At 61.4% G+C, this 56,259-nt stretch carries 57 protein-coding genes (2 of these 57 running past the window's edge); 29 read left to right on the top strand and 28 right to left on the bottom strand.

Annotation, left to right across the window (positions count from 1 at the left end):
- Positions 1-639, top strand: the 3' portion of a protein-coding gene (locus tag OA90_RS19005; protein WP_068415749.1) for an L-idonate 5-dehydrogenase. It extends 393 nt beyond the left edge of the window; only the last 639 of its 1,032 coding nucleotides appear in the window; its start codon lies off the left edge, out of view; its stop codon occupies positions 637-639.
- A 62-nt stretch (positions 640-701) separates the two neighbouring features.
- Here the strand turns inward: OA90_RS19005 and OA90_RS19000 are convergent, their stop codons facing one another.
- Positions 702-1,586, bottom strand: a complete 885-nt coding sequence (locus OA90_RS19000; RefSeq protein ID WP_068415747.1) for a LysR family transcriptional regulator — start codon at positions 1,584-1,586, stop codon at positions 702-704.
- Between the two features lie 98 nt (positions 1,587-1,684).
- Between OA90_RS19000 and OA90_RS18995 the strand changes: the two genes are divergently transcribed.
- Entirely contained in the window at positions 1,685-2,185 is a 501-nt protein-coding gene (locus OA90_RS18995) for a lactoylglutathione lyase family protein (RefSeq protein WP_068415744.1), read from the top strand.
- A 199-nt stretch (positions 2,186-2,384) separates the two neighbouring features.
- On the opposite strand, the gene OA90_RS18990 is transcribed toward OA90_RS18995, so the two are convergent.
- A complete protein-coding gene (locus OA90_RS18990; protein ID WP_068415741.1) occupies positions 2,385-3,350 on the bottom strand; it encodes an amidohydrolase family protein in 966 nt (321 codons plus the stop codon).
- Between the two features lie 180 nt (positions 3,351-3,530).
- Positions 3,531-4,559, bottom strand: coding sequence for a LacI family DNA-binding transcriptional regulator (locus tag OA90_RS18985; protein WP_068415738.1), 1,029 nt, complete (start codon positions 4,557-4,559; stop codon positions 3,531-3,533).
- 202 nt (positions 4,560-4,761) lie between these two features.
- Here OA90_RS18985 and OA90_RS18980 point away from each other — a divergent pair, with 202 nt between their 5' ends.
- The 17 genes from OA90_RS18980 (at position 4,762) to OA90_RS18900 (ending at position 21,893) form a co-directional block, all read left to right on the top strand.
- The gene (locus OA90_RS18980; RefSeq protein ID WP_082837139.1) at positions 4,762-5,250 is read left to right on the top strand and encodes an OsmC family protein; all 489 of its coding nucleotides are present in this window, start codon (positions 4,762-4,764) and stop codon (positions 5,248-5,250) included.
- A 53-nt stretch (positions 5,251-5,303) separates the two neighbouring features.
- Positions 5,304-6,272: an NAD(P)-dependent oxidoreductase gene (locus OA90_RS18975; protein ID WP_068415735.1), complete on the top strand. Its 969-nt coding sequence runs from the start codon at positions 5,304-5,306 to the stop codon at positions 6,270-6,272.
- Positions 6,273-6,369: 97 nt separating this feature from the next.
- Positions 6,370-7,641, top strand: coding sequence for an amino acid ABC transporter substrate-binding protein (locus tag OA90_RS18970; RefSeq protein WP_068415732.1), 1,272 nt, complete (start codon positions 6,370-6,372; stop codon positions 7,639-7,641).
- 119 nt (positions 7,642-7,760) lie between these two features.
- Positions 7,761-8,504 (top strand): ABC transporter ATP-binding protein, encoded by a 744-nt coding sequence (locus tag OA90_RS18965; RefSeq protein WP_068415729.1) that lies wholly within the window; start codon positions 7,761-7,763, stop codon positions 8,502-8,504.
- On the top strand, positions 8,501-9,229 hold the full coding sequence (locus tag OA90_RS18960; RefSeq protein ID WP_068415726.1) for an ABC transporter ATP-binding protein: 729 nt from the start codon (positions 8,501-8,503) through the stop codon (positions 9,227-9,229). Before OA90_RS18965 ends, OA90_RS18960 begins: the two co-directional genes overlap by 4 nt.
- Positions 9,229-10,107, top strand: coding sequence for a branched-chain amino acid ABC transporter permease (locus OA90_RS18955; RefSeq protein ID WP_068415723.1), 879 nt, complete (start codon positions 9,229-9,231; stop codon positions 10,105-10,107). Before OA90_RS18960 ends, OA90_RS18955 begins: the two co-directional genes overlap by 1 nt.
- The gene (locus OA90_RS18950; protein WP_199823769.1) at positions 10,107-11,138 is read left to right on the top strand and encodes a branched-chain amino acid ABC transporter permease; all 1,032 of its coding nucleotides are present in this window, start codon (positions 10,107-10,109) and stop codon (positions 11,136-11,138) included. The genes OA90_RS18955 and OA90_RS18950 overlap by 1 nt, the downstream gene beginning before the upstream one ends.
- A gap of 5 nt (positions 11,139-11,143) precedes the next feature.
- Positions 11,144-11,926, top strand: a complete 783-nt coding sequence (locus tag OA90_RS18945; RefSeq protein WP_068415720.1) for a glutathione S-transferase family protein — start codon at positions 11,144-11,146, stop codon at positions 11,924-11,926.
- An 11-nt stretch (positions 11,927-11,937) separates the two neighbouring features.
- On the top strand, positions 11,938-12,378 hold the full coding sequence (locus OA90_RS18940) for a DMT family transporter (RefSeq protein ID WP_199823768.1): 441 nt from the start codon (positions 11,938-11,940) through the stop codon (positions 12,376-12,378).
- Between the two features lie 137 nt (positions 12,379-12,515).
- Positions 12,516-13,814: a Xaa-Pro peptidase family protein gene (locus OA90_RS18935; RefSeq protein ID WP_068415714.1), complete on the top strand. Its 1,299-nt coding sequence runs from the start codon at positions 12,516-12,518 to the stop codon at positions 13,812-13,814.
- Positions 13,815-13,879: 65 nt separating this feature from the next.
- Positions 13,880-14,869, top strand: coding sequence for a thiamine pyrophosphate-dependent dehydrogenase E1 component subunit alpha (locus tag OA90_RS18930; protein ID WP_068415711.1), 990 nt, complete (start codon positions 13,880-13,882; stop codon positions 14,867-14,869).
- Positions 14,870-15,853 carry an alpha-ketoacid dehydrogenase subunit beta gene (locus OA90_RS18925; protein ID WP_068415708.1) on the top strand — a complete coding sequence of 328 codons (984 nt, stop codon included), beginning with the start codon at positions 14,870-14,872 and terminating at the stop codon, positions 15,851-15,853. It begins immediately after the preceding gene.
- Between the two features lie 2 nt (positions 15,854-15,855).
- The gene (locus OA90_RS18920; RefSeq protein WP_068415705.1) at positions 15,856-16,881 is read left to right on the top strand and encodes a biotin/lipoyl-containing protein; all 1,026 of its coding nucleotides are present in this window, start codon (positions 15,856-15,858) and stop codon (positions 16,879-16,881) included.
- Between the two features lie 11 nt (positions 16,882-16,892).
- Entirely contained in the window at positions 16,893-18,356 is a 1,464-nt protein-coding gene (locus OA90_RS18915; protein ID WP_068415702.1) for an NAD-dependent succinate-semialdehyde dehydrogenase, read from the top strand.
- Between the two features lie 10 nt (positions 18,357-18,366).
- Complete coding sequence (locus tag OA90_RS18910; protein ID WP_068415699.1) at positions 18,367-19,269, top strand: 2-oxo acid dehydrogenase subunit E2; 903 nt, start codon at positions 18,367-18,369, stop codon at positions 19,267-19,269.
- Between the two features lie 18 nt (positions 19,270-19,287).
- Positions 19,288-19,785, top strand: a complete 498-nt coding sequence (locus tag OA90_RS18905; RefSeq protein WP_068415696.1) for a (2Fe-2S)-binding protein — start codon at positions 19,288-19,290, stop codon at positions 19,783-19,785.
- A complete protein-coding gene (locus tag OA90_RS18900) occupies positions 19,782-21,893 on the top strand; it encodes a molybdopterin cofactor-binding domain-containing protein (RefSeq protein ID WP_068415694.1) in 2,112 nt (703 codons plus the stop codon). Before OA90_RS18905 ends, OA90_RS18900 begins: the two co-directional genes overlap by 4 nt.
- Before the next feature lie 110 nt (positions 21,894-22,003).
- Here the strand turns inward: OA90_RS18900 and OA90_RS18895 are convergent, their stop codons facing one another.
- From OA90_RS18895 to OA90_RS18845, 11 genes are all read right to left on the bottom strand, one after another.
- The gene (locus OA90_RS18895; RefSeq protein WP_068415691.1) at positions 22,004-23,029 is read right to left on the bottom strand and encodes an ABC transporter ATP-binding protein; all 1,026 of its coding nucleotides are present in this window, start codon (positions 23,027-23,029) and stop codon (positions 22,004-22,006) included.
- On the bottom strand, positions 23,026-23,775 hold the full coding sequence (locus tag OA90_RS18890; RefSeq protein ID WP_068415839.1) for a glycerophosphodiester phosphodiesterase family protein: 750 nt from the start codon (positions 23,773-23,775) through the stop codon (positions 23,026-23,028). The genes OA90_RS18895 and OA90_RS18890 overlap by 4 nt, the downstream gene beginning before the upstream one ends.
- Positions 23,776-23,787: 12 nt before the next feature.
- The gene (locus tag OA90_RS18885) at positions 23,788-24,612 is read right to left on the bottom strand and encodes a carbohydrate ABC transporter permease (protein WP_068415688.1); all 825 of its coding nucleotides are present in this window, start codon (positions 24,610-24,612) and stop codon (positions 23,788-23,790) included.
- Positions 24,602-25,471, bottom strand: a complete 870-nt coding sequence (locus tag OA90_RS18880) for a sugar ABC transporter permease (protein WP_068415686.1) — start codon at positions 25,469-25,471, stop codon at positions 24,602-24,604. The genes OA90_RS18885 and OA90_RS18880 overlap by 11 nt, the downstream gene beginning before the upstream one ends.
- Before the next feature lie 78 nt (positions 25,472-25,549).
- Positions 25,550-26,803: an ABC transporter substrate-binding protein gene (locus tag OA90_RS18875; RefSeq protein WP_068415835.1), complete on the bottom strand. Its 1,254-nt coding sequence runs from the start codon at positions 26,801-26,803 to the stop codon at positions 25,550-25,552.
- Positions 26,804-26,920: 117 nt separating this feature from the next.
- Positions 26,921-27,805 carry a MurR/RpiR family transcriptional regulator gene (locus OA90_RS18870; protein ID WP_068415684.1) on the bottom strand — a complete coding sequence of 295 codons (885 nt, stop codon included), beginning with the start codon at positions 27,803-27,805 and terminating at the stop codon, positions 26,921-26,923.
- Between the two features lie 81 nt (positions 27,806-27,886).
- Positions 27,887-29,179, bottom strand: a complete 1,293-nt coding sequence (locus OA90_RS18865) for an amidohydrolase family protein (protein ID WP_068415681.1) — start codon at positions 29,177-29,179, stop codon at positions 27,887-27,889.
- A gap of 14 nt (positions 29,180-29,193) precedes the next feature.
- Complete coding sequence (locus OA90_RS18860) at positions 29,194-30,138, bottom strand: ABC transporter permease (RefSeq protein WP_068415678.1); 945 nt, start codon at positions 30,136-30,138, stop codon at positions 29,194-29,196.
- On the bottom strand, positions 30,135-31,217 hold the full coding sequence (locus OA90_RS18855; RefSeq protein ID WP_068415675.1) for an ABC transporter permease: 1,083 nt from the start codon (positions 31,215-31,217) through the stop codon (positions 30,135-30,137). Before OA90_RS18855 ends, OA90_RS18860 begins: the two co-directional genes overlap by 4 nt.
- Positions 31,214-32,761 (bottom strand): ABC transporter ATP-binding protein, encoded by a 1,548-nt coding sequence (locus OA90_RS18850; protein ID WP_068415672.1) that lies wholly within the window; start codon positions 32,759-32,761, stop codon positions 31,214-31,216. The genes OA90_RS18855 and OA90_RS18850 overlap by 4 nt, the downstream gene beginning before the upstream one ends.
- A gap of 103 nt (positions 32,762-32,864) precedes the next feature.
- Complete coding sequence (locus OA90_RS18845; protein WP_068415669.1) at positions 32,865-33,872, bottom strand: BMP family protein; 1,008 nt, start codon at positions 33,870-33,872, stop codon at positions 32,865-32,867.
- Between the two features lie 316 nt (positions 33,873-34,188).
- On the opposite strand from OA90_RS18845, the gene OA90_RS18840 reads away from it, so the two are divergent.
- From OA90_RS18840 to OA90_RS18815, 6 genes are all read left to right on the top strand, one after another.
- Positions 34,189-35,097 (top strand): LysR family transcriptional regulator, encoded by a 909-nt coding sequence (locus OA90_RS18840; protein ID WP_068415665.1) that lies wholly within the window; start codon positions 34,189-34,191, stop codon positions 35,095-35,097.
- A gap of 92 nt (positions 35,098-35,189) precedes the next feature.
- Positions 35,190-35,669: a formate dehydrogenase subunit gamma gene (locus OA90_RS18835; protein ID WP_068415663.1), complete on the top strand. Its 480-nt coding sequence runs from the start codon at positions 35,190-35,192 to the stop codon at positions 35,667-35,669.
- The gene (locus OA90_RS18830; RefSeq protein WP_068415661.1) at positions 35,666-37,237 is read left to right on the top strand and encodes an NADH-quinone oxidoreductase subunit NuoF; all 1,572 of its coding nucleotides are present in this window, start codon (positions 35,666-35,668) and stop codon (positions 37,235-37,237) included. Before OA90_RS18835 ends, OA90_RS18830 begins: the two co-directional genes overlap by 4 nt.
- 4 nt (positions 37,238-37,241) lie before the next feature.
- Positions 37,242-40,112 carry a formate dehydrogenase subunit alpha gene (gene fdhF, locus OA90_RS18825; RefSeq protein WP_068415658.1) on the top strand — a complete coding sequence of 957 codons (2,871 nt, stop codon included), beginning with the start codon at positions 37,242-37,244 and terminating at the stop codon, positions 40,110-40,112.
- Between the two features lie 2 nt (positions 40,113-40,114).
- The gene (fdhD, locus tag OA90_RS18820) at positions 40,115-40,930 is read left to right on the top strand and encodes a formate dehydrogenase accessory sulfurtransferase FdhD (RefSeq protein ID WP_068415654.1); all 816 of its coding nucleotides are present in this window, start codon (positions 40,115-40,117) and stop codon (positions 40,928-40,930) included.
- Positions 40,920-41,135, top strand: a complete 216-nt coding sequence (locus OA90_RS18815) for a formate dehydrogenase subunit delta (protein WP_068415651.1) — start codon at positions 40,920-40,922, stop codon at positions 41,133-41,135. The genes fdhD and OA90_RS18815 overlap by 11 nt, the downstream gene beginning before the upstream one ends.
- Positions 41,136-41,306: 171 nt before the next feature.
- Here OA90_RS18815 and OA90_RS18810 read toward each other — a convergent pair whose 3' ends face one another.
- Positions 41,307-42,200: a LysR family transcriptional regulator gene (locus OA90_RS18810; protein ID WP_068415646.1), complete on the bottom strand. Its 894-nt coding sequence runs from the start codon at positions 42,198-42,200 to the stop codon at positions 41,307-41,309.
- 104 nt (positions 42,201-42,304) lie between these two features.
- Between OA90_RS18810 and OA90_RS18805 the strand changes: the two genes are divergently transcribed.
- Complete coding sequence (locus tag OA90_RS18805) at positions 42,305-42,595, top strand: putative quinol monooxygenase (RefSeq protein ID WP_068415643.1); 291 nt, start codon at positions 42,305-42,307, stop codon at positions 42,593-42,595.
- Between the two features lie 67 nt (positions 42,596-42,662).
- Positions 42,663-43,676, top strand: coding sequence for a zinc-binding alcohol dehydrogenase family protein (locus OA90_RS18800; protein WP_068415640.1), 1,014 nt, complete (start codon positions 42,663-42,665; stop codon positions 43,674-43,676).
- A 163-nt stretch (positions 43,677-43,839) separates the two neighbouring features.
- Here the strand turns inward: OA90_RS18800 and OA90_RS18795 are convergent, their stop codons facing one another.
- Positions 43,840-44,277, bottom strand: a complete 438-nt coding sequence (locus OA90_RS18795) for a nuclear transport factor 2 family protein (protein ID WP_199823766.1) — start codon at positions 44,275-44,277, stop codon at positions 43,840-43,842.
- A 135-nt stretch (positions 44,278-44,412) separates the two neighbouring features.
- Between OA90_RS18795 and OA90_RS18790 the strand changes: the two genes are divergently transcribed.
- Complete coding sequence (locus tag OA90_RS18790) at positions 44,413-44,730, top strand: helix-turn-helix domain-containing protein (RefSeq protein ID WP_068415638.1); 318 nt, start codon at positions 44,413-44,415, stop codon at positions 44,728-44,730.
- Between the two features lie 124 nt (positions 44,731-44,854).
- Here the strand turns inward: OA90_RS18790 and OA90_RS18785 are convergent, their stop codons facing one another.
- Positions 44,855-45,253 carry a nuclear transport factor 2 family protein gene (locus OA90_RS18785; RefSeq protein ID WP_068415829.1) on the bottom strand — a complete coding sequence of 133 codons (399 nt, stop codon included), beginning with the start codon at positions 45,251-45,253 and terminating at the stop codon, positions 44,855-44,857.
- Between the two features lie 133 nt (positions 45,254-45,386).
- Between OA90_RS18785 and ftrA the strand changes: the two genes are divergently transcribed.
- A complete protein-coding gene (ftrA, locus tag OA90_RS18780) occupies positions 45,387-46,349 on the top strand; it encodes a transcriptional regulator FtrA (RefSeq protein ID WP_244274673.1) in 963 nt (320 codons plus the stop codon).
- A gap of 144 nt (positions 46,350-46,493) precedes the next feature.
- Here ftrA and OA90_RS18775 read toward each other — a convergent pair whose 3' ends face one another.
- The 11 genes from OA90_RS18775 to OA90_RS18725 form a co-directional block, all read right to left on the bottom strand.
- Positions 46,494-47,771 (bottom strand): NAD(P)/FAD-dependent oxidoreductase, encoded by a 1,278-nt coding sequence (locus tag OA90_RS18775; protein WP_068415634.1) that lies wholly within the window; start codon positions 47,769-47,771, stop codon positions 46,494-46,496.
- Between the two features lie 50 nt (positions 47,772-47,821).
- Entirely contained in the window at positions 47,822-48,583 is a 762-nt protein-coding gene (locus OA90_RS18770) for a c-type cytochrome (RefSeq protein ID WP_068415631.1), read from the bottom strand.
- 103 nt (positions 48,584-48,686) lie between these two features.
- Complete coding sequence (locus OA90_RS18765) at positions 48,687-49,826, bottom strand: c-type cytochrome (protein ID WP_068415626.1); 1,140 nt, start codon at positions 49,824-49,826, stop codon at positions 48,687-48,689.
- On the bottom strand, positions 49,810-51,084 hold the full coding sequence (soxC, locus tag OA90_RS18760) for a sulfite dehydrogenase (RefSeq protein ID WP_068415623.1): 1,275 nt from the start codon (positions 51,082-51,084) through the stop codon (positions 49,810-49,812). Before soxC ends, OA90_RS18765 begins: the two co-directional genes overlap by 17 nt.
- A 23-nt stretch (positions 51,085-51,107) precedes the next feature.
- Positions 51,108-52,802 carry a thiosulfohydrolase SoxB gene (gene soxB / locus OA90_RS18755; RefSeq protein ID WP_068415620.1) on the bottom strand — a complete coding sequence of 565 codons (1,695 nt, stop codon included), beginning with the start codon at positions 52,800-52,802 and terminating at the stop codon, positions 51,108-51,110.
- A gap of 205 nt (positions 52,803-53,007) precedes the next feature.
- On the bottom strand, positions 53,008-53,829 hold the full coding sequence (soxA, locus tag OA90_RS18750; protein WP_068415618.1) for a sulfur oxidation c-type cytochrome SoxA: 822 nt from the start codon (positions 53,827-53,829) through the stop codon (positions 53,008-53,010).
- An 83-nt stretch (positions 53,830-53,912) separates the two neighbouring features.
- Positions 53,913-54,239 carry a thiosulfate oxidation carrier complex protein SoxZ gene (soxZ, locus tag OA90_RS18745; RefSeq protein WP_068415616.1) on the bottom strand — a complete coding sequence of 109 codons (327 nt, stop codon included), beginning with the start codon at positions 54,237-54,239 and terminating at the stop codon, positions 53,913-53,915.
- A 31-nt stretch (positions 54,240-54,270) separates the two neighbouring features.
- Entirely contained in the window at positions 54,271-54,720 is a 450-nt protein-coding gene (gene soxY / locus OA90_RS18740) for a thiosulfate oxidation carrier protein SoxY (protein ID WP_068415611.1), read from the bottom strand.
- A 23-nt stretch (positions 54,721-54,743) separates the two neighbouring features.
- Entirely contained in the window at positions 54,744-55,223 is a 480-nt protein-coding gene (gene soxX, locus OA90_RS18735) for a sulfur oxidation c-type cytochrome SoxX (RefSeq protein WP_068415608.1), read from the bottom strand.
- Between the two features lie 163 nt (positions 55,224-55,386).
- On the bottom strand, positions 55,387-55,980 hold the full coding sequence (locus OA90_RS18730) for a thioredoxin family protein (RefSeq protein ID WP_068415602.1): 594 nt from the start codon (positions 55,978-55,980) through the stop codon (positions 55,387-55,389).
- Positions 55,981-56,002: 22 nt separating this feature from the next.
- On the bottom strand, positions 56,003-56,259 hold the end of the coding sequence (locus tag OA90_RS18725) for a cytochrome c biogenesis protein CcdA (protein ID WP_068415600.1). Its footprint extends 478 nt past the window's final position; only the last 257 of its 735 coding nucleotides appear in the window; its start codon lies off the right edge, out of view; its stop codon occupies positions 56,003-56,005.

Raw genomic sequence — 56,259 nt, 5'->3', positions numbered from 1 at the left:
GAAGCGATCCAGTGCGCGCCCGCCGATGGCCTGACGGCCGGTGAAGCGGCGATGGCCGAACCGCTTGCTGTCTGCCTTCACGCCACCCGCCGCGCCGGCAGCCTGCTGGGCAAGTCGGTGCTTGTCACCGGCTGCGGCCCGATCGGTATCCTGTGCATTCTGGCCGCCCGCCGCGCCGGCGCCGACACGATCGTGGCGACGGACCTTAGCGACTTCACCCTTGCCAAGGCGCGGGAAGCCGGGGCGGATATCACCGTTAACATGGCCGATGACCCCACCGGTCTCGACCGGTTCCTGCCGGACAAGGGTACCTTCGACGTCCTCTACGAGTGTTCCGGGGCAGCGCCTGCCTTGTCGGCGGGCATTGCCGCCATGCGCCCGGGAGGCCGGATCATCCAGCTCGGGCTGGGCGGTGACATGAGCCTTCCCATGATGGCCATCACCGCAAAGGAGCTTTCCCTTATGGGTTCGTTCCGCTTCCACGAGGAATTCTTCACAGCGGTCAGTCTGATGCGGAAAGGTCTGATCGACGTCAAACCCTTCATCACACAGACCTTTCCCCTGGAAGACGCGGTCACCGCCTTCGAGATCGCCGGCGACCGCGCGCAGGCCGTCAAGACCCAGATCTCTTTCGCCTGAAATACACCCTTTCTCCGGGCAACCTGCGGATTTGAAAGACCGGTTGCCGCCAGCCGGCCATTTCACGGACTGCCCAGCGTCTGCGCGATCATCGCGTGGACCTTGCGGGTCCGGGCGGGCAGGATGCGGGCCTTGCGTTGTATCAGCCAGAGCTCATGGCGTGCCGGGCGCGGGAGCGGCGCTATCGACAGCCTGTCGCGTCCGGGATAGGCATCAATCGCGCTTCTGGGAAGGATCGTATATCCCAGACCCCGGGCAACCGGTTCGGGAATCTGGCCTATCTGGTTGATGAAACTGCGTTGCCGAAGCCGGTCCGCGCCGGGGTAGTCTTTCGAAAAATTGGCCGCAAGCAATTCGTCGGCATAGGCATAGCCATCCGGATGCGCGATGAAGCCGAGCGTTTCCAGGTCTGCCATCGTCTTCGGCTTGGCGCTGGTCTTCGGGACGATCAGGCACAACTCCTCATGGCCGATCCTGTCGCCTTCCAGCCTGGCATGGCGCGGCGCGTGATCGACGATGCCGAGATCGATGGTTCCGTCTGCCACGCCCTCCAGAACGCGGGCGCGGGGCATGGCCTCAAGCCGGATAACGAGCGCGGGTGCCGCGGACATGAGATCCAGGAAAAGCGGATAAAGCAGCAGGGCGAGGGACCCGGAACAGGCAACCGAAACCTCGCCGGTATCGGGTTCGTCATTCTGCAGCGCGTCTCCGAGTTGCCTTTCCTCGATCTGGCGCCTGCGGCCGATGGTCAGAACCGCCTCCCCGGCAGGGGTCGGGATGAAGCTCTTGCCATCTCGGGACAGAAGCGGCTGGCCAACCTGCTGTTCGAGCTTTTTCACATGTTGGCTGACTCCGGGTTGCGTCATGTTCAGAGCCGAAGCGGCGCGGGTGAAATGCCCGAGGTCGCAGAGGGTCACGAACGTTTCCAGCCAGACCGCGTTCAACATTGCGTCAATTCCATTTTGTTATCATTTTCATATGAAATGATAATTTGAATGACAGGTTTTTCCAACACATATTGTCAGCAACAGAAAGCAAGCCAGCTATGACCCAAACGCCCCCCAGAACATTCTCTCATATCGGATTGTCCGTGCCGGATCTCGACAAGGCGGTCGCCTTCTATCGCGACGTGATGGGCTTTTACGTGATCATGGAGCCTACCGAAATCGAGGAGGACGACAGCGCCATCGGCGCAATGTGCAATGATGTGTTCGGCCCCGGCTGGAGCAGGTTCCGCATCGCGCATCTGGCCACGGGCGATCGCATCGGCTTCGAACTCTTCGAGTTTCCGGACAACTACCAGCCCGAGGACAATCTGCCCCACCGCCAGGTTGGTCTGTTCCACTTCGCAATTCAGGATCCCGACCTGGAAGGCCTGCTGCAGAAGATCCTCGCCGCCGGCGGAAGGCAGCGCATGCCCGTGCGCGAATATTTCCCGGGAGAAAAGCCCTATCGCATGGTCTATGTCGAAGACCCCTTTGGAATCGTCTTCGAACTCTATTCCCACAGCTACGAGCTCACATATTCGGCGGGCGCTTACGAGTGAGTGCTCATTTGGGGGGTGATGGAGATAGTTGAGACCGGCGTGCCGAGATCAGGTCTCAGATATCCAGCTTTTTCCGTTGTCCGGCCAGCGGAGGGGTGTTTCACACCCTTGGAAATCGAGGCGTTTGCCGTTTTCTACACGATCTTGATTGGCGTCCTGGTCTTCGGTTGACGTTTCGGTTCGATCGGTTCCTCAGGTGTCAGAGCTTCAGCAACGCACGGGCGTTCGAGGAAAAGATCGCCTTTTTCCAGTCGTGACCCATCGGATGGGACCGCAGCCAGTCGACGCCGGTCCGGTTGTCCGCATAGGGCCAGTCGACCGCGAAGAGAATATGTTCCGGGTCGAGGCACTCCAGACAGCAGCGAAGCGCCGCGTCGGAGAAAAAGCCGCTGGTGGTCACGAAGAAATTTCTTCTGAAGATTTCGGCAAAGCGCACCGGTGCGTTTCCGGGCCGGGCGAGTGATTCATCAATCCGCGGAAGCCAGAACGGCAGGGCTTCGCCCATATGCCCCAGAATGATCTTGAGGTTCGGATGGCGGTCGAAGACGCCGCTCAGGACAAGCCGGATGGCATGCGTCCCGGCATCCACGCCAAAACCCCACGCGGGGCCGGTCAGGGCCGGATGGCTTCGGTCATAAGGCGCGTAGCAGGCCTCGATCATGGTCCTGTCCGGCTGGGCAGGATGCAGATAGACCGGCACGTCGAGCGCTTCCGCGCAGGCATAGATCGGCCAGAATTTCTGTGCGTCGACGAATTCGCCGCAACTCTTTCCGTGGATCATCGCCCCTTTCAGGCCAAGTTCCTCAACGGTGCGCCTGAGTTCGTCCGCCGCGGCTTCCGGGGCCGAGCTGGGGATCATCGCGAGGCCGGCGAACCGCTCCGGCGTCTCCCGGATGATGGACGCGAGCGCGTCGTTGACCGCCCGGCAGGCTTCCACCGCTGTTTCGCCGGAAAGGGTCTGGCTGCCGGGGGACTGGTGCGACAGCACCTGCATGTCGATGCCGGCCGCATCCATTTCCTCCAGGCGCACGCCGGTGAAGTCGTAGAGCTTCCTGCCAAGCGGGGATGCCGGATCGGCCGCCGACCCCAGGTGCCGGGCAAGAGCCTCCCGCATGAAATGCTCTTCGATCGCAATGATTTCCGTGTCGTTGGTTACATCGGTCATGCGGTTCCCCTGACTATACGCAATCGTGACAATTGCGCCTCATCATTCATGCAAACGATTGCAGGCAATCTAGTCGATTATGCAATCGTTTGCAAAAAGGTCAATCGGAATACGAATGGCGGATCTGGAAGGTGCCGGGGCGATGGTCCCGTGCCCGGGACCGCCGGAAAACTTGTTCCGTCAAGCCGGGTCGATGCGTTTCACGCTGCCGCGTTCGACAAGCTTGACGGGGAGGATGGTGGTCCTGGGAATCGTGACATCTGGATCGGCCATCATCTTGATGAGCAGCTCCGCGCCTATGCGGCCGATGTCGAACTGGGGAATCTGGATTGTCGTCAGCCCCGGAGGGATGAGATCGAGAAACGGAATGCCGTTATAGCCGGTGACGGAGACATCCTCCGGACAGGACAGCCCACGCCGCCGCAGCGCGTCGAATGCTCCCAGGGCGAGGCGGTCGTTGGCGCACAGGATGGCTGTGAACCCAGTGCCGGAGTCCAGCAGTTGCAGGGTACATCGTCGACCTTCCTGCTCATCAAAATAGTCCGAAACCACCAGCGCTTCGTCCGGAAGGTCGAGGTGGAGCTCCTGTGCGGTGGCCCGGAAAGCCTCTATGCGCGTCCGGCCCGTAGAGAGGTTTTTCGGCCCGGCGATATGCGCGATGCGGCGGTGACCCTTCTCGTGAAGATACCGGAGCATCATCGCAATTCCGCCCGGATCGTCATTGACCACGGCCGGGATATCGCAGTTTTCGATCTGCCGGTTGACCGTGACCATCGGCAATCCCCGGCGCGCCACTTCGACCATGCGTGGATCGCTGCGATAGGGAGCGGCATGAATGATGCCGTCCACGCCGCGCTCCAGCAGCACATCGACCAGTTTGGTTTCACGCTTCCGGTCACTGTCCGTGTTGACGATGATGGAGGTGTATCCCGCAGGTTCCAGAACGCTTTCCGCACCGCGCACGATCGGAGGAAACAGGGTGTTTTCGATATCCGGGATCATCAACCCGATGGACATCGTGCGTTTGGTGCGCAGGCCTGAGGCTAGCCGGTTCGGGCGGTAGCCCATGCGCTCCGCCGTGGTGCGGATCCGTTCCACCACCTCCCGCGTCAGGGACGTCCGGGCATTGGGGTCCAGCGCACGCGAAACCGTCGAGACATGGACGCCGGTTTCCCTTGCGATGTCCTTCAGCGTAACCGGTCTGTTCATGCGTCTGTTCTCGTTGGTTTCGGTGCGCTCAGTTTTAAGGTCGCGGAAAGATTTTCGCAATCGTTTGCGAAAAGGGATTGACAGCTTCGAGGATCCGTTTCTAGTATTCGTGCAATCGATTGCGCAATTTCAGCCGACTAACCGGCGGAGATGACAAGCGCGACAATTCAGCCAGGCCGGTCAGGCTCTGAGTGGGGGGAACATGGTTCAGGTCGTCGACAAGGCCGATTTCGACAAGCCGCTCATTCGCCGCAAGGTTCTCACGGCGAAGAACGCCGGTGGATTGGCGACAGTCGTCGATTGCGGTGAATTCGGCACCATGACCCTCGATGAGCCGGGCGCTCACGGCGGGTCGGATCTGGGGCCAAGCCCTTTGCAGGCGGTGCTTGGAGCCCTTTGTGGCTGCGAAGCGGTGACCTTCGGACGCACCGCCCGCGAAATGGGTTTTTCCTACGAGGGAATTGAATTCAGCGCGGCTTTCAGCATCGACATTCGCGGCCGGTCCGGAATGAGGGGTGTCGTGCCGCATTTCCAGTCGGTGAAGGTCGAAGCCTGTGTAAGGACGCGGGAATCCGAAGCGCGGCTGCGTGAGGTCGTCGAAGAGACGGAAGCGCGCTGCCCGGTTTTCAATCTCATCAAAGACGCAAACGTTCGCACAGACATCGTGTGGATACGGGACTCATCGGTCTGAATTCTCGCTCTCGGGAAGGACTCGGACTGCAAAATGAATATAAGTGGAGGTAGATAATGAGCAGCCTTAAGATTGGGTGGGTCGGAATGGGGCGCATGGGGTATCCCATGGCCGAGCGGCTCGTCGATGCGGGCTTCGACACCTATGTCTGGAACCGGACCCGGTCGAAAGCTGAACCGTTGGCCGCCAAGGGCGCGACGCTGGTGGATACGCCGCGTGACCTGGCCGGTGTCGATGTTCTCGGCACAATGGTGTCTACCGGAAAGGACGTCGAACAGGTTTATTTCGGCGAAAACGGAGTTCTTTCCGGCGACAGGACTCCGAAGATTTTTCTCGACTGCTCGTCGATTTCCAGTGAGCATTCTGCGGAAATCCGCGCCCGACTTACCGAGCGCGGCGCCGATCTGATTGCCTCGCCCGTCAGCGGCAACGGCAAATGCGTCAAGGCAGGCAAACTGAGCGCCGTGGCCTCCGGTCCGAAAGCGGCCTTTGACAAGGTGGAGCCGGTCATCTCCGCGATTGCAGCCAATGGTGCGTCCTATGTCGGTGAGGGCGAACTCGCCCGGTTCTGCAAGATCGCCCACAATGTCTTTCTGGGCGTTGTCACGCAGAACCTGGCCGAGATCACTATTCTGGCCGAAAAGGCGGGCGTTCCGCGCGCCGCTTTCCTGGATTTCATGAACAACTCGGTCATGGGTTCCGTCTATACGCGCTACAAGACCAACGCCTTCGTGAATCTTGACTGGACGACCACCTTCACGCCTGAGCTTCTGCGCAAGGATCTGGACCTGGGGCTCGGGTCGGGCCGCAATCTGGGCGTCCCGATGCCGGTGACCGCAGCAACCCGCGAAGCGTTGCAGGCGCATTTCGGCGCGGCTACGCTGAAGGAGGATCCCGAAGCCTACCTGCAAATGGATTTCGCGGCACTCCTTGAAACCGTTGCTCTGGCTTCTGGCCTGGAGCTCAAGAGCGAAGAAACCCCATACCCGACAGGTCTGGAATTGCCGCAGGCCGCGGAATAATCGCGGCTGGGCGGATTTACGGCGCCAAGAAAAACCAGAACGGCGTCCCGGGACGAGGAAAGAGGGCCTCAAGTTCCGAACATTGGGAGGAATAGTAATGAAGCTTCTTACACTACTCACCACGACGGTTGCCGTCTGCGCGATGGCGACGGCTGCTCATGCGGACATCAAGATCGGGGCATCCCTGCCGTTGACCGGTGCGTTCTCGATCGCCGGCGCCAAGCACAAGCAGGGCTATGACCTGTGCGTGAAGATGCTGAACGACAAAGGCGGTATCGGCGGCGAGAAAATCGAGCTGATCACCTCGGACAACCGCTCCGATCCGGCGACCGCCATCAGCCAGTATGAGCGGTTCATCAATGTCGACAACGTCGATGCCGTCTTCGGCACCTTCTCCTCGCGCCTGACCTTCCCGGTCGCCAATATCCTGGCGAAATACGGGTACGTGCATCCGATCCCTGCCGGCGGTGCCCTGCGCATCTACAAGCAGGGTCACGACAATCTGTTCTACTTCCAGCCTAATGCGGCTGAATATGTCGGCAGTTCCCTGAAAGGACTGATCGAGGATCTGGTGGCTGAAGGCGAGCGTCCGAAGACCGCCGCTGTCGTGGCCGCCGACGATTTCTTCGCCAATGCGGTTGAAGCCGGTTTCCTGGGTCAGCAGGTCATGGACCCGGCCGACGGCAGTGTCGTCGCCGATCTGGCTCCCGGTTATCTCGCCGAAGCCGGCATCGAGGTCGTTTTTTCGGAAAAATGGCCGGAAGAGGGTTTCAACGATTGGCTGAACCTCGCCAACTCCATCAAACGCTCCAACGCCGAACTGATCGTCGCCCTGACCGCGTCCGCGGAAGAAGCGGTGCAGATCACGCGTGCGCTGAAGACCGTTCGGGCGGAACCCAAGATGGTCTACTACAGCCAGGGCACCCAGGCGGAATTCTATGAAGGCACGCAAGGTGCGTCCGACAGCATTTTGATGCACACGTCCTGGCATCCCGCGGCGCCTTACAAGGGCACTCTCGCCGGTGAAGAGTTCACCAACGGCGACTTCGTCGCCGCGTTCCAAGAGGAATACAACGCCGCGCCGGATGAAGATTCGGCCATCCCTTTCGCGGTCTGCCAAGGGATTGAACAGGCCATTATCGGCGCCGGATCGACAGACAATGCCGCCATGGGCAAATGGTTGTCCGAACGCACAGCCGGCGACCCGGTGCGCACGATCCTGGGCCGTTTCGCCTGGGACGACGTCGGTCTGCCGGTGAACAAGCCGTTCCTCGTCGCCCAGTGGAACGACGGCGAATTGCAGTTCGTCTATCCGACGGACGAATTCGACGGGGTCTCCAACATGACCTATCCCAAGCAGGGATTCTGATAAGCTGAAAACGACCGGGTACGGCAACGCACCCGGTCACTTTGTACCGAACAACGGATGACCGTCGGTTGCGACAGGCCATCCGTTGATCAGGACGAATTTTGAGCGGAGGAGCGCATATGCTTGAGGTCAAGAGCCTGAGCAAACACTTCGGCGGGATCCAGGCGGTCGACAAATGCTCGTTTGTCGCCGAGCGTGGCAAGATCACCGCGCTGATCGGGCCGAACGGGGCGGGCAAGACGACTGCCTTCAACTGCATCAGCCGCACGATGGCGCCGTCGGCCGGAGAAATCCGGCTGGATGGCAGGCGCATCGACACTCTCCGCCCCTATCAGGTCACTGCGGCGGGCCTGTCGCGGACCTTCCAGATTTCGCGCAATCTTGCTGACATGACGGTGCTTGAAAACGTTATCTGTCAGTCGAAGATCCACGGTTGGCGGGATCTCTTCCGGCCGGCGATGAGCGCGGAGGAGATCGACAAGGCCTTCGGCATTCTCGAATTCCTCGGCATCACACGCATCGCCAACGAAGACGGGTCCAACCTGAGCTACGGCCAGAAAAAGCTGATGGATCTGGCGGCGCTGCTGATGAGCGATCCGAAGATCATCCTCCTCGATGAACCGGCCGGCGGCGTCAACCCGACGTTGCTGGAGGAAATCATCGGCCATATCCGCAAGCTCAACGAGCAGGGGCTGACGGTCCTTATCGTCGAGCACAACATGGACCTGATCATGCGGTTGTCTCACCGGGTTGTCGTCATGGCACATGGACGGGTGATTGCCGACGGCTCGCCCGACGAGGTCCGCGAAAACCCGGACGTGCTGGACGCCTATCTTGGCGGCGCACTTGAGGAGGCTGCATGAGCGGACTTCTGGAAGTTTCCAACGTGGTTGCCGGTTACGGCGACGGTCCCGCCATCCTGGACGGCGCCAACCTGTCGGTTCAGCCGGGCAAGGTTCACTGCATCATCGGTCCCAACGGAGCCGGCAAATCCACGCTGCTGAAGACGATCGTCGGCATGCTGAAGATCCGCCAGGGCAGCGTGACCTTCAAGGGTGCAAGCCTCAAGGGCAAGCGGCCGGACCAGATTCTGCGCCGGGGCATATGCTTCGTCCCGCAGGAAAGAGCGCTGTTTCCCAAGATGACCGTTCGGGAAAACCTGCGCATGGGCGGCTTTTCTCTGGCCGACAAGTCGAACCTGGAAAAGCGGATCGACGAAATCGAGGAGCGTTTTCCGATCCTGGGAGAACGGCGCGACCAGCATGCCGGCACCATGTCGGGTGGCCAGCAGCAGACCCTGGCGATGGCGCGCACCCTGATCCTCAAGCCGGAAATCGTCATGCTCGACGAACCCTCACTCGGGCTCGCTCCCAAGATCGTCAAGGAAGTCTTCTCCATCATGCGGCTGATGGCCGATGAGGGGATCACCATCCTGCTGGTGGAGCAGAACGCGATGATGGGATTGAAGCACGCCGACTGGGGCGTTGTGCTCGACCTTGGCCGGACCCTGTTCGAGGGGCCCGCGGCGGAGGTGCTGACGGATCCGAGGATCCAGGAACTCTATCTTGGTGGAAAGAAGGCGGCGTAATGGCTGAGGTCATTCAGATACTTATACTCGGGATGGCGCTCGGTGGTGTCTATGCCCTGATGGGATCGGGGCTGAGTCTGGTTTTCGGTGTCATGCGCATCGTCAACCTGGCCCATCCGGTGCTGATCATGGCGGGAGCCTATGTCGCCTACTGGGCGGCCCGGCTCTACGGGATCGACCCGCTTCTCACGCTGCCGATTGCCGCCGTCATCCTCGCGGCAACCGGCGTGATCCTTTACAAGCTGGTCTTCGAACGCGAGGCCAGATCGGCGAAATACTCCGAAATGACCGTGCTCCTGACCTTCGCCCTGGCGATGGTGCTGGAAGGGGCCCTGGGGACGGCTTTCACCAACACACAGCGCGTCACGTCGCCGGACTATGCGACCGACGCCTTCTTTATCGGTGACATCTTCATCCCCAAGGGACAGCTCTATGCCGGCATTGTTTCCCTCGCGATCATTTCCGCGCTGGCGCTGTTCCTGAAATACTCCCGCTTCGGCTATGCGATCCGCGCCACCACCCAGAACCGGGAGGCGGCCGAACTGCTCGGCGTGAACGTCAATTTGGTCGGGCTTGTAAGTTTCGCGATCGGGATCGGCCTCGCCGGTGCCGCGGGATCGCTGGTGTCCTTCGTGTTCTCTTTCTTTCCGGCAAAACACTGGGAGTGGATCGCTGTCCTGATGTCCCTCGTGGTGCTTGGCGGCATGGGTTCTATTTTCGGCACCGTCCTGGCCTCGTTCATCCTGGCTGTCGTCGCCGCGTTCATCGGCGCCTATTTCGGCGCTACCTGGTCCACCCTGACGTTCTTTGTCGCCTTGTTCGTGGTGCTGCTTGTCAGGCCCCAGGGAATCTTTGGCGAAAAACCGGAGTTGGCATAGTGGCTAGCCTTGATACCAATGACGTGCTCGTGGCGCGTAAAGCCTATAACGCCGGCCTCGTCCAGGAGGTTTCGAAGGAGCGGGCCTACTGGTTCCCGGCCATCGTTCTGGCGCTGCTCCTGCTGTTGCCCCTCCTGCAATTCACCGGCAACTACAATTATCTGATCCATCTTGTTTTGTTCACGGCCAGTTATGTGGTCATGGCTTCGGGCTGGAATATTCTGGGTGGCTTCACCGGCTATATCTCGCTTGGGCACAATGTGTTCTTCGCGGTCGGCGGGTATTTCGCGGGCATGATCTTCGCCCGTTACGGCATCTCGACGATCATCCTGGCGCCGTTCGCCGGTCTTGTCGCCGGTCTGCTCGGCTACCTCATCGGTCAGATCACCCTGCGGGTGCGCGGTCCGTCCTTCATCATTTCCTCACTGGCGCTGGTGATGATTTTCCGCATCCTGTTCGAAAACTGGGAATTCGTCGGCGGGGCCGCGGGCGTGTCCCTGAAGGCGAACGACCTTCCCGTGCAGTGGGCCAAGCTGCCCTACTATTATGCCTTCGTCCTCATGGCCGCCTTCTCTGTCTGGGCCGCCTACCGCATCAAGCACTCCAAGTTCGGACTGGGTCTGCGGGCCATTTCCAAGGACGAGATCAAGGCGGAAAGCGCGGGCATCAACACCCGGTTCTACAAGACACTCGCCTTCGCCATCTCGGCGTTCTTTGTTGGCATGGCCGGGGCGGTCTGGGGCGAATACCTGACCTATATCCGGCCGAACATCTTCCTGATCATACTCGTCTCGGTGAACATGGTGCTGATCTGCATTCTCGGTGGAAAGGGCACCATCGCCGGGCCGGTGATCGGCGCCGTGCTCCTGGTGGCCTTCAACGAGTTCTTTGTCGCCACCCTGGGCGCTTCGGAAATCAACATCCTGGCAACAGGTCTCATCATGATGATCTGCCTGATGTTCTTCCCGCTTGGCATCGTCGGCACGCTCGCGCGACTCAGGAAGCTGCCGCGCATCCTGAACTGGGATTGAGGATCATGAGTTCTTTCGTGCTTCACAATGCGCCGCAATCGACCTGTTCCCAGCGGGTGCGCTACGCGCTGCATGCCAAGGGCATCGCATTTGAGGAACACAAGCTGGATCTGTTTTCCGGCGATCAGTTGAAGCCGGAGTACCTGGCAATCAATCCCAACGGTGTCGTGCCGGCCCTGGTTCACGATGGAACGCCCGTCATCGACAGCGCGGTGATCCTGGAATACCTGGAAGACATATTTCCGGGGACCGCGCGCATGCGGCCCGAGGACCCGCGCGAAACGGCGGGACTGCGGGCCATGATGCGCTTTATCGACGAGGTGCCGACAGCGGCGATCCGGGTGCCGTCCTACAATCTGGCCTTCCTGCCGCATTTCCAGTCGATGACCGAGACGGACTTTCAGGCGCTTTGCGACAGCAAGCCGCTGCGCAGGGAGTTTCTGATGAAAATGGGCCGCACCGGTTTTCCGAAGGCGGATATGGACGAGGCGCTGGGCCGGTTGACACGCGGCGTCGAACGTATGGCGCGCTGGCTGGAAGAGACTGGCGGGCCTTGGATCCTGGGTCAGGACATCTCCCTGGCGGACATTGCGATCATGCCGGTTCTCGTGCGCATGGACGACATCAATCTGGGCGGGTTGTGGAAGGATTATCCGGCGATCGATGCATGGCTGGACCGGATCAGGCTGACGGAGCCGTTCGAGAAGACCTACTACCGCGGCGCGCTTCTGACGGAAAAATACCCGCACCTTGCCGCTTTGCGCACCGAGCGGATGACGAAGGTCTGAAAACGATGCAGATGGTTCCCTACATGCTTGCGACCGTTGTCGTCGGAATGGTGCTTTCGACGCAACCGCCGCTCAATTCAATGCTTGGTCGTGCCGTTGGCAGCGCCTACGGCGCGGCCACGATTTCCATCGCGGTGGCCCTGGCCAGCATCCTTGTTTTCATAGTTTTTTCCGGATGGGGAGACATGTCGCGCAAGACCCTGGGTTCCGTGCCCTGGTGGGTCTATCTGTCCGGCATTGCCGGCGCGATTTTCGTCGCCTCGGGACCGGTTGTCGCGCCGGTCACCGGGGCAATGGTGTTCTTCGTATGCATCGTCGCCGGTCAACTCATCGGCTCGATGCTGGCAGATCATTTCGGGGCTTTCGGCCTTGATGTGCGGACGGTCTCGGTCTGGCGGCTTCTGGGACTGGCGATGGTTCTCGGCGGGGCCCTCCTGGTCAGTCGCGGCTAACACGGATCTGGCGGGGATCAGGGGAACGCATTTCGCCCGCAAATGCAATCGATTGCGCATTCTTTGGAATGCGGACTGAAGAACAAGGAGCGCGCCGGAGAGACCGGCTCCGCGTTCCACGATGAGGAGAAAAGAAAATGAACCAGGCCCTGACCCCCCGGATACTTCAGCCGGGCGACATGGATCCGAACTGGCGCTGGGAAGGCAGACTGCCGGCCTGGGGGCACACGGCGGTCGATTTCGAGCGCCGCGTCGATCATGACCGCTTGCGCCGCTATCGGCTGAGCCGGGCGAAGGATGCGCTGAAGACCAGCGGCTGCGGCTCGCTCCTGCTCTTCGACGTCAACAACATCCGTTACATCTCCGGCACCAAGATCGGTGAATGGGAACGCGACAAGATGTGCCGTTTCTGCCTCCTGACAGGCGACGACGAGCCATATGTCTGGGACTTCGGTTCGGCTGCCGTTCACCACAAGAAATACGCCGACTGGCTGAACCCGGAACATTGCCGTGCGGGTGTGGTCGGCATGCGCGGCACCATTCCGCCAAGCTTCGGCCTGATGAAACTCTATGCCGAGGAAATCGCCGGCCTCATCCGCGACGCCGGCATGTCGGGCATGCCGGTCGGCGTGGACTATGCCGAAACGGCGATGTTCTTCGCCCTGCAGGAAGCCGGCATCAATGTGGTGGACGGTCAGCAGATCATGCTGTCTGCGCGCGAGATCAAGAATATCGACGAGATCCAGCTGCTCACCCAGGCGGCGGCGATGGTCGATGGCGTCTATCACATGATCTACGAGGAGCTGAAACCGGGCATTCGCGAGAACGACATCGTCGCCATGTCCAACAAGATGCTCTACGAAATGGGCTCCGACGACGTGGAAGCCATCAACGCCATTTCGGGCGAGCGCTGCAACCCGCACCCGCATAATTTCACCGACCGCTATTTCCGGCCGGGCGATCAGGCCTTCTTCGATATTCTCCAGTCCTATCAGGGCTACCGGACCTGCTACTACCGTACGTTCAACATCGGCCGGGCAACGCCCGAGCAGACCGATGCCTATGTGAAATGCCGCGAATGGCTCGATGCCTCCATCGAGCGCATCAAACCCGGGGTCTCCACCGACAAGGTGGCGGAAGTCTGGCCGACGGCGGAAAGCCTGGGCTTCCCCAATGAGCTGGCGGCATTCGGCCTGCAATTCGGCCATGGACTGGGGCTGGCGCTGCACGAACGCCCGATCATCTCCCGCGCGGTGTCGCTCGACAATCCGATGGAGATCAAGACGGGCATGGTTTTCGCACTCGAGACCTACTGTCCGGCAGCCGACGGCTATTCGGCGGCCAGGATCGAGGAGGAAGTGGTCGTCACGGATACCGGCTGCGAAGTGATCTCGCTGTTTCCGGCGGAAGAACTTCCGATCGCCAACCGGTACTGACCGACGTCCGACCCACCCGGTCCGGCGCGCCTTTCGTCGGCCGGGACCCTGCGCAGGAGATTTAAATGGCAGCCAGAAAGTCTAAGGCCAATACGGAGGCCTATCTGCGCATGTATCGCCAGATGGCGCGGATCCGCGCGTTCGAGGACAACGCCAACCAGCTCTATCTGTCGGCGAAGATGCCGGGGCTGACCCACATGTATTCGGGTCAGGAAGCGGTTGCGGTCGGCATATGCGAGGCGCTCACCTCCGACGACAAGATCACCTCCACCCATCGTGGCCACGGACACTGCGTCGCCAAGGGTGCGGAGTTCCGGCAGATGTTCTGCGAGCTTCTGGGCAAGGCCGAAGGCTATTGCCGCGGCAAGGGCGGTTCCATGCATATCGCCGATCAGGCAAACGGCAATCTCGGCGCGAACGCCATTGTCGGCGGTTCCATGGGCATTGCCACCGGGTCCGCCCTGACCGCGAAGCGCCAGGGCACCGGCCATGTGACGGTCTGCTTTTTCGGCGATGGCGCCACGGCTCAGGGGCTCTGGTACGAGGTCATGAACATGGCGGCGCTCTGGAAGCTGCCGATCATCTATGCCTGCGAAAACAACGGTTACAGCGAATATACCAAAACGGCGGAAATCGCCGCTGGGACGCTGACAGCGCGCGCCGAGGCCTTCGGCATCGAGTCCTTCACCGTGGACGGTCAGGACGTGCTCGCCGTGAACGATTTGGCGCAAACTCTGGTCGCGCGATGCCGCAAGGGCGAGGGACCGTTCTTCGTGGAACTCGAAACCTACAGGTATCACGGCCACCATGTCGGCGACATCAACCGCGACTACTACCGGACGAAGGACGAGGAAGCCAACTGGAAAAAGCACCGCGATCCCATCGTGAACTTCGGCAAGTGGCTGATCGGTCAGAAGATCGTCACGCCGGACGAACTCGTTTCCATGGACAACGAGGTCCGGGCGGATGCCGAGGCGGCCGTCGGATACGCGCTCGAAGCGCCCTATCCGGATGTCAGCGAAGTCGACATGCATGTTTTCGCCGAGGGGGCCTGAATGCGCGAAATAACTCTTTCCAGGGCGGTCAATGAAGCGATCGCGGAAGAAATGCGCCGCGACCCGGCGATTTTCCTGATCGGCGAGGATGTGGCGGAAGCCGGAACCCCGTTCAAGGTGCTCTCCGGTCTGGTGGAGGAATTCGGAACCGAGCGCATCATCGACACGCCGATTTCGGAACCCGGGTTCATGGGGATGGCCGTCGGTGCGGCCATGACCGGATCGCGGCCGATTGTCGATCTCATGTTTGGCGATTTCCTTTTCCTGGTGATGGACCAGCTCTGCAATCAGGCCGCCAAGACCCACTACATGTCCGGCGGCAAGCTGAAGGTGCCGCTGGTTCTGCGCACCAATCTCGGTGCTACCCGGCGCTCCGCGGCCCAGCATTCGCAGTCCCTGCATGCGCTCGTCGCCCACATACCGGGCCTCAAGGTGGCGTTGCCATCCTCGGCCTATGAGGCCAAGGGCCTGCTGAAGACCGCGATCCGCGATGACAATCCGGTCGTGATCTTTGAAGACAAGCTGATGTACAACGACAAGGCGCCCGTCCCGGAAGAGGACTATCTGCTGCCGTTCGGCAAGGCGGAAATTCTGCGTCAGGGCAAGGACGTCACGCTGGTGGGCACTTCCTCCATGGTTCAGGTCTGCCGCAAGGCGGCAGAGCTCCTGGCTCCGGACGGCATTTCGGCGGAAGTCATCGACCCGCGTACAATCGTTCCGCTTGACGAGGACACGATCGTCGGGTCGGCGAAGAAGACCAGCCGGGCCATCGTTGTTGACGAGGGGCACCAGAACTTCGGCGTCACGGCTGAAATCGCCGCTCGGATTTCCGACAAGGCTTTCTACTACCTGGATAATCCCGTGCAGCGTATGGGCGCAATGGATGTGCCGGTGCCGTTCTCTCCCGCACTTGAAGACCTGACCGTGCCGACGCCCGAGCAGGTCGCGGAGCGGGCGCGCCGGCTCTGCCGCGGGGAGATCTGAAGATGACCCATGAAGTCATCATGCCCGCGCTCGGAATGGCCCAGGAAACCGGATTGCTCCTTGCCTGGCACAAACAGCCGGGCGACGCCGTGAAGATCGGTGACGTCCTGATGGAAGTGGAGACCGACAAGGCCGCCATGGAAGTCGAGGCGCAGGCCGACGGCTTCGTGACCGAGCTGCGCGCAAAAGAGGGTGAGGACGTTCCTGTCGGCGCCGTGATCGCCATCATTTCCGCCAGCATGGACAAAGCCGCCGGGGCGCCGACTGAAGATGCACCGGCGACACCGGCTGCAACGACGGACAAGGTGGGTGACACGCCGCAGGCCACCCCTGCTGCTGCGAAGCCAGCCCCACAAATTCCGGAAAAACCGAAGGATACGGCATCGCCGCCTGAAGGCAGGGTGCAAGCGTCACCCAAGGCGAAACGCCTGGCGGCCGAGCAAGGGCTCGATCTGACCCGGCTGGCCAAAGCCGGTCACCCGCAGCCTTATCGCACTGCCGATCTCGAGCATCTCAAGAGTTTGCAGGCCAGCCAGGTGGACGGGGGGCAGTTTAGCGCCGCCTCGCAGCGCATCTTCGCACGCGCCACGGTTCCGGCGGCAGCCTTCGACGAATTTTGCAATTGGCTCGCCGGGCAAGGTGCAGTCACGGCGGATCTGGTCCTTGCCACTTTCGCAGCTGGCAGCTTCAGGTCGGCAACCGGATTGCAGTCGCTCGCCGTCTCCGTTTCCGCTCCGCGCAAACCCTCGCGGATCTTCCAGGATCCTGACCGGTGTGGCCTTCTGGACCTTTCAGAAGACGAAGACGGACAACAAGCCGATCTGATTGTCTACGACCTGACCGCATCGCGCCTGACGGAAGCGGAACTTGCGGCGACCCATGCGCCGACGGTTACAATTGGCCGCAGTCAGGCCGACCTGACGGTATCTCTTTCGGCCACCCGCGACCAACTTGACGACACGGCGCTGATCGCCATGCTCGACGCTTTTGCCGGGCGGCTGGAGGAACCCCTCCGGCAGCTACTTTGAGGACAAGACCGATGACCAAACCTGTTCTGAATGTCGATGCGCGGCAGTTTTTGTCCGACCTCCACATTGATGGAAGCTGGCGGGAAGGGGCGAACGGCGAACGTTTCAATGTCCTCAACCCGGCGACGGAAGACGTGCTCGCTTCGGTCGCCTCCGCCGAAATCGCCGACGCGGACGCTGCGCTCAATGCCGCCGAAGCCGCCTTTGGCGACTGGGCGTTGCGCACGCCGCGCGCGCGCTCTGAAATCCTGCGCAAATGCTGGGAATTGATGACCGCGCGGCTTGATGAGTTCGCCACGCTGATCACGCTGGAAAACGGCAAGGCGGGCAACGACGCACGCGGCGAGGCCGCTTATGCGGCGGAATTCTTTCGCTGGTTTGCCGAAGAAGCGGTGCGCGCGGACGGTCTGATCACTCGCGCACCCGCGTCGGGCGCCCGGATCATCGTCCAGCACAAGCCAGCGGGCATCGCTGTTCTGGTGACGCCCTGGAACTATCCTGCCGCCATGGGCACGCGCAAGATCGCGCCGGCTCTGGCAGCCGGATGTCCGGTGATCATCAAGCCGGCCTCCGAAACACCTCTCACGATGCTGGCGCTGATGCCGCTGCTGGAAGAGGCCGGTGTTCCCAAGGGGCTGGTGAGCGTTCTGCCGTCGAAAAAATCAGGCGCGCTGGTCGATCATCTTCTGCACGATCCGCGCGTGCGGGTCGTTTCCTTTACCGGTTCGACCCAGGTGGGCCGCAAACTGCTCCATTCCGCCGCCGATCAGGTGCTGAAACCGGCGATGGAACTCGGCGGTAACGCGCCTCTGATCGTTTTCGGCGATGCGGATCTCGACGCGGCCGTCGAAGGTGCAATGCTGGCCAAGATGCGTAATCTCGGCGAAGCCTGCACCGCAGCGAACCGGTTCTACGTTCACGAGAGTGTTGCTGGCAAATTCGCCGAAAAACTGACGGCCGCGATGGCCGCGCTGAAACTCGGTAACGGTCTCGATCCGGATGTCGATGTCGGCCCGCTGGTCAACGCCGATACGCGTGACAAGGTGGCCGCCTTTGTCCGGGAGGCAATCGACAAGGGCGCGGAGCTGCTGCTCGGTGGAACGGCTCCGGCCGGACCCGGTTTCTTTTTTCCGCCGACCGTTCTGACAAATGTACCCGAGACGGCCGATTGCGTGCATGACGAGATCTTCGGCCCCGTCGCCGCGCTGCAGATCTTTTCCGACACGGAAGACGTGATCCGCCGCGCAAACGACACCGAATACGGTCTGGTGGCCTATGTGTTTACCGAAGACATGAAACGCGGACTGCAGGTTTGCGAAAGGCTCGACTACGGCATGGTCGGTCTGAACCGGGGACTGGTTTCCGATCCGGCGGCACCGTTCGGCGGCACCAAACAGTCCGGTCTTGGGCGTGAAGGCGGCCATGAGGGCATGCTGGAATTCATGGAGACCCAGTACATCTCCGCAAGCTGGTAGGGACACGCATTTGACCAGGGTCACCGCAAGTCCGTCCGTCCGCGCCCTCGCCGGGCGCAAGGGGATCGATCTGGAGGATCTCGGCCGGTCGCTCGGCCGCAGGACGCTGGCGCGCGAGGATGTCGAGGCAGCGGTGTCCGGTTCGAAACCGGGCGCTGGTCTTCCCGCGTCCGGGCCGGATCATGCCACCTTCTGGGATGTCGATCATTCCGCCTACGGACCGATCCGCGAAGAGCCGATGTCCCGCTTTGCCCGGGTGTCTGCCCGCAACTTGGCTGCCGCGAACGCGCTTGTTCCGCAGGTGACCCATCATGACGAGGCCGACACCGGCGCGATTGAGGCGTTCCGCAAGACTCTCAAGGTGGAAGCGGCGGAAAACGGCGTCAGGTTGACCGCGCTCGCCTTCCATGTGAAGGCGCTGGCCCATTGCCTGAAACGCTTCGAGACCTTCAATGCGTCGCTCAGTCCGGACGGGGCAACGCTCTATCTGAAGGACTACGTGCATATCGGCATCGCCGTCGATACGCCCTACGGTCTGACGGTTCCCGTTGTTCGCGATGCCGACCGCAAGGGTCTGTTCGAGCTTGCAAGGGACATTTCCACCCTGGCGGCAAAAGCCGCCGAGCGCAAGCTTCCGCCTGATGCACTGGGCGGCGCGTCAATGTCGATCTCCAATCTCGGCGGTATCGGCGGAACGGCCTTCACACCCATCGTCAACCCGCCGGAAGTCACCATCCTCGGCATCACCCGCACCCGCATCCAGCCGGTCTGGGACGGAGAGGCCTTTCAGCCGCGTCCCGTGGTGCCGCTTGATCTCAGCTACGATCATCGCGTCATCAACGGAGCGGAGGCGGCCAGATTTCTTGCCGAATATGCATCGCTGATCGGCGAGCCGCAGCGTCTTTTGCTCTGAGCGGACGGGAAAACCTGAATGGCAGACCAGCAAGGCACAGACGGCATGACGATCACGCTCAACGGCCGGCAGACCGCCGTCAGTGGTCACGACTCCCTGCCGCTGCTTCATGTCCTCAGGGAGGTGCTCGGACTGAAAGGCACGCGCTTCGGCTGCGGACAGGGCACCTGCGGGGCCTGCACGGTGATCGTCGACGGACAGGCGGTGACCTCCTGCGATCTGCCGCTGGAGGCGGTTCGCGGCAGACGGATAGAAACCGTTGAATGCCTGACCGCCGCCGGTGCAGCCCATCCGCTGGCGGAAGCCGTTCTGGCATGTCAGGCGGCGCAATGCGGCTACTGCCTTCCGGGCATCCTGATGGCGGCGAAAGCCCTCCTCGACCGGGAGCCTGATGCATCGGACGCCCGGATCCGCGAGGCACTGGACGATAACCTCTGCCGCTGCGGGGCGCATCTGCGCATCCTGCGGGCGGTTCGCCTGGCAGGTGAAACCATGACGGCGGCAAAAGACCGATGACCGGGCTCAGCATCCCCCTGCCGCTCAAGGCAGCTCCCTATATATCCGACTGGATCCGTTTCGGGCCGGGGCGGACTGTCGAGATTCTGACCGGCCGCGTCGAACTCGGTCAGGGAAATCTGACCGCGCTGGCGCAGATGACAGCGGATGAACTGGGACTTGCTCCGGATGACATCGGCATCATTTCCGGCAACACCGCGCTTACCCCGAATGAAGGATACACGGCCGGCAGCATGTCGGTCTCCATGGGCGGCATGGCGCTCCGCTTCGCCGCGTCGGCGGCCCGTGTGCTGATCCTGCGGGAAGCATCGCTGAAACTGAATGCCGTTTACCGCAGCCTGAGCGTGCGCGGTGGCGGCGTTCTGGAAAACGGACGGCAGACGGATCTGGATCTCAGAGATATTGCTGTCGATCTGGATTTCGCGGTTCCGGTGATGGATTATGCGGCCCCGCTGGGGCCGGAATGGCATAAGCTGTCGTCCCCAACCCTGCCGCGCAGGGATCTGCCCGACAGGATATTCGGAACCCCTTTCATTCACGACTTTGCGCCGGATGGTATGGTCCATGGGCGCATCCTTCATCCTCCTGCGTTGGGGACGGTGCTGCGCTCACTGGATCTGAAAGCCCTGGCGGCAAGACCGGGGGTCATCGACGTCTTTCGCGACGGCTCCGTTGTCGGCATTCTTGCAGAAAGCTTTGCTGCGGTGACCGCTGCCACAGACTGGGCCGCAAACCGCACCGACTGGTCTGTACCCGATTTTCCTCAATCCGGTTCGCTCCGTGATCTTCTTGCAAGGGCCGCCGGTGTGGAAACGGTGGTCCATGAAACGGGGGAGGTCCCGGACAAGGACGCAAACGCTGTCGAAGTCACCGCCAGCCGGGCTTATCTCAGTCACGGCGCTATCGGCCCTTCCGCTGCCATGGCTGTCTGGCGGGGCGGCAGGCTGAGGATATGGTCCCATTCGCAAGGCGTGTTCCAGCTACGCAACGCCGTCGCCCGGGTTTTGGGGCTGGATATCGGGGACATCAGCATCGAACACGCACCGGGCGCCGGCTGTTACGGTCATAACGGCGCGGACGATGCCGCCTTCGATGCGGCTCTGCTGGCGCGTCATGCCCCGGGAAAACCGGTGAAGGTGATCTGGAGCCGTCTGGACGAGTTCCGGGTCGCGCCTCTCGGCGCCGCCATGATGACCTCCGCGCGAGCCCATCTGGACGAGACCGGCACACTTACCTCCGCTGACGTCCTTGTCACGAGCCCGCCACATGCCAACCGTCCTGATATGGCCGGGGCCGCGAACCTTGTGACCGCCACCCGTCTTTCCAGCCCGGTTCCTCTCGCGCAGTCCGCCGACCTGCCCCTTCCCCAAGGCGGAGCGGACCGCAACGCGGTTCCCGCCTATACGATCCCCAATCTTCGCGTGGCCAAGAAGCTGGTTCATGACCTGCCTTACAGAACGTCCTCGCTCAGAGGGCTCGGCGCGCATCTGAATATTTTCACCATCGAGATGCTGATGGAAAAATGCGCGGCCATGACCGGCGAAGACCCGGCTGCTTTCAGACTGCGGCACCTGGAGGATCCAAGGGCGCGGGCCGCGATCGAAGCCGTCATGTCGGAAGGCAAGGCGCTGCGTGAGGACCTGGAGCCGGGAACGGAGGGCTGCGGATTGGGATTTGGCAGATATAAGAACGCCGGTGCCTATGCCGCTGTCCTTGCCCGGATCAAAGTGGATGAGAGTGTTTCAGTATCGCATGTTCACGCCGTGGTGGACACCGGTGAGGTTGTCAATCGTGACGGCGCGCTCAATCAGATCGAGGGCGGGATTCTGCAGGCAATGAGCTGGACCCTGAAGGAAGAGGTGAAGCTGGCAGGCCCACTGGTGGCGACGGAAACCTGGCTCGACTATCCGATCCTGAAATTTTCAGAGGTTCCGGAGGTTTCCGTCAGCCTGATCGACCGGCCGGACGTGCCGCCGCTCGGCTGCGCGGAAGCAATGCAGGGACCGGTCGCGGCGGCGATAGGAAGCGCACTTTTCAACGCGCTGGGCATCCAGGTCTGCGATCTGCCGCTGACAAGAGACCGCATCATGGCCGCCGCATTGGCGTGAATTCTCGCCGGTTCTGACTGCAGGCGGTATCAGGTTCTCGCTCATGGTGGCCGGGCTCAGGCCAAGGGCTCTCGTAGGGGGACGGATCTCCGGCATCGGGCAGGAACAGATTAAAGGTCCACCCGTCGTTCCGAACCGTTGTCGAAGAAAAGCGCCCGGTCCGTGTCGAGCCCCACCCAGACGGACGTCTGGCCGTCGGCGATGTCCCGGCGTGGCGTGGTCACGGTCAGGCGGCCGAGTTCGGTGTCGCAATGGAGTATCAGCTCCGAGCCGGTCATTTCGGACAGAAGGACCCTTCCCGCGAACGACTGCCCCTCGGGTTCGCTTGTATGGAGCCGCATGTTCTCCGGCCGAAGGCCCACGGTCAGGCCGCTGCGTCCCGGCCAGTGGGGGAGGGTCTCTATGGGAATGAAGTTCATCGCGGGTACGCCGAGAAAACCGGCGACGAAGCGATTGGCCGGCCGGTCGTAGATCGCACTCGGCGTGTCGAACTGCAGAAGGTCGCCGTCCTTCATCACCGCGACCCTGTCTGCCAGGGACAGGGCTTCTGTCTGGTCGTGGGTCACATAGACCACGGTCGCGCCCAACTGCGTGTGCAGTTCCTTGATCTCCGTGCGCATGGTCACTCTCAGGGCGTTGTCCAGGTTGGAAAGCGGCTCGTCCATCAGGAAGATCGAGCTGTTGCGGGCCAGCGCCCGGCCCATGGCGACCCGCTGGCGCTGGCCGCCGGAAAGCGCGCCGGGCTTGCGGTCGAGATAGGCTTCGAGCTTCAGCGTCCGGGCGACGTCTTCGGCCCGGGCATTGCGCTCGGCCTTCGGCATGCCGCGCAACTCCAGTCCGAAGGCGATGTTCTGGCGCACGCTCATGTGCGGATAAAGCGCATAATTCTGAAAGATCATCGCGATATCGCGGTCCTGCGGCGGCAGTGCGTTCACCCGTTTGTCCCCGATGAGGATATTGCCCTCCACGCAGGCCTCCAGCCCGGCGATAAGACGCAGGAGTGTCGATTTCCCGCAGCCGGACGGGCCGACGATGACGACGAATTCCCCGGCCCGGATATCCATGGAGACGCCATGCAGGACTTCCGGTCCGCCCGAATAGGACTTGCGGATGTTCTCTAGCTGAATGCTGCTCATCTGGTCTCGTCCGTCTGCAGGCGGTTGCGGATGGCGATGGCAAGGCTCGGCCTGTCGGTGGTGAAAACCTTTACGCCGAGCGTCAGCGCCTTTTCGATCTGTTCCTGCGTGTGCGCGGCCCAGCAGCCGAATTCCAGCCCGGCTGCCTGGGTCGCGCTCATGATAGATCGGTCGGCGCAGTCCACATGAACACCGATTTCGGGAATGTTGTGGTCCCTGGCGAGTTTGATGACTGTCGGGAGGCCGAGTTGGATCAGCACAGGCGGGCTGACAAGCCAGAGCCGTGGCCGGTCCGTCGCCGTGGCCAGATGCTTGTGCGTCTCGATCAGGAACGAGGAAAACACCGTGCGTTCGAGCATGCCCTGCCGCTCAAGCGTTTCCACCACATGCGGGACAAAATCCTCATAGGGCCGGCCGTCCGGTCCGGGTTTGATCTCGCAGCGGAAATCCACACGGCTGTCCCGGTAAAGGGAGCAGAGCTGTTCCAGAAGCATCGGATGACCGCCGGCGCCATAATCGATGACGGCAGCGCGTACCTCGGCTTCGCTCATGTCGCGGATCGCGCCGCTCCTGTCCGTGGTCCGGTCCAGTGTCGGATCGTGATGGACGACAAGAGCGCCGTCCGAGGTGGGATGAAGGTCGAACTCGACCTCTTCGAGCGCCAGTCCCGCGGTGGCGGCGAACCCGGCCGGCGTGCTGTCTCCGAATTCAAGCGTGCCGCCGCGATGGGATGCAATACGGGTCATCGAAAGTTCCATTTATTTGACGGCGCCCATGGTGATGCCGCGCACCAGGTGGCGCTCTACGAAAATGAAGCCGAGAAGGATCGGGAGAATCGTGATGGTCGAGGCGGCCATGACGAGCGGCCAGTTGACGACGTCCTCGCCCGGATTGACCTTGTAGAGTCGCGCCAGCCCGACCTGCAGCGTGTAGAGATCCTCATCGCCGACGGCAACGAGTGGCCAGATGTAGCTGTTCCACTCGGAAATGAAGATGAAAAGGCCCATCGAGAAAATCGCCGGCCTGGCAATCGGCACGATCACCCGCCACAGCACCTGCAGGGGTGTCGCGCCGTCCATATAGGCTGCCTCGTCAAGGGCGACCGGAATGCCGCGAATATACTGCCGGAGGAAAAACGCGGCGAATCCGTTCGAGATGGCCGGCAGGATAAGCCCCGCATAGGTGTCGAGCAGGCCGACCCTGGCGAGCGACAGGTAGTTCGGAATGAGCGAGATATGGCTGGGGATCATCAGCGTCGCGACCACGGCCGCGAAAAGCAGGTTGCCGCCCGCAAACCGGAACCTTGCGAAAGCGAAGGCGGCCATCGTGGCGAATGCCAGACCCATGACGGTGACCGTGCCGGACACGATGAGACTGTTGAAGAGATAGCGGGCGAAATGGAACTGCCCGATGGCGAGCCGGTAATTCTCCAACGTGAAGTCGAGCGTGCCGGTGTAATAGGCATCGACTGTCTGGAACGACATGAAGATCGAATAGAGCGCCGGGAACAGAAACAGCAGGCCACCCGCCAGCGCGAGCCACGGGAGGACCCTGTTGCCGGGTTTCGTCTCGTCAGGCTTCATAGTGGACCCTCCGGCCGAGAACGCGGGACTTGAACAGCGCCAGCGCGATCAGGAGAATGAACAGGAGCACCGCCAGCGCCGAACCTTGGCCGATGTCGAACAGGGTGAAGCCGACCCGGTACAGCATGTTCACGAGCATGTCGGTGGCGCCCGCGGGACCGCCCTTCGTCATGACATCGACGATGGTGAAAATCTGGAACGCCTCGATCACCGAGACAACAAGCAGGAAATAGGTCGTCGGCATCACCAGCGGCACGGTGACACGCCGGAAGACATGCCCCTTCCTGCCGCCGTCGACGGCCGCTGCATCGTAGAGCTCCTGCGGCACGGCCTGCAGTCCGGCGATATAGATGACGATGTCGTAGCCGAGCTGCTTCCAGGTGTTGACGACGATCACCACCCACAGGGCGAGTTGCGGATCCTGAAGCCAGGGGACCCTGCCAAGCCCCAGGCTCACGAGAAAGGCGTTCACCATTCCGTAGTCGGTGGCGAACATCCAGGAGAACACCACGGCAATGGACACGGTTGAGGTGACGGAAGGCAGGAACAGCGCGCCGCGCAGCAGTCTTGAGGGCAAGGTCTCGCGGACCAAGTAGCTCGCCACCATCAGCGCCAGCCCGAGCCGGATCGGCACGGATATGACCGCGAACAGCGCCGTGACCCGCACCGAATTCCAGAATTCGTGCGAGGACAGCAGAAGCCGGTAATTCTCCAGCCCGACGAAGGGCATTGTCGGCGACAGGAAGTCCCACTCGCGAAAGCTGAGATTGATGCTGGCGGCGATGGGAATGTAGGTGAAGACCGCGATGAACGACATCAGCGGCAGCACCAGAAGATAGGGAGTCAGTCTGGAAAACATCGGCGGGACCTGTTGGCAGGCATCGGGCTTCGCCGGGAAGCCCGATGCTGGTGTTTTCAGGCGTTCGGACCCGGAACCTTAATTGGTCCGTTCGGCTTCCTTGCGCGTGCGCTCGGCGAAGTCCTTGAGGGTTTCCTCAACGTCGCGCTGACCCAGGGCCAGAGCTTGCCAAACGTCATATTCGGAGGCGCGCATCCAGGTGACCACCGGCGGGCGCGGGCGGCCGCGGGCGAAATCGAGCTGATCGATTGCGACCGTGATGCCGGGTTTGTCCTGAACGGCGCTGACGGCGAGAGGCTGTTTGGCCGTGTGTTTGTTGATCGGCATGTAGCCGGTGCCCGAAAACCAGATGGCGTTGGATTCCGGTGACGCCGCGAAGCTGATGAACTTGTAGGCCGCGTCCTGAACTTCCTTGTCGGAGGAAGAAAGGATGCCTATGCCGGCGCCGCCAATCGGCACGGCGCACACCTTGTTGCAGGGCATCGGCAGCACCGCCAGCTTGTCGCCAAGCGCCTTTTTGGAGCGGGTGTAGTTGCCGGTCGAGTTCAGCATGATGCCGACCTTGCCGGCCAGAAACGCGTCGCGGCCGTTGTTTTCCTTGGTCACGCCGTCGGCGGAAGCCACCTTGTGCTCATGCACGAGCGAGGCCATCCATTCATAGGCTTCGATCGTGTTCGGGCTGTCGATCAGGATCTCGCCGGTCTTGCTGTCGATCAGGTCGCTGTCATTGTCCATGATCAGGCCCCAGCGCGCGAATTGGCCGGGTGCGGCGATGCCGGTGATGCCTTCATCACCGAGCTTTTCGGTGATCTGTTTGGAAACCGCAAGAAGATCGTCATAGGTCTTCAGGGCAGGTTCCTCGGTGAAGCCCGCACGTGCGAAGATGTCCTTGTTGTAATAAAGAACCGGCGTGGAGGAGTTGAAGGGAACGATGTAGTTCTTGCCATCAAAGACGCCGACTTCCCGTGCGAAGTCGAACAGGTCGTCCTTCAGCGGGTCGTTGTCGACATAGTCGGTCAGGTCCAGCAGCACGCCGCGGTCGGCGAAAAGGCCGTAGCGGGTCACTTCCATGATGGCGGCGTCCGGAGCCCGGCGGGCCGGAATGGCGGCCTGCAGCTTGGCGACGATGTCGTTGTAGTTGCCGATATTCTGGGCTTCGATGTGAATACCCGGATTGGCGGCCTCGAAATTTTCGATGATCTTGCCCAGGGATTCGCCGCTGCCGCCATCGAAGCTGTGCCAGAACTCGACGGTGACATCGGCCTGTGCGGCGGCAACGCCGCCGAGGCCGACCAGACCGGCGAGAAACAATGTTTTGAGATTGCCAAGCATCATTTGTCCTCTTTCGGAATAAACAGGTTTATTTATCGGGTAGAGTGCGCGCCGTTATTTGATGAGAACGGTTCTGTTATGGATTGGCAGCCATTCCGTCCGCTGCTGTTAAGTGCATCAGCGGCTCCATTGCACGGGCAGGGTCTGCCGGAAGGCCTTGTAGTCCTTGAGGGACCGGATCGAGCGGCCGTCATCGATGCCGGCAAGGTCGAGAATGACCGCATTGGCGATGGTCATCGGAACGGCGAGGGACTGCGACTCGCCGGCCTCGCCGCGTGCGGCGCTGATGTGATGAAGCGGTGGAGGATCGAAACGGGCAGCATGGATATCCGTGAGCGCCAGTCTCTTCGAGCCGCGTTCGGCGGCGATCCTGTTGACGTCCTGGACCATCTGCACCGGCCGCCTGAAGGCAAGCATCCAGACTGTATCGTCACTCGCCATCGTGTTGATTGTTTCGGCGAACTGGTGCATCCGCTCACCCAGGTCGATGGCGTCATATCCGGAGCGCTGAAGCCGAAGGGTAATCAGCGATGACAGGCTCGCAGCATGGCCGCGGCCGAGAACGTAAATCTTCCGGCTGTCGCGCAGGGTTTCCGAAAAGCGCCTGATATCGGCATCCGATACCGTGTTGCGCAACGCTTCAAGAGCGGTGATCTCGCTGTCGATGACGGAGGACAGAACCTGGCCTTCTTCCGCCCGCACCAGCCGTGCGGCCATCCTTGCCGCAGGGTTCTCGAAATCGGCGTCTCCCTCGACCAGATTGGCCTTGAGGAATGCCCTGAACTCCGGATAGCCTTCAAACCCCAGTCGTCTGGCCAACCTGACCGCGGATGCGGGGTGGACACCTGCGCGGGACGAGACTTCGGTGCCGTTTTCCAGAACAGCCCGGAAGGGATCCTGGATCAGTACGTCCAGCAGGCGCGTGTCGGAACCGGTGAGTTTCGACGCGTTCTTGGTGATCAGGTCGCTCAGGAAGCCCGAGGGCGGGATCTGCTTTGTCATGCGCGAACGCTAGCGCTGCAATTTGAATTGCAGAAAACAGAACGATGAAATCTTTATTACAGTCGGCTTAGCCGAACCGGATCAGGATTCCTTCGGAGCGTATCCTGCGGGGTCGACGGACACCGGACGCCCGGCGAGGTCCAGCCGGGCCGTCCGCGCGGGTGTCGAGGCGATCACCTTGCCACCCTTGACGACCTTGAGCCGTGTCGCCTTCAACCGGATCGCCTCGATCGTGTCGCGCGCCTGCAGCAGCACGAAATCCGCCTTGCAGCCGGTCTGAAGCCCGTAGCCTTCCAGTCCCATTGCCCTTGCGGGATGGCTGGTGACGCAGTCGAAGCAATACCGGATGTCGTCGCGGCTGGTCATCTGGGCGACATGCAGCCCCATGCTGGCGACTTCCAGCATGTCGCCGGAACCCATGGAATACCAGGGATCCATCACGCAATCATGACCGAAGGCAACATTGACGCCATGGGACCTCAATTCGGGCACGCGGGTCTGGCCACGCCGTTTCGGATAGCTGTCGTGCCGGCCCTGCAGCGTGATGTTGATCAGCGGATTGGCGATTGCGTGAATCTCCGCCTCGGCAATCAACGGCAGCAGTTTGGACACATAATAGTTGTCCATGGAATGCATCGAGGTCAGATGCGACCCGGCGACCCGTCCCTGCAATCCCAGCCTCTGCGTCTCTAAGGCGAGCGTTTCGATGTGCCGCGACATCGGATCGTCGGTCTCGTCGCAATGCAGATCCACCATGAGGCCGCGCTCCGCCGCGATCTCGCACAGGCGGGCGACAGACCTGGCTCCATGCTCCATGGTGCGCTCGAAGTGCGGTATCCCGCCAACGATGTCGACGCCCATGTCCAGCGCCGCCAGGAGGTTCTTTTCCGCATTCGCCGACCGGTACAATCCGTCCTGCGGAAAGGCGACGAGCTGGAGATCGATGTAGTCCCTGACCTTGTCCCGGACCTCGAGCAGTCCCTTGACGCCCGTCAGCCGGTCATCGCAGACGTCCACATGCGTACGGATCGCCAGCAGGCCCTGGGAAACGGCGAGATCGCAGTATTTCAGTGCCCGTTCGACCACCGCTTCAACCGTAAGGATCTCCTTCAGTTCGCCCCAGAGCGCGATGCCTTCCAGCAGCGTGCCGCTGCGGTTCATTCTCGGCAGGCCGAGGGACAGCGTTGCGTCCATATGGAAATGGCTGTCGACAAAGGGCGGGGACACCAGCAGGCCCCCCGCATCGATCGTCTCTTTCGCCTCGGCCGTGATGTCTTGTTCAACGGCGGCGATGCGGCCGTCCCAGCAGGCGATGTCGATCCCGGTGCGGCCGTCCGGCAGGTTGGCATTCCTGACGAGAAGATCAAAACTCATCGGCGGCGGTCCTCTCAGCGTTGACCTTTGAAATAGGGAACAAGCAGCGCGCGCGGATAGTCGGCGCGGCGGGCGACAACGATCAGCGCGGCGATGGACAGTATATAGGGCATCATCAGGAACACCTGTCCGGGAATGAAACTGCCGACTTCCGTCTGGAGACGCACCTGGAAGGCGTCGAAGGCTCCGAAGAGCAGGGCACCGAGCAGAGCCTTGCCTGGCCGCCAGGAGGCGAACACCGTAAGCGCGATGCAGATCCAGCCCCGGCCGTTGACCATGCCGAAGAAAAAGGCGTCGAAGGCGGACATGGTCAGGAACGCACCGCCGAGCGCCATGATCGCCGAGCCGGCGACGATTGCGCCGATCCGCAGACCGTAGACCGACAGGCCCTGGGATTCGACTGCCGCCGGATTGTCGCCGACCGCCTGAATGGCGAGGCCCAGCGGGGTCCGGTAGAGCACATAAGCCGTCGCGGCGACGAGGAACAGCGCAAGGAAGGTCAGCGGCGTCTGTTGAAACAGGGCCGGGCCCAGAAACGGCAGATCGGACAGGACCGGAATATCGAGAGACTGAAAGGCCTCGATACGCGGCGGCGAGGAGACGTCCGGCAGGGCTGTACGGTAGATGAAATAACTCAGCGACGTGGCGAAAAGAGTCACGCCGATCCCCGATACATGTTGCGACAGGCCGAGCGGTACGGTTAGCACCGCGTGGATGAGACCGAAGAACCCGCCGGCGAGAGCGGCAACCAGCACACCGCCCCACAGACCGGCTCCGAGCCAGACAGCCATCCAGCCGGCCATGGCGCCTGCGGTGAAGATACCTTCGATGCCGAGGTTGAGCACGCCGGCGCGCTCGCAGATCAGGGCGCCGATGACGCCGAAGATCAGCGGTGTCGCGATCCGGATCGCGGCGGCCCAGAAGCTTGCCGACATGAAAATTTCCAGAATGTCGCTCATTTCGCGGTCTCCTGAGCAGGTCTGGTACTGGCAAGCCGGATCCTGAACCGCAGGAACAGTCCGGACACGAGCACGCAGAGCAGCGATATGGCAACGATCAGGTCGGCCAGGTAATTGGAAACCCCGGTGGCTCGCGACATGGAATCCGCGCCGACGAAAATACTGGCGATGAAGAGCGCGGCGAAAACAACGCCGATGGGCGACAGTCCGGCCAGCATGGCGACCACGATGCCCGAATAGCCGAAGCCCGGCGACAGATCGGCGGTCAGATACCCTTTCAGGCCGGCGACTTCGCCAACGCCTGCCAGTCCCGCAAGGGCGCCGGAGAGCAGGCCGACGCGGATGAAGGTGGCCGTCACGGGTATGCCGGCATGCCGCGCGGCTGAGGCATTCTCGCCCACGGCGCGAATCTCGAAACCCCACACCGTACGCTTCAGCAGGAAATACACCCCGAGCGAGGCTGTAAGCGCGATGATGAGACCCCAGTGGATTCTCATCCGGTCCATCAGTTTCGGCAGGGCCGCCTCATCGAGGATAGGCTCCGACTGGGGCCAGCCCATACCCATCGGATCCTGCATCGGCCCTTCGAGCATCATCTGCACGAAAAGCAGAATGACGAAATTCAGCAGCAGAGTCGTCACCACCTCATCCACGCCAAGGCGGGTCTTCAGCAGTGTCGGCACCAGCATCACCAGACCGCCGGCCAGGGCGCCGGCCAGAATGACCGCCGGAACGAGAACGAACGAGGGGCCGGAAATCAGGCCTGTCCCGACGGCGACTGCCGCAAGGGCACCTGCGTAGAGCTGTCCCTCCGCGCCGATGTTCCAGAGCTTGGCGCGAAAGGCCACCGCCGCGGCAAGCCCGGTCAGAATGAGCGGTGCTGCCCGTGTCAGCATTTCCGTGAAGGCGAACAGCGATCCCCAGGCGCCCTTGATCATCAGCCCGTAGGCTTCCAGGACCGAGAGCCCTGCGAAAAGCATCGGGATGGCCGCCAGAACGAGGGCGGCAAGGGCGGCGGTTACCGAAACGCCGACCATCCTGGAAACGGCGACCGGGCCTCTGGGTTCGAAACGGATCATTCGGCAGCTTCCATGGTATGTCCGGCCATTCTCAGCCCGAGTGTGCCCCTGTCGAGCGTTTCGGTCGGCTCGGCGGCGGACAGATGTCCCCGGTGAATGACGGCGATCCGGTCGGACAGCCGCATGAGTTCGTCCAGATCCTCGGAAATGAGAAGAACACCTGCACCGCGGGCGCGCGCGTCCAGCAGACGCCTGTAGACCTCCGATGTCGCCCCGACATCAAGACCCCGCGAGGGTTGGGCGGCCAGAACGACCTTCGGTTCGCCCTCCAGGGTTCGGGCCAGAACGATTTTCTGGATATTGCCGCCCGACAGCAGCCGCGCCGGGCTGTCTTCTCCCTGGCAGCGGATGTCGTAAGCGTCGATCATGGCTTTCGCCTTGTCGCGCATGGCGGTGAAACGCAACAGACCGAAGCGCTGGCAGTCCGGTTTGCGGATCGTTTCGATCGCAAGATTTTCCGAGACCGTCATTGCCCCCACGATACCGTCGCGATGCCGGTCTTCCGGTATCCGCGCCAGACCGGCATCGATCATCATGCGGGCGTTTGCATGGCTGAAGGCGGATCCTTCCAGCCTCATTTCTCCTGCCACGGGCGTTTCCAGGCCTGAAATAACCTGTGCCAGCATCGTTTGGCCGTTTCCCGACACTCCGGCAATGCCCAGGATCTCGCCGGATTTGAGGTCAAGATCGACGTCATATAGCGCCTCGCGGCCTTCGCCCGCCGAAATGCCGGTAAGGATAAACAGGGTAGCGCCGGGCGTGCGGGCGTCGCGAACGGTTTCGCTGACTTCGTGCCCGACCATCAATTCGGCGAGCTGACGCTGGCTGCACGCGTCTGTCGGCAGGTCGGCCACCTTGGCGCCGCCCCGCAGAACGGCAATGCGATGAGAAGAGGCCATCACTTCAGCCAGCTTGTGCGAGATGAAGATGATCCCGAGCCCCGCAGCCGCGAGTTTTTTCAATATGGCGAACAACGTGTCCGATTCCTGCGGCGTCAGCACCGCAGTAGGTTCGTCGAGCACAAGCACCCGTGCGTCCCGGTAGAGGGCCTTCAGGATCTCGACCCGCTGCTTTTCGCCGACCGAAAGCTGGGAGACGCGCATATCCAGTCCGACGGTCAGACCGGAGCGGGTCATCAGGTCTTCCAGCTTACTGCGCGCCGGTGTACGCGCGGATTTCAGCGCGGAGATTTTTTCCGTGCCGAGCAGGATATTGTCGAGAACGCTGAGGTTTTCCGCCAGCGTGAAATGCTGGTGCACCATGCCGATCCTGGCGTCCAGCGCCGCATGTGGCGATCCCGGTTCCAGTTGCGCCGGCTCACCACCATCCCGCGACACCAGCACCGCCCCCTCATCGGCAACATAATGGCCGAAGAGAATGTTCATCAGGGTGGTTTTTCCGGCGCCGTTTTCCCCCAGCAAGGCCAGGATTTCACCCTGCTTGAGGTCGAGGCACACGCCGTCGTTGGCCGTCAGAGCGCCGAAGCGTTTGGTGATGCCGTCCAGTCTCAACAGGACCGGGGCGTCCTTGGCAGGGCGCGCCATGCGAACCTCCGGGAGGGATTTGAATTGAGTTCGAAAATCAGGTTGGGTTCGAAAGTGCACGCCGGCGGCCGATGTACCACCGGCGTGCAACCGTTTCTGTCGCTTACATGGTCGACTTCGGTTCGCTGTCGTTCACGTTGACGCGGAAAAGACCGTCGTTGATTTCCTCTTCCTTGGCTTTCGCGGCTTCCACCGCATCGGCCGGCGCCAGGCTTTCATCGACGATGAAGCTGCCGCCGCCATAGGACATGAAGCTGTAGGGGCCGTAGTCGGCGGGCTCGAACTCCTCGGAGACCACCGCGTCGAGAGCGCGGTCGATAGTCGGTTCCATATGCCACAAGGCCGAGGACAGAATGGTGCCGGGATAGTCGCCCGACGTATCGATCACGTTGCCGATAGCCAGAATGCCCTTTTCCTTCGCGGCGTCGGAGACGCCGAAGCGTTCGGCGTAGAGAATGTCCGCGCCCTTGTCGATCATGGCGAAGGCGGATTCCTTGGCTTTCGGTGGGTCGTACCAGGAGTTGATGAAGGTCACGAGGAACTTCACGTCCGGATTCACGGACGTCGCGCCTTCCATGTAGGCATTCATGAGCCGGTTCACTTCTGGAATGGCGTAGCCGCCGACCATGCCGATGATGTTGGATTTGGTCGTTGCACCCGCGATCATGCCGGACAGATAGCTCGGTTCATGAATCCAGTTGTCGAAGACGGCGAAATTCGGCTGTGCCGGACCGAAGGAAGAGCCCATCAGGAAGGCTGTCTCGGGATATTCCGCAGCAACCTTGCGGGCGGCGCGCTCCACGGCGAAAGCCTCGCCGACGACCAGGTCCATGCCCTGCTCGGCGTATTCGCGCATCACGCGTTCATAGTCGGTGTTGGCGACGTTTTCGGAGAAGGTGTAGGTGATGTCGCCACGTTCCTGGGCCGCCTTGAGCGCCTTGTCGATACGGCTTACCCATTGCTGTTCGACCGGAACGGTATAGATCGCGGCGACCTTGATCGGGTCTGCCGCGCTTGCAGGCGACAATGACAGGCCCATGGTGACTGAAACGGCCAGGGCGGCCGACAACAAGGCTCGCCGGGCCTTGGAAAAAGATTTTGATGTGAGCATCTGGATCCCCTGGAAGGTATTTTTTTACAAACGCAGATGATCACAAAATACGCATGCTCACAAGTTATGCAGGCGCTGAAAATCAAATAATTGATCAGATGGACAAAATAATACCGCCTCTCGATGCCTTTCCTACGGTTGGAGGCGCCGGGTGCGCGGCTCAGTCGGTATCAGGCCAGTCGCGGGCGCTGAGGAACCGTCGAAGGCTTTGATTTTATGTTACGATACAAACTTGTGATGAAGCCGGAATGGCATCGGAAACTCCACTGCAGGACAACCCCAAGACAAGGTGGCCTCGCCACATCGTGAACCGCTGATGATCGACAAGCTTGAAATGTTCATTGCTCTTGCCCGGGAACGGCATTTCGGCCGCGCCGCGGAGGATTGCGGTGTGACCCAGCCGACACTTTCGGCCGCGATAAAGCAGCTTGAAGAGCAATTGGGCGCGTTGCTGGTCCTGCGCGGATCGCGGTTTCAGGGGCTGACCCCGGAAGGTGAGCGCGTTCTGGGATGGGCCCGCCGCCTGGTTTCCGACGCCCGAACCATGCAGCAGGAGTTGAAGACTGTCCGTGACGGTCTGAGTGGCCATCTGCGCATCGCCAGCATTCCGACGGCGCTCTCCTACATCCCGGAGCTGACGACACCGTTTGTCGACCAGAACCCGGGCGTGACCTTTTCCGTCTTGTCGCGCTCTTCCATCGAGATCCTGTCACTGCTGGAAAATCTGGAGATCGATGTCGGCGTGACCTATCTCGGCAACGAGCCTGTGGGCAAGGTCATCCAGGTTCCGCTGTACCGGGAAACCTACTGCCTGGTGACCACCGAAGGCGCGCCGCTTGCCGACCGCAGCCGGGTCACCTGGCGCGAAGTCAGCCGAATTCCTCTGTGCCTGCTGACCGGGGATATGCAGAACCGCCGAATCGTCGATGGCATTCTTGCCGAGGCCGGCACCGAAGCCACGCCCGCACTGGAATCGGACTCCATCGTCACACTGATCGCCCATGTGCGCACAGGCCGCTGGGCCTCGATCGTACCCAGAAGCCTGGCGGAAACTTTCGCTTCCGAAGCGCTCAGAACCATTCCCGTCATCGAGCCGGACGCGGGCACGATGGTTGGTCTGGTGACGACCCACCGCGAGCCCCATGCGCCTCTGATAGCCGCATTCCTGCGTCTGACCAGAGGGATTTCGGAAGCGCAGAAAGTGGAGTTCGAGACTCGTCTATAGGAATGTGCAATCGCACAACTGAACCGCGATATTGATTACGCTTGGCACAGTATGACACTTTGAAAGTCATACGCGAGCGAGGGAGAGACGGCATGGAATTGCAAGTGCCGGAAATGGATGTTGCGAACCGGACGGCCGCCATCGCCGACGGACATTTGCAGGACGAAGGTCCGCTTCTGCCCATATTGCATGACGTCCAGAGGGATTTCGGATGTGTGCCCGACGCCGCGTTGCGCGTCATTGCCGACAAGCTGAACCTCAGCCGCGCCGAAGTACATGGTGTCATGAGTTTCTACCACGACTTCCGGCAGGAGCCGGCAGGCAGGCATGTTCTGAGAATCTGCCGAGCCGAAGCCTGTCAGTCCGTTGGCGGCGAGGCCCTGGCGGAAGGCGTGCGCAAGGCTCTCGGGATCGACTGGCATGAGACCACGCCCGACGGCAGGATCACGCTGGAGCCGGTCTATTGCCTCGGCCTGTGCTCCTGCGCGCCGGCAGCCATGTTCGACGATGAACTTCATGGCCGCCTGGATGAGGCGGCGCTCGCCGATATCGTGCTGGAGGCAGGCCGATGACGCCGGTGATTTACGTCCCGCGCGATGCTGCGGCAATAGCGGTCGGGGCGAACCGCGTCGCCGAAACCATTGCTTCGGAACTCTCCGCCCGCGGGATTGCGGCGGAACTGGTCCGCAACGGCTCGCGCGGCCTGCATTGGCTTGAGCCGCTGGTCGAGGTGCGCTTTGGGGATCGCCGCGTCGCCTATGGTCCTGTCAGGCCAGCCGATATCCCCGGACTGTTCGACGCCGGATTTCTGGAGGGTGGCGCCCATCCGCTGTTTCATGGCGAGACTGAAGAGATCCCGTTTCTGAAAAACCAGACTCGGCTCACTTTCGCGCGGTGCGGACACACGGATCCCCTGTCCCTCGACGACTACACCAGTAACGGCGGGTTGACCGGGTTGCGGAACGCCCTCGCCATGCAGCCTGCCGAAATTGTGCAGCAGGTCACGGACAGCGGTTTGCGCGGGCGCGGCGGTGCGGGATTCCCCACAGGCATCAAGTGGAACACCGTGCTGAACGCGCCGGGAGCGCGCAAATACATCGTCTGCAACGCCGATGAGGGCGACAGCGGCACATTTGCCGATCGCATGATCATGGAAGGCGATCCGCTCGTGCTGATCGAAGGCATGACCATCGCCGGCATCGCGAGCGGCGCCACCAAGGGATACCTCTACACGCGCTCCGAATATCCGCACGCCATCGAAACCATGCAGGCGGCGATCGGTATCGCCCGCAAGGCCGGAATTCTCGGTCAATCCGTTCTTGGTTCGGATTATGCCTTCGACATGGAAGTGCGCGTCGGCGCGGGTGCTTATGTCTGCGGCGAAGAGACCTCGCTCCTCAACAGCCTGGAAGGCAAGCGCGGTGTCGTGCGCGCAAAACCGCCGCTTCCGGCGCTTGAAGGCCTGTTCGGCCGTCCAACCGTGGTCAACAACGTTCTGTCGCTGGCCTCCGTTCCGGTGATCCTCGACAAGGGCGCGGCGTTTTACAAGGACTTCGGCACCGGCCGCTCGCGCGGCACCATGCCGATCCAGCTTGCCGGAAATATCCGGCACGGCGGACTTTACGAGGTTGCCTTCGGCATCACGCTGGGTGAACTCGTCAATGATATCGGCGGCGGTACCTTGAGCGGACGTCCCGTCAAGGCGGTGCAGGTTGGCGGGCCGCTCGGAGCCTATTTCCCCCCGGAGCTGTTCGATACACCCTTCGACTATGAGGCTTTCGCCGCGCAGGACGGCCTCATCGGCCATGCGGGCGTTGTCGTCTTCGACGATACCGCCGACATGCTCAGCCAGGCGCGATTCGCCATGGAGTTCTGTGCGGTCGAGAGCTGTGGCAAGTGCACACCCTGCCGCATCGGCGCGGTCAGGGGTGTCGAGGTCGTCGACAGGATCGCGGATGGCGACAGGCCGGAAGAACAGATCGATCTTCTCAAGGATCTCTGCAACACGATGAAACTGGGTTCACTCTGCGCGCTCGGCGGCTTCACGCCCTATCCGGTCATGAGCGCGCTGACTCATTTTCCGCAGGACTTCACCCCCAAAACCGACACCCTGAAGCCTCTGGCTGAGGCGGCGGAGTAGCGACATGTCCCTGATCAAGGAAACAGACTACGGCACACCGGCTTCAGAGTCGGAGAACACGGTCACGCTGTCCATCGACGGCTTCGAGGTGACGGTACCCGAAGGCACATCCGTGATGCGGGCCGCCATGGAGACCGGCATCCAGATTCCGAAACTCTGCGCGACCGATATGGTCGACGCCTTCGGCTCCTGCCGCTTGTGTCTGGTGGAGATCGAAGGCCGGCGGGGAACACCGTCCTCCTGCACCACGCCCGCCGAGAGCGGCATGGTGGTCCAGACCCAGACCGGCCGGCTGAAGGATATCCGCCGCGGCGTCATGGAACTCTACATTTCCGATCACCCGCTCGACTGCCTGACCTGCGCCGCCAACGGCGATTGCGAGCTGCAGGACATGGCGGGCGCGGTTGGCCTGCGCGATGTGCGCTACGGCTACGACGGCGGCAACCATGTGAAACAGCGCGATGGCGGTGGCGAGGTGAATGCCCGCTTCATGCCGAAGGACGAAAGCAATCCCTATTTCACCTACGACCCGTCGAAATGCATCGTCTGCTCCCGCTGCGTGCGCGCCTGCGAGGAAGTGCAGGGCACATTCGCACTGACCATCGAGGGCCGCGGATTCGGGTCGCGGGTCTCCCCGGGCATGCATGAAAGCTTCCTGAACTCCGAATGCGTCTCCTGCGGCGCCTGCGTCCAGGCCTGTCCGACCGCGACCCTGCAGGAAAAATCGGTGATCGAGATCGGCCAGCCCGAACACTCGGTGGTCACCACTTGCGCCTATTGCGGTGTCGGCTGTTCCTTCAAGGCGGAAATGCGCGGTCAGGAACTGGTCCGGATGGTGCCCTACAAGGACGGCAAGGCCAATCACGGCCACTCCTGCGTCAAGGGGCGTTTCGCCTATGGCTACGCCTCTCACAAGGACCGGATCCTGAATCCGATGATCCGCGAAAGGATCACCGATCCGTGGAAGGAAGTCTCCTGGGACGAAGCCCTGAGCTTTGCGGCCAACAGATTGCGGGCGATCCAGTACGAGCACGGCAAGGAGTCCATCGGCGTCATCACGTCGTCCCGCTGCACCAACGAGGAAACCTATCTGGTCCAGAAGCTGACGCGGGCCGTCTTCCTCAACAACAACACCGATACCTGCGCCCGGGTCTGTCATTCTCCCACAGGATACGGCCTCGGCCAGACCTTCGGCACTTCCGCCGGCACACAGGATTTCGACAGTGTCGAGCAGGCCGACGTGGTTCTTGTGATCGGCGCCAACCCGACCGACGGCCACCCGGTCTTTGCCTCCCGCCTGAAAAAACGCCTGCGCCAGGGCGCGAAGCTGATCGTCGTCGATCCGCGCCGGATCGATCTTGTGCGCACTCCGCATGTCAGCGCCGCCCATCATCTGGCCCTCAGGCCGGGTACGAATGTCGCTGTCGTCACGGCGCTTGCCCATGTGATCGTGACCGAAGGCCTGTTCGACGAGGAGTTCATCCGCACACGTTGCGATTGGGACGAGTTCCAGGAATATGCCGAATTCGTCGCGGATGTCGCCCATGCTCCGGAGACGGTTGAAGCCCTGACCGGAGTGCCGGCGGCGGAACTGCGCGCGGCGGCCCGGCTCTATGCACGGGGCGGCAACGGGGCCATCTACTACGGCCTCGGCGTGACAGAACACAGTCAGGGCTCCACCACGGTGATCGGCATCGCCAATCTGGCGATGCTCACCGGCAACATCGGCCGGCCGGGCGTTGGCGTGAACCCGCTGCGCGGCCAGAACAATGTCCAGGGCTCTTGCGACATGGGCTCCTTTCCGCACGAACTGCCGGGCTATCGTCATGTCAACAATGCCGACGTGCGCGATGTCTTCGAAGAGGTCTGGGGCGTCAGCATTTCCGACGAGCCGGGCCTGCGCATTCCCAACATGCTGGATGCGGCTGTGGAAGGCACATTCAAGGGGCTTTACTGCCAGGGCGAGGACATCCTGCAGTCGGACCCGGACACGAAACATGTTTCCGCCGGTCTGGCGGCGATGGACTGCGTCATCGTGCATGACCTCTTCCTGAACGAGACCTCGCACTACGCCCATGTCTTCCTGCCAGGGTCGACCTTCCTGGAAAAGGACGGCACTTTCACCAACGCGGAGCGCCGCATCAACCGGGTGCGCAAGGTGATGGCACCGAAAAACGGCTATGCGGACTGGGAGGTCACGCAGCTCCTCGCCAATGCCATGGGCGGTGGCTGGAGTTACACACATCCGTCCCAGATCATGGACGAAATCGCCGCGACCACGCCCAGCTTCGCAAATGTAAGCTATCAGCTGCTGGAGGAAAAAGGGTCCGTCCAGTGGCCGTGCAACGAGAGCACGCCGGTCGGATCGCCGGTCATGCACGTGGACGGGTTCGTGCGCGGCAAGGGCAGGTTCATCCGCACCGATTATATCGCCACCGACGAAAAGACCGGACCGCGCTTCCCGCTGCTGCTCACCACCGGCCGGATCCTGAGTCAGTACAATGTCGGCGCCCAGACGCGGCGGACGGAAAACGTCGTCTGGCACGACGAGGACATTCTGGAAATCCATCCGCACGATGCCGAAACCCGGGGTGTCAAGGAAGGCGACTGGGTCAAGTTGGTCAGCCGGTCGGGCGAAACGAGTCTCAGGGCCAGTCTTACCGACCGGGTGTCGCCGGGTGTCGTCTATACGACGTTCCACCATCCGACCACCCAGGCCAATGTCATCACCACCGATTATTCCGACTGGGCGACCAACTGCCCGGAATACAAGGTGACCGCCGTTCAGGTATCGCCCTCCAACGGACCGACCGACTGGCAGGAGCAATACGAGGAATTCTCGGTGCGGGCGCGCAGAATCGAGGCTGCGGAATAACGATGAAGACGCACAGCACGTCCTCAGCTGCATCCTACCGGGATGGTCTTTTCTCGCCGTCCGCGCTGAAGCTCGCCGAAGAAGTGCCGGTTGCGATCAGCTACAACGGCTCGACCCATGCCGTCCTGATGGCTACTCCTTCGGACCTTGAGGATCTGGCGGCCGGATTTTCCCTTTCCGAAGATATCGCAGCGGTGCCGGACGAGATCGAGGATATCGCCATTGTCGAAGTCGACAAGGGCATCGACGTTCAGGTCCGGCTTGCCACGGATGCGACGGAAAGACTGCGGGAGAGGCGGCGTTCCATCGCAGGGCCGGTCGGCTGCGGGCTGTGTGGCATCGAGAGCCTCGACGTGGCCATGCGCGAGATCCGTCCTGTCAGCGCCGAAACACGGCTCAAAGCGGAAGACGTGGGCGACGCGGTGCGTGCCATGGGCAAGGCTCAGGCGCTCAACCAGCAGACCCGCTCGGTTCATGCCGCGGGCTGGTTTCATCCCGAAAAAGGCCTGACGGCGATCCGTGAGGATGTCGGGCGGCACAACGCCTTGGACAAGCTGATCGGGTCGATGAGCCTGTCCGGCACACCTGCCTCCGGTGGCGCCGTCGTCATGAGCAGCCGGTTGTCGATCGAACTGATCCAGAAAACGGCAGCCGCGGGTTGCGGGATTATCATCGCGGTCTCCGCCCCGACGGCGCTTGCCGTCTCCGAGGCCAACAGCGCCAACATCACGCTTGTCGCCTGCGCACGCGGCGACAGCTTCGAACTCTTTACCCATCCGCACAGGATCATCGGGAGAACCCTGCAAGATGTCGCCTGAGAAGCTGACCTACATGGCCAACCAGATCGCAGGCTTTTTCCGCAACAGGCCGCATGAGGAGGCCGTGGCCGGTGTCGCGGATCATATCAGCAAGTTCTGGGAACCGCGCATGCGCGCCCAGCTTTTCGACATGCTGACCCAGGCTGGCGACCGGTTCGACCCGCTCGTGCTGGAAGCCGGACCGAAGATCCGTCCGGTCAAGTAATTTTGTCCGGGGAGAACCCTCACGAACCACGCCGGAACGTTCCGGCAGCTATGAACGCTCACGCACAGGTTCAAAGATCGACAAGCGATTGAAGCAGGTTGGAGGCGCGTAGCGGATCTGCGCCCGGCTCGCAACGCTGTCGGCAAACGGATCGTTCGCGGTGTTCTGGTATCAGTTCCCGATCTCGGTCATTGCGGTGCTTATTACCTCGGCCAGCGCGCGGATACGCCTCGGCTGGGCGCGCCCGGGCGGGAACATCATCTGCAGAGGATTGGCCGGAGCCGCGTATTCTTCGAGCAGGGCAACAAGTTTTCCGGATGTCAGGTCAGGTGCCACGTCGAGCTCCGATTTCAGAATGATCCCGTGGCCGTCCACGGCCCATTGCCGCACCAGCGAGCCGTCATTCACGGTCTTGTTGCCGCGCACGGTGACGGTCCGGGTCTTTTTCCCCGAGCCAAAGCGCCAGACGTTGTCCAGGGTCGTGCCGAACCGCATGACGAGGCAATTGTGCTGCGCCAGATCCTCGGGTTGTTGCGGCGTGCCACGAGCATGGATGTAGGACGGCGCCGCACAGACGATCCGGCGGAAGTGCCCCAGGTTCCGGATCCGCAGTGTGCTGTCCGTGATCGTGCCGAATCGCAAGGCAAGGTCGAACCCCTGACTGACGATATCGATGTATCCGTCTGACAGGGACAGCTCAATCGAGATGGCGGGATGCTGCTTTGTGAAGGCTGAAATCACCTTGGAGACGAAGCTGCGGCCAAGATCGACCGGCGCACTGATTCTGATCGGTCCGGACAAGGTCTCCGCACCGTAGCGGATGCGCGTGTCGAGGTCCTCCAGTTCGCCCAGAACGGCCCTGGCCCCGCTGAGCAGGGTGCGGCCTTCATCCGTCAGGCTCAGGGAGCGTGTCGTCCGGTTGAAAAAAACGACACCGTAGTGTGCCTCAAGGGCGGCAAGCCGCTCGGACACAGTCGTTGCGGACAGGCCGGCCTCCCGCCCGGCAGCGACAAGGCTGCCCTTTTCGGCGATGATCAGAAACAGGCGAATGTTGTCGATCAACATTATACGGTAATTCCGGATTATTATTTCGAGTAAAGGCTATTTATCCGGAAAAGTCTCGCCTGTATATCCCGCCAAACGAACCGGTCGCTCGAAGGAATGCGTCAATGCCGAACCTCACCATCGTCGCCAACATTCATGCCAGGCCTGACCAGGTTGAACTGGTGAAAGCCGAGCTTCTCAAGCTGATCCCGATCACCCGCGCCGAGAAGGGCTGCATCAACTACGACCTGCATCAGGACAACGAAGATCCGGCGCATTTCATGTTTTACGAAAACTGGGAAAGCCGTGAACTCTGGCAGGAGCACATGACCGCACCGCACCTGGCGGCATATATGGCCGCCACAGAGGGGGCTGTTGCCGACTTCACTCTCAACGAAATGACGCAGATCTGCTGACAACAGGCAAGTTTGCCTTGCTGCCGGAGAAACGGCCGGGGTTGACAACATAAAAAGGATAAAATCAATGAAAGCCGTAGGTTACACCGCGCCTGGGCCCATCGCCCGCGAAGATTCCTTGCTGGATCTGGAGATGGACAGGCCCGCCGCCGGCGGCCATGATATTCTCGTCAGGATCTCGGCCGTTTCCGTGAACCCCGTTGATACCAAGATCCGCGCCAGCCGCGCGGCGGAGGGGGACGCGCCGGTGATCCTTGGCTGGGATGCTGTCGGTGAGGTTGCCGAAATCGGCGATGCGGTGAGCCGGTTCAAGGTGGGTGACACGGTCTGGTATGCCGGTGCGATCAACCGCCCCGGCACAAACGCCGAGTTCCATCTCGTGGACGAGCGTATCGTCGGTCACGCGCCGAAATCCATTCCGGCGACTTCCGCCGCCGCGCTGCCGCTGACGACGCTGACCGCGCAGGAAATGATCATTGACCGCCTGCGCGTTTCCGACCCGGTGCCCGGCGCGGCCAATGCCATCGTCATTATCGGTGGTGCGGGTGGAGTTGGGTCCATCGCGATCCAGCTCCTGCGCGCGCAGACCGATCTGACCGTCATAGCGACCGCCTCCCGTCCCGAGACGCAGGAGTGGGTGAAGGAGCTTGGCGCGCATCACGTCATAGACCATTCCAGGCCGCTGCCGGAACAGATCGCGGCTCTGGGAATCGGCGCGCCGGCCTTCGTGTTCTCGACCAACCATTCGGACAGCTACGTGCCGCAGATCGCCGAGTTCATCGCGCCGCAGGGGCGCTTTGGCCTGATCGACGACCCGAAGTCCTTCGACATCATGCCGTTCAAGGGCAAGGCCGTTTCCATTCACTGGGAACTGATGTTCACCCGGTCATTGTTCACGACGGCGGACATCGCCCGTCAGGGCGGAATTCTGGATGAAGTGACCGGTCTGATCGATACGGGAACGATCCGTTCGACCGCCACCGAGACCTACGGCAGCATCAACGCTGAAAACCTCAAACGCGCTCATGCATTGCTTGAAAGCGGCAAGGCCAGGGGCAAGATCGTCCTTGAAGGATTTTAGCGCCTGTCGCGTTTAAGCGGATTCATGAGGGGGAGTGATTTCCTGAATTCAACTCAGCGGGACACGCTCTGAAGGGAATGTCCCGCGGCCGCCGGTGACGACCGCGGGAGGGACCGGGCGCTGTAAAACTCGGTGATGATGCCCTTGTGCCGCCCCGAACGGGTTATTGCATCGGTGTGAACATCGGTTCGCCGGATGCGGTTTCGAGGACTTCTTCCTGCAGAACATCCCAGTGCTCGGCGATCAGGCCATTTTCAACGCGGAAAATGTCGACACCGACCAGTGTCTTGGGGCCAAACCCGGTAATGCGCGCATGGACCGCGACCAGGTCACCGTCGCCAATGATCATGCCCGGTTCATACTTGAAATTGGCAGGCGCATGACTGAACAGCTCCTTGATTACTGCACGGCCCGACTGAATGCGCGGGTTATGCTGGATGTAGTCCTCCGCAAAATACGTATCGATGGCATCTGTGTCGCCGTTTACGAAAATCTCGGTCACGGCTTTAGACACCACGTCCTTGGCCGTTTCCGCGAAGGCCGCAGCGGGCGCTGCGCCAACAGCGAGGCAGAGAAGGGCGGCTTTGACGGTATGCTTCATGTTGATCTCCATAATTCCATTGATTGGGCCTCTAATAACGGCTAACTAACAAAAGGAAAGTACGTACAAATTAGTTAGTATGGAGAAACCGCCATAAACAGCGAAAAAAATATTGCACCGGATGTGCTGGATAAAATGTGTCCATCCCGCATCGTGCTCAATCACGTTACAAGCCGCTGGGGTGTTCTTGTGCTGATTGCCCTTCAGCAACAGACCCTGAGGTTCAGCGAGCTGCGCCGTATTATCGGGGACGTCAGCGAAAAGATGTTGTCTCAAACGCTGAAGACGCTGGAGAACGACGGCTTTGTTCATCGCGAGTCGCTCAATGTGGTCCCCCCGCACGTCGAATACCGCCTCACACCACACGGTCAGGGCGTCGCGGTGCACGTCAAGGCATTGGCGTCCTGGGTCGAGGACAACATCATGGACTTGCCGAGATCAGGGAACTCATAGTGCTGAAACAGTCGGCTGCTGCAATCCTCCGCCGGTTCTCGGCGTGGGACTTCCGGATGGGCTGCCTGCCGCATCTTTCCTGCGGATGTATCCTTGCATCCTGATGCAGAAATCCAATAAGGCCTCACGCGGTGCTTTGGCTGGCCGCGTCTTCAATGACGCTTTCCAGATGCCAGATCTTCGAGACGATCTGCCAGCCGTCCTCGCCCTTCACAAAACCGAGATGGTCGACAAAGACGTTTTGATGGGCGCGAATACGGATTTTGACCGTCGCGCTGACGGGGGACAGATAGTCGATCAGCAAAACCTCTGCCTCTTTCGCCTGCTCCTTGCTGGCGGGTGACACGCGGCTGCCGACATCGCGGCTGAAACTGTCAATCGGTTCAACGAATACCGTGCCGTTGTCCGCATCAAACAGGCTCGACCGGGGATGGAACACAGCATTCAGTTTTTCAGTGTCGCAGTCATGGATCGCGTCGAAATAGGTTTCGATGGCGTCGAAAAGTTCGGTTGGTCTTGTCACGATCACGTCTCCCTTTGTGGTGATGGCTTATGCTTGCCACCATTGGAAAAATCGCGATACTGGCGGAATGGACAACCTGCAGTCAGATTCTGCCAATGCGACGAATTTTGCCATCCCTCCAGGCAAGTCCCCCTTGGTCTGCGCAATTGCTTACGACGGTCTGTGCACATTCGAATTCGGCATAGCGGTCGAGCTTTTCGCCCTGCCGCGCCCCGAGTTTGATCAATGGTATCGTTTTGCCACCGTAAAGGCGGAGCCCGGACCCATTCGTGCCTTGGGCGGCATCACGCTGGATGCGGAAGACAATCTTGACCTGCTGCAGGAGGCGAGCCTGATCATCGTCCCCGGCTGGCGCGGCGCGGATATACCCGTGCCCGGCACGCTTTGTGCGGCTCTGCGCGCCGCCCATGACCGGGGAGCACGCATCGCCTCGATCTGTTCGGGCGTGTTTGTTCTGGCCGCAGCAGGGTTGCTGGATGGCAAAGCCGCGACAACCCATTGGCGCTATACGCAAAAGCTTGCGGAGCGATATCCTGCGGTAACCGTCGATCCCGATGTTCTCTTCGTCGAAAGCGGCGGGGTCTTCACCTCCGCAGGTTCGGCAGCCGGGCTGGACTTGGGATTGCACATAATCCGTCAGGACTTTGGAGCGCAGGTGGCTGCCAGCGTTGCCCGGCGGCTGGTCTTGCCCGCGCAGCGAGACGGCGGCCAACGCCAATTTGTGCCGCGTCCGGAGCCAAGGGCCCGCGTCGGCTCCGGACTGGCGGCCTTGCAGGACCGGATCAGGGCGTCGATTGACGAAAATTGGCCGGTCGAGCGCATGGCCAGCTCCGCAGGAACCAGCACGCGCACCCTGGCGCGCCGTTTTCACGAGGAAGCCGGCACCACTCCGTTGAGCTGGCTCAAGGTCGAGCGGGTGTCCCGCGCGGCGGAGTTGCTTGAGACCGGTCACGTACCGTTGGCGGATGTCTGGGAGGCATGCGGGTTCGGGTCCGCGGAAACTTTTCGCCGGGAGTTTCGAAAAGCCATGGGGGTCCCGCCAGTCCGATATCGGGAAAGGCTTGGCGCGATATCCGGTGCATCGGCTGACGACTGATCTCGCGAGGAACGCGGATACCGTACCCATGTTTGATCGCAAGCACCGAAGCGGACCGTCCTGCAAGTCGAGGCATCTTTAAAGCTGGCCCGGAAACAGCGAATGCTGCGGCCGGAAACCACGACCGCAGCAGACTTACGTCTCTTATGCCCCGAAAATATCGGTGGTGATGCCCTTGTACCAGCCGACCGATTCCTCATAGGTCGCCTGCCGCAGGGCGTCGTCTTCTCCTGTCTGGCTGATGAAGCTGCTGGTTGAGGCGATCTTGTCGGCGGCAGGGGCGTATTGGGCGCCGACCTTCACGCCGTCATTGGTTTCGATCAGGCTCCAGCAGGTGTTCGAATATTTTGCCGGGAAGACCTTCGATCCGGTGAGTTCTCCCCGGATGGCCATGGCCGCGACCTTTGCCTGGCTGTTCGCAGAAAATCCGGATTTCGGCATGTCACCGGCAATCGACGCATCGCCGATGACGAAGATGTTCTCGTCTATTTGCGAACGCATGGAAGCGGGATCGATCGGGCAGAACCCGCTGTCGTTTGCCAGTCCGGCGCTGGCGGCGATCATGCCGGCCTTCTGGGCAGGGATGACATTCACCAGATCTCCCTTGAAGGTATCGAGATCCGTTTCCACTTCGCCGGTCTGCGGATCGACGCTGGCGATGCCGCCATGAACGTCGGGACCGTACCACTCGATCATGCCCGGGTAGTATTTTTCCCAGCCTTCGGTGAACAATCCCTGCTTGGAGAACTTCGGCTTCGGGTCGATGATCACGATCTTGCAGTCGTCATAGCCCTTTTCCTTGAACAGGTGAGCCATCATGGAAACGCGCTCGTATGGTCCCGGAGGGCAGCGGTAGGGGTTTGGCGGGGCAACCATCACCACCTGCTGGCCGTTTTCGATCGCATCCAGCCTGGATTTCAGGAGTTTCGTCTGCGGTCCGGCTTTCCAGGCATGTGGCATGATCCCGGCAGCCTCTTCGGAATAGCCGGGAACGCTGTCGTAGATCAGATCGATTCCGGGCGCCACGATCAGCCGGTCGTAAGGAACCCTTGCGCCGTCGGCCATCACGACTTCCCTGGCCTCGCGGTCGACCGTATCGGCAAATGCGTTGACAACAGTGATGCCATAGTTGGAAGCAAGCTTGTCATAGCCGTGGGTGATGGAGGCGAGACTGCGGTAACCGCCTAGATACAGGTTGGAAAAAAAGCAGGTGATGTATTGCGGGTTTGCCTCGATCAGCGTGACGTCAAGGTCTTCCCCGGCGTCCTTGGCCATGTAGCGCGCGGCTGTCGCTCCGCCCGCCCCGCCGCCGATCACGACGGCCCTGGGTTTGCCCTGCGCCCGGGCGTAATACGGCATCGCAAGTGTAGAGGCACCGGCCCCCATCATCAGTCCGAATGTCCGGCGTGAGATATTAGGCATTTTCTTCCTCCCCAGATGTGCAGCGGGCGGCGGGTCTTTCCGAAGTGTCGCTACTGTGGATCGAGTGACCCAAAGTAAGCCGCGAGTGCTGCGATTTCCTCGTTACCGAGATTTGTCGTCATGTTCTGCATGACCTGATGGCTGCGGATGTTTGTCTTGTATTCGAACAGCACCCGGATGAAGGCCTGGCTCGGCCAGCCGACGATCGACGGAATCCCGTCCGCCCGGCCGGACATTTGATGGCAGGTGACACATTCGCTGGAAAGATATTCGCCATATTCCGGATCACCCTCCAGCCCCATCGCCGCGGCGCCGATTTCCGCGCGTGTCTGTGTATCCGCCTGAGGATCGCTCGCCGGGGCTTCCTGCGACAGCGCCTTCAGATAGGCGATGACGTCCGTCCGGTCCTGGATCTTGCGCATGCCGAGATAGGACATGCGCGTTCCGGGAACATAGGCGCGCGGTTTTTCCAGATATGCGTCCAGGGTGAATGCGTTCCAGAGAAGGCCTTCTTCACCGAGCGTCTTCATTGCGCTTGAGTATTTGAAGCCTTCAAGCACGCCCGCCTGACGGCCGAACAATCCGTCCAGATGCGGGCCGACACCGTTACGGGCATTCGCTCCGACCTGATGGCAGGATTTGCAGGCCTTGAACAGGGTCTCTCCCCTGGCCGGATCACCCTTCCCGGAGGCCGCCGCGGGTAGAGGCAGCAGGGCACAGCCGGCCGCGAGCAGCGCCCACCCGCCTCGTAGCAGCGCGGCGGCTCCGAGAAAAATGCCTTGCGGCGTTTTGATGCGTTCGGATCCGGTCATGTCGGGACCTCCCGGCCCGGTCTTTTGCCCTGCGCGGAGGTGGGCCGGCCGCGCCTCCTTGCAGCCGCCCCGTCGTCAGTTCGGGGCTGTATTGCAAACGATGTCAGTCAACGCCTCCCATTCCGGCGGCATTGTCGTCGTCGACGGATCCCGGCGTCACGTCCAGAATACGCGACCGCATGGTGATCTCGACGGGACTGTCCTTGCAATTGCTCATACAGGGCTCGTTCTTGTCGGTGTAATGGGTTTCCTCCGAACGGTCATCGGCGATGAAGTTGTCTTCATTCGGAAGATGGATTTCCGCGAAGTTCTCGTTCGAGAGCTCGAAATCCTCATCCTCGACGATGTCGTTCAGATAGAGAAGATAGGCGGTGATGGCATAGATGTCGTCGTCGGACATTGAACGCGCATTGCCGTAGGGCATTGCCCGCCGCACATAATCGTAGACGGTGGAAAGATAGGGCCAGTAGGAGCCGATCGTTTTTTCCGGACGCTCTTCGGTCAAGGTATCCTGACCTCCGGCCAGAACCGGCCAGCGGCCAACGCCTTCTCCGAAGTCGCCGTGGCAGACCGCGCAATTATCCGAATAAAGCCCTTCGCCGTCGGCAACCGTTCCCGATCCCGCGGGCAGGCCTTCACCGTCCGGGCGTATATCGATGTCCCACGCGGCGACTTCATCCTCCGTCGCCACCCGGCCGAGCCCGAGGGCACCACCTTCACGCGTCGCAGAAACCGGGGCAGAAACCGGAGCAGGAGCCGGAGTCGTGGCATCGGCCGCCGCAGTCTCGACTTCGGCTTCAGGCGTTTCCGGTTCCGCCGCGCTCTGCGCGTCTTCTGCCGACGGAGCGGCGCTGGAGAAGGTTGCCAGATAGGCGATCACATTCTCCAGGTCTTCCTGCTTGCGCAGGCCGGCAAAGGCCATCTTCGTGCCCTTGATCATGGCCTTGGGCTTTTCCAGATAGGTGGTCATGGTGGCATCGTCCCACACAAGCCCTTCCTCGCCGGCCTTGATCATCGCCTTGGAATATTTGTAGCCTTCAAGGGCCCCTGCGGTGCGTCCGAACACCTCGTTCAGTTGCGGACCGACCTTGTTCTTGGCGTTTTCGCCGACTGCATGGCAGGCCGCGCATTTCTTGAAGACCTTCGCGCCCTTGTCGGGGTCGCCGGCCAGGGCCGCGCCAGTGAAAACCGGCAGGGCCGCCAGGGAAAAGCCAAGGCTGAGAGCTTTAAGAAACTTCGACATTTTCCACCGTCCCGTCTGCTTTGACATGCCAGGTCTGGATACCGTTGTTGTGATAGATCGAGTTTTCGCCGCGCGCGGCGCGCAATTCATTCTTGGTTGGCTGGAAATAGCCGTTTTCATCCATCGCGCGGGACTGGAGCAGAAGATCCGAACCGTCCCAGTCGATGTCGAGATAGAAGCGGTGCATGGCCTTGGGCAGGCTGGGGCCGTCCAGCCGGGCCGTCTTCCAGTTGCGTCCGCCATCTATGGACACATCGACACGGGTGATGCGGCCGTTGCCTGACCAGGCGACGCCGGAAATCACCAGCGGCCCCTTGCCGTGCGTGACGGGCGCCTGCGGACTCGGGTTGGTGACGACCGACTTGGCGTCCATGACCCAGGTGAAGCGGCGGGCTTTCCCGCTTTCCAGAAGATCCGTGTATTTGGACGTTTCCTCGCGCTGATGCCATGGCTCGTCGCCGACCTCGATGCGGCGCAGCCACTTGATCCACATGTTGCCTTCCCAGCCGGGCACGACGAGGCGCAAGGGATATCCCTGTTCCGGTCGCAGAGCCTCGCCGTTCATCTTGAAGGCGACCAGGCAATCGTCCAGGGCTTTTTCCATCGGGATCGACCGCGTCATGGCGGAGGCATCGGCCCCTTCCGGCATCACCCATTTGGCATTGGTCTTGATACCGGCCTCTTCCAGGATCAGCTTCAGAGGCACGCCGGTGTACATCACGCTATGGATCATGCCGTGGGTGTACTGGCAGCCGTTGAGCTGCGATCCGCGCCATTCCATGCCCGAATTGGCGGCGCATTCCAGGAAATACACCCGGTTCTCGCGCGGAAACCGCTTCAGGTCCTCCATGGTGAACACCAGAGGCGTGTCGACCAGACCATTGATCATCAGCCGATGGTCCGCCGGATTGATCTCCGCGATGCCGCCGTGGTGGCGTTCGAAGCACAATCCATTCGGCGTGATGATGCCGTCCAGCTCGTGAAGCGGCGTGAAGTTCACGGAACTCTCCGTCGATGCGGTCAGCCATTCGACGTCGCGGCGCACCACATGGCTCTCGAACTCCGAGGGCGTGCCGTAGGGACGCGACTGCACACCTTCTCCGAGATACCGGTTCCAGTCCTGAATTTCGGTTATCAGCGGATCTCCATCCGCACGCGCTGCTCCCACCGCGCCTGCCGCAACGCCGGTGGCAAGACCGGCTTTGAGAAGCGCCCGGCGGGACAGGTTCGGCGATTGAGAAACGGTCTTGTCACTCATGACTGGTCCTCTTGGTCAAGACATCAGCCGGCAAGCGTCACGGACTGGTTGTCCGGCAGCTTGACGACAGGGTTTTTGGTGATGTGGTTTTCGACGACGTCCCAGATCGGCGGACCTTCGGTGCCTTCATTGACGGAGGCCCATCCCGCGACGACGTAATCCCTGGCGGGATCGATGGCTTCGCCGGTCGCCAGAAGCGTCATGCCGGAGATGCGCTCGCCGATCTCCTTGCCGGGGTCGATCGTGTAGCCCATGCCGCCAACACGGACCATATCGCCGCCCTGCTGGTAATAGGGATCCTTGTTGAACAGGTTGTCACCGACATCTTCCAGGATGTCCTTCAGCACCTGCCCGCTCATTGCCGAGCGATAAGCCGCCGGATAGGTCATGGCACAGGCGTTGTGCAGGTCCTCGAAAGTGATGTCCTGTCCCGGAAGCAGGCTGGTGCCCCAGCGGAAGCCGGGCGACAGCGCGATTTCTGCGTCGCGTTCTTCCAGAAGCGCCTGGCAGATCAGGTCGTCGAACGTGCCGTTGAAGTTGCCGCGCCTGTAAAGAAGGCTGTCTGTCTTGCCGAGCACCCGGGACAGCTCGCCTTCATAGGGCGCGCGAACTTCGTCAATCAGCGAGGCCATGTCGGCGTCCGGCGTGATGATGTCGGAGAACACCGGAATGAGACGGTAGGCATATCCGCTGAGCTTGCCGTCCTGGATATCCAGATCCAGCCGAGAAACGAATTTGCCGTTGGAGCCCGACGCGATCACCAGCGTGTCGTTGACGATAACCGGTTCTGGCAGGGCATCGTGCGTGTGCCCGGTGAGGATGACATCGATGCCGTTGACGCGGGACGCCAGCTTGCGATCCACGTCGAAGCCGTTGTGAGAGAGCAGCACGATCAGGTCCGCGCCTTCGTCCTGCGCCTCCCCGACATGTTTGGCGATGTCCTCCTCGCGGATCCCGAAGGACCAGCCGGGGATCATCCAGCGCGGATTGGCAATCGGTGTATAGGGGAAGGCCTGGCCGATGACGGCCACCTTGGAGCCGCCCCGCTCGAACATCTTCCAGGGCTCGAAGGCCGGTTCGTCCCATTCGGCGTCGTAGATATTGGACCCCAGAAACGCGAAGGGCAGCTCATCGATCAGTTCCTGGACCCGGTCGGTGCCGTAGGTGAATTCCCAGTGGCCGGTCATAGCATCGGGAGAAAGCGAATTCATCACCGTGACCATGTCCTGGCCTTCGGTGACGTTGGAGGTGTAGCTGCCCTGCCATGTGTCGCCGCCGTCCAGCAGCAGAACGTTGTCATCCCCACGTTCTGCGCGGATACGCTTGATCACCGACGCCACCCGGTCCATGCCGCCCATCTTGCCGTAGCCTTGGGCCAGGGCGACGTAATCCTCGCTGGTCAGGGCATAGGCATCGGGCGATCCGGGCTCGATGCTGTAGAGTTTCAGGAAATCCGCGCCGGTCACATGCGGCGGTTTTCCGGCCACGTCTCCGATACCGAGATTGATTGAAGGCTCGCGGAAATAGATAGGCTTGAGCTGGGCATGAATGTCGGTGATGTGAACCAGGGTCAGTTTACCCTTGGGTTCCATCTGCAGAAGCAGATCCTCGGAAAGCGCCTGTTGCGCCATCAGCCGGGACCAGGATCCCGCCATCCCTGACCCAAGCAGCGCGCTCGTCGCCGTTGCCGCCATCAGGAATTCGCGTCTTGAGAACATTCCTTGCCTCCAAAATCGCGGACCAGTTCATGGCTGGCCGCATGCATGACTTCTCCGTTGGCGCGCGGGAATCCGCGCACCATGGATCTTCGGATGAATTGTGCTTTCCAGCCGTCCTGCGCAAACGCGGGAAAACCGATCACTCAATGCCGGCAGGACCCTCCGGTACGGCGGCAGCCGCTGCGCCGGAGGGTTGGGAGGACGCCTACTGGCGCACAGCCGGCGTTTCGACCCCGAGACCTGAACCGCGCCAGGTCACATAGACCTCAAGCGCCATGAGATCGTCCGAAAAGGCTGCCGGAAATGCGGCCCGTGTGTCCCGGATGCAGCCACGAAAACGGTTGTGCAGCGAGACCATGGCGCTTTGCTTCAGCCGGTAGGTCGGGAAGCCGTTGACGTTGCCCTGGCTGAGGTGATCGGCACGGATGTAGTTGCCGTTGTAGTCTTCGTGGCAGGTCGCGCAGGACAGGTTCAACTGACCGGTGCGGGTGTAGTAGAGCTCTTCACCCTTGTCCCACCAGGACTTCATGTCGCCTTCGGTCAGATCGAGTTCCACCGGCATGCCGATCGACTGATGCTTGATGAAGGTCGTCAGGGCTTTCTGGTCGGCCGCATCGAACTTGTAGGGCTTGGCCTGCATGTTCTCCTCGCGGCACTGGTTGATCTGAAGCTCGATGTTGAAAGGTTTGCCCGCGCCGGCATTCCATTTTGGATAGTTGGCACCGATGCCCTTCAGGAATTCCGCGCCGTCCTCGTGGCAGGAGGCGCAGGACTTGCCGGCATCACCTTCCACGGTGTTCCAGATTTCCTCGCCGCGTTCCACGTAGAGCATGCCCGGGTTCTGGAAGCTGTCGGCTTCAAGGTCCCGTGTTTCCTCGGTGCGGTAGTGCCAGCCGGAAATCACTTCATCGAGCGGGTGGCCTTCCGGCGGGGCCACGCGGGTCATGATTTCCATCTCCCCGTCGATGACAAGCTTGTCATCCGACGGTCCGCCGGCAATCGCCGCGCTGTGCGCACCCAGCACCAACGCGACGCCTGCTGCTAAAGAAAGTCTATAGGATCTGGCCAAATCGTCTCCTCCCGATTGTCCCGGCCTTCAAACGTCACGGTCTATTCGACCGTGATCTTCTTCTCTGTCTCGTAGACGCTGCCGTCATCATCCACCCAGGTGAATTTGAAGGTGCCGCTGTTCTCGACCTTTGCGTTGAATTCCATGTAGGGGTTCGCCGAGACGGCCGGGTCCATGTCGCATTCGAAGACGAGCTGGCCGTCGAATTCGCATTTGAACGTGTTGATGATCTGCCGCGGGACGAGGTTGCCCTGCTTGTCCTTGCGCTGTCCGGATTCCATCGGATGACTGATGAGAGTCTTGATGGTGATGACTTCGCCCTTGGATGCCTTCTTCGGCACTTTCACGCGGGGTTTCGGATTTGCCATGATGTGTTCCTCTGTGTCCTGATCTGCTCGCTCAGCCGCCGCAGCCGCCGATGGTGACCTTGACTTCCTTGCGGTCGATGAAGGTGGAACCATCATTCATCTTGGCCACGGCAATCACGTTCTGGGTCTTGGCCAGCCGGATTCGCGTCTTGGCTTCCGCAGCACCACTCATCGCGGTGAAGTGGAAGGTCGCGACCGCCGGGCTGGGGTTGCCTTCCGCCAGGATCAGAACCGATTCCACGTAGTTGTCGGCCGTCATCGGGCTTTCCACCGAAACGCCGACCGGCACGGTGTTGCCGTTCTCGGCAATTTCCGGCGTATCGAGGGTTACGGTCCCCGTCGCCGGCTCTGCACCGCCGGTAAAGGCCTTGATGGCGGCTTCGGTATCATCTGTCGCCGCGAATGAAATCCGCGGGGCAACGGCCACGAAGGCGGCAGCACCTGCCGTCAGGCCGAAGACTTGGCGTCGAGTAAAAGTCATCTCTTGCTCCCTGAGTCTCGAGATCAGTTGTCCTTGAGTGTCATGAGATAGGCGACGACGTCCTCTACCTCCTGAGCGGTCAGAATGGTCTGGCCGGCGTTTTCCTCGGCAACATTCACGCCGACTTTCAGCGTGTAGAAGCCGGGCATAATTGTCTGTTCGCCGAAAACGTCCTTGCTGTTCACGACGATGGCGCGCAGCTGTTCTTCGCTCCAGCGGTCGGCGACGCCGTCAAGCTCCGGTCCGACCTCTCCGTGAAAGAGCTGTTCCTCAAGGTCCGCATTGGCATGGCAGGCCAGGCAATTGCCTTTCTTGCGGTCGGCGAATGCCTCGCGCCCGGCAGCCGGGTTGCCCTTGTTGTCGGTGAGTGTCTGCGTCAGCTCCATGTCCTCGATGGGAACGCTGTCCGGAGCCACGGTTCCGGCGGTCGCCACCGATGCGGCCATGACGGTCAGACCGGCCAGTAATGCCGGCAAGCTTGTAAGTCTCGCGCCTGTCCTCATGATGTCGGCTTTCCTCCTCAGTGCGAAACGGCTGCCGCCGTCTCTTGGGCAGACCCGGTAACCGGTCCGCCCGTCCTCCTCACATTAAAAGATATGATTTTTTGCATATATTATGCAATAGGCCTTTTTACTAAGCCTGATCAAGTGCCTTTTTATGTCGGCGTCACTCCGCGCCGAGGCGGCCCTGCTCGCGCAACTCATTGATTATGCGGGCGTGATACTTCTGAAAGTGCTCGTCGCCCTCATAGCCCTTCTCCCGGACCCAGAGGAACATGTTCAGGAAAGTCCACTTTCCAAACGCCCCCGGCATGGTCGCGACAGCGGCATCCTGCACGGTGCCTTCGTCCGGAGCGGTCTCCGGAAGGAAGACGATTGTGGGCGTGAACACATAGCCCCATTTGCGCGCCGCGGTCTTTTCCGTCAGTTCCTCGCCATCCAGATCGACCACTTCCTCGTCGCCGAACATATTGTACTGGACGACCATGAAATTCTCTTTGATGTAGTCGGTCACTTCCGGGTCGGAGAGGATCTTCTCGTGCATCTGGCGGCAATAGATGCAGCCTCTCTGCTCGAAGACGATCGCCAGGCGCTTGCCGTCGCCGGCAGCGGTCTCGATGTCTTCTGCGATGTCGCGGAAGGTCATCGTGAACCAGGGTTGCTTGTGCAGCCCGTCCTCGCCCATCGTCGCGGCGAGGGCCGTCGTTCCCAGTGCCGCCGTCAGCTCGATCGCCAGGACCAGATGTTTCCAGAAGCGCATGTTCCTATCCTCCCAGGTGCACTCAGCCGATTTGTGAAAAAACCGGAAAGGTTTCAAGAAGCCAGAAGGCGATGGCCGACATCTGGCCGGTAATGAACAAGAGGCCGGTCAGGACCAGAAGACCGCCCATCACCTTTTCCACTGTGCCCATGTGTTTGCGAAACCGTCCGGCGAGCCGCAGAAAGCGGCTGGCGAAGGCGGCGGCCAGTATGAACGGCAGGCCGATACCGAGGGCATAGACCGCCAGCAGCGCCGCCCCGTGCCACGTCGTGTCGGAGG

It is taken from the genome of Labrenzia sp. OB1 (assembly GCF_001624695.1).
GTDB lineage: Bacteria > Pseudomonadota > Alphaproteobacteria > Rhizobiales > Stappiaceae > Roseibium.
This window is presented reverse-complemented; position numbering and strand designations above follow the sequence as displayed.

What these genes read in the sequence shown, in the direction of transcription:
- OA90_RS18925 (WP_068415708.1), top strand. Translation starts at nt 14,870, where the DNA reads ATGCGCGAAATAACTCTTTCCAGGGCGGTCAATGAAGCGATCGCGGAA.
- OA90_RS18795 (WP_199823766.1), bottom strand. Translation starts at nt 44,277, where the DNA reads ATGAAGCATACCGTCAAAGCCGCCCTTCTCTGCCTCGCTGTTGGCGCA.
- OA90_RS18900 (WP_068415694.1), top strand. Translation starts at nt 19,782, where the DNA reads ATGACCGGGCTCAGCATCCCCCTGCCGCTCAAGGCAGCTCCCTATATA.
- OA90_RS18930 (WP_068415711.1), top strand. Translation starts at nt 13,880, where the DNA reads ATGGCAGCCAGAAAGTCTAAGGCCAATACGGAGGCCTATCTGCGCATG.
- OA90_RS18935 (WP_068415714.1), top strand. Translation starts at nt 12,516, where the DNA reads ATGAACCAGGCCCTGACCCCCCGGATACTTCAGCCGGGCGACATGGAT.
- fdhD (WP_068415654.1), top strand. Translation starts at nt 40,115, where the DNA reads ATGAAGACGCACAGCACGTCCTCAGCTGCATCCTACCGGGATGGTCTT.
- OA90_RS18765 (WP_068415626.1), bottom strand. Translation starts at nt 49,826, where the DNA reads ATGTCGAAGTTTCTTAAAGCTCTCAGCCTTGGCTTTTCCCTGGCGGCC.
- soxX (WP_068415608.1), bottom strand. Translation starts at nt 55,223, where the DNA reads ATGAGGACAGGCGCGAGACTTACAAGCTTGCCGGCATTACTGGCCGGT.
- OA90_RS18830 (WP_068415661.1), top strand. Translation starts at nt 35,666, where the DNA reads ATGACGCCGGTGATTTACGTCCCGCGCGATGCTGCGGCAATAGCGGTC.
- OA90_RS18835 (WP_068415663.1), top strand. Translation starts at nt 35,190, where the DNA reads ATGGAATTGCAAGTGCCGGAAATGGATGTTGCGAACCGGACGGCCGCC.
- OA90_RS18845 (WP_068415669.1), bottom strand. Translation starts at nt 33,872, where the DNA reads ATGCTCACATCAAAATCTTTTTCCAAGGCCCGGCGAGCCTTGTTGTCG.
- OA90_RS18865 (WP_068415681.1), bottom strand. Translation starts at nt 29,179, where the DNA reads ATGAGTTTTGATCTTCTCGTCAGGAATGCCAACCTGCCGGACGGCCGC.
- OA90_RS18775 (WP_068415634.1), bottom strand. Translation starts at nt 47,771, where the DNA reads ATGCCTAATATCTCACGCCGGACATTCGGACTGATGATGGGGGCCGGT.
- OA90_RS18730 (WP_068415602.1), bottom strand. Translation starts at nt 55,980, where the DNA reads ATGCGCTTCTGGAAACATCTGGTCCTGGCGATCGAGCTGACGGCGGCA.
- OA90_RS18875 (WP_068415835.1), bottom strand. Translation starts at nt 26,803, where the DNA reads ATGCTTGGCAATCTCAAAACATTGTTTCTCGCCGGTCTGGTCGGCCTC.
- soxC (WP_068415623.1), bottom strand. Translation starts at nt 51,084, where the DNA reads ATGAGTGACAAGACCGTTTCTCAATCGCCGAACCTGTCCCGCCGGGCG.
- OA90_RS18945 (WP_068415720.1), top strand. Translation starts at nt 11,144, where the DNA reads ATGAGTTCTTTCGTGCTTCACAATGCGCCGCAATCGACCTGTTCCCAG.
- OA90_RS18905 (WP_068415696.1), top strand. Translation starts at nt 19,288, where the DNA reads ATGGCAGACCAGCAAGGCACAGACGGCATGACGATCACGCTCAACGGC.
- OA90_RS18970 (WP_068415732.1), top strand. Translation starts at nt 6,370, where the DNA reads ATGAAGCTTCTTACACTACTCACCACGACGGTTGCCGTCTGCGCGATG.
- fdhF (WP_068415658.1), top strand. Translation starts at nt 37,242, where the DNA reads ATGTCCCTGATCAAGGAAACAGACTACGGCACACCGGCTTCAGAGTCG.
- OA90_RS18805 (WP_068415643.1), top strand. Translation starts at nt 42,305, where the DNA reads ATGCCGAACCTCACCATCGTCGCCAACATTCATGCCAGGCCTGACCAG.
- OA90_RS18915 (WP_068415702.1), top strand. Translation starts at nt 16,893, where the DNA reads ATGACCAAACCTGTTCTGAATGTCGATGCGCGGCAGTTTTTGTCCGAC.
- OA90_RS18965 (WP_068415729.1), top strand. Translation starts at nt 7,761, where the DNA reads ATGCTTGAGGTCAAGAGCCTGAGCAAACACTTCGGCGGGATCCAGGCG.
- OA90_RS19000 (WP_068415747.1), bottom strand. Translation starts at nt 1,586, where the DNA reads ATGTTGAACGCGGTCTGGCTGGAAACGTTCGTGACCCTCTGCGACCTC.
- OA90_RS18880 (WP_068415686.1), bottom strand. Translation starts at nt 25,471, where the DNA reads ATGTTTTCCAGACTGACTCCCTATCTTCTGGTGCTGCCGCTGATGTCG.
- OA90_RS18770 (WP_068415631.1), bottom strand. Translation starts at nt 48,583, where the DNA reads ATGACCGGATCCGAACGCATCAAAACGCCGCAAGGCATTTTTCTCGGA.
- OA90_RS18815 (WP_068415651.1), top strand. Translation starts at nt 40,920, where the DNA reads ATGTCGCCTGAGAAGCTGACCTACATGGCCAACCAGATCGCAGGCTTT.
- OA90_RS18855 (WP_068415675.1), bottom strand. Translation starts at nt 31,217, where the DNA reads ATGATCCGTTTCGAACCCAGAGGCCCGGTCGCCGTTTCCAGGATGGTC.
- OA90_RS18885 (WP_068415688.1), bottom strand. Translation starts at nt 24,612, where the DNA reads ATGAAGCCTGACGAGACGAAACCCGGCAACAGGGTCCTCCCGTGGCTC.
- OA90_RS18940 (WP_199823768.1), top strand. Translation starts at nt 11,938, where the DNA reads ATGGTTCCCTACATGCTTGCGACCGTTGTCGTCGGAATGGTGCTTTCG.
- OA90_RS18890 (WP_068415839.1), bottom strand. Translation starts at nt 23,775, where the DNA reads ATGACCCGTATTGCATCCCATCGCGGCGGCACGCTTGAATTCGGAGAC.
- soxZ (WP_068415616.1), bottom strand. Translation starts at nt 54,239, where the DNA reads ATGGCAAATCCGAAACCCCGCGTGAAAGTGCCGAAGAAGGCATCCAAG.
- OA90_RS18895 (WP_068415691.1), bottom strand. Translation starts at nt 23,029, where the DNA reads ATGAGCAGCATTCAGCTAGAGAACATCCGCAAGTCCTATTCGGGCGGA.
- OA90_RS18960 (WP_068415726.1), top strand. Translation starts at nt 8,501, where the DNA reads ATGAGCGGACTTCTGGAAGTTTCCAACGTGGTTGCCGGTTACGGCGAC.
- OA90_RS18980 (WP_082837139.1), top strand. Translation starts at nt 4,762, where the DNA reads ATGGTTCAGGTCGTCGACAAGGCCGATTTCGACAAGCCGCTCATTCGC.
- OA90_RS18840 (WP_068415665.1), top strand. Translation starts at nt 34,189, where the DNA reads ATGATCGACAAGCTTGAAATGTTCATTGCTCTTGCCCGGGAACGGCAT.
- OA90_RS18920 (WP_068415705.1), top strand. Translation starts at nt 15,856, where the DNA reads ATGACCCATGAAGTCATCATGCCCGCGCTCGGAATGGCCCAGGAAACC.
- OA90_RS18990 (WP_068415741.1), bottom strand. Translation starts at nt 3,350, where the DNA reads ATGACCGATGTAACCAACGACACGGAAATCATTGCGATCGAAGAGCAT.
- OA90_RS18955 (WP_068415723.1), top strand. Translation starts at nt 9,229, where the DNA reads ATGGCTGAGGTCATTCAGATACTTATACTCGGGATGGCGCTCGGTGGT.
- OA90_RS18985 (WP_068415738.1), bottom strand. Translation starts at nt 4,559, where the DNA reads ATGAACAGACCGGTTACGCTGAAGGACATCGCAAGGGAAACCGGCGTC.
- OA90_RS18870 (WP_068415684.1), bottom strand. Translation starts at nt 27,805, where the DNA reads ATGACAAAGCAGATCCCGCCCTCGGGCTTCCTGAGCGACCTGATCACC.
- OA90_RS18810 (WP_068415646.1), bottom strand. Translation starts at nt 42,200, where the DNA reads ATGTTGATCGACAACATTCGCCTGTTTCTGATCATCGCCGAAAAGGGC.
- soxY (WP_068415611.1), bottom strand. Translation starts at nt 54,720, where the DNA reads ATGACTTTTACTCGACGCCAAGTCTTCGGCCTGACGGCAGGTGCTGCC.
- OA90_RS18995 (WP_068415744.1), top strand. Translation starts at nt 1,685, where the DNA reads ATGACCCAAACGCCCCCCAGAACATTCTCTCATATCGGATTGTCCGTG.
- OA90_RS18850 (WP_068415672.1), bottom strand. Translation starts at nt 32,761, where the DNA reads ATGGCGCGCCCTGCCAAGGACGCCCCGGTCCTGTTGAGACTGGACGGC.
- OA90_RS18860 (WP_068415678.1), bottom strand. Translation starts at nt 30,138, where the DNA reads ATGAGCGACATTCTGGAAATTTTCATGTCGGCAAGCTTCTGGGCCGCC.
- soxB (WP_068415620.1), bottom strand. Translation starts at nt 52,802, where the DNA reads ATGTTCTCAAGACGCGAATTCCTGATGGCGGCAACGGCGACGAGCGCG.
- OA90_RS18790 (WP_068415638.1), top strand. Translation starts at nt 44,413, where the DNA reads ATGTGTCCATCCCGCATCGTGCTCAATCACGTTACAAGCCGCTGGGGT.
- OA90_RS18800 (WP_068415640.1), top strand. Translation starts at nt 42,663, where the DNA reads ATGAAAGCCGTAGGTTACACCGCGCCTGGGCCCATCGCCCGCGAAGAT.